Source organism: Sphingomonas kaistensis (assembly GCF_036884275.1).
Taxonomy (GTDB): domain Bacteria; phylum Pseudomonadota; class Alphaproteobacteria; order Sphingomonadales; family Sphingomonadaceae; genus Sphingomicrobium; species Sphingomicrobium kaistense_A.
In genome coordinates this window covers 57,672-113,899 of record NZ_CP145607.1, presented here as the reverse complement: position 1 = coordinate 113,899, position 56,228 = coordinate 57,672, and the positions used below count along the sequence as shown (strand labels likewise).

The window sequence follows — 56,228 nt, the reverse complement described above, 5'->3', positions numbered from 1 at the left end:
GGCGTTGGTCGGGAGTGGCGGTCATCTCGGCGGTGTAACAGCTTTACGGCAGGGGCGGGAGGGCTGTCGCCATCCGCGTCCGCGTCCGCGTCCGCGTCCCGGTGTCGTTGTCGCCAAGCTCGTACAATCGGAAAAAGCTGTCAGTCCGGCGAGAATGATTTGTTTGGGTGCTTCATCGCCCACAGCTAGGAGAGGATCACGAATCTCAAACACTACTCGCGAGGAGCCAACACCCATGGACGCAAAGACCGGCGAACTTTCCGGCGGCTGCCCTTATCAGGCAAGCAAGGCGCGCTCGCTGCTCGGGCGGCAGAACAAGGATTGGTGGCCTGAAGCGCTACCGGTCGACATGCTGCATCAGAACGGCGCCTCGCCCGACCCGCTCGGCTCCGACTTCGATTATGCCGAGGCGTTCAACGCCCTCGACTATACCGCGCTCAAGAATGATCTCACCGCGCTGATGACCGACAGCAAGCCGTGGTGGCCGGCCGATTATGGCCACTACGGTCCGTTCATGATCCGCATGGCCTGGCATGCCGCCGGCACCTATCGCGTCACCGACGGCCGTGGCGGCGCCAACAGCGGTCAGCAGCGCTTCGAACCGCTCAACAGCTGGCCCGACAACGGCAATCTCGACAAGGCCCGCCGCCTGCTGTGGCCGATCAAGCAGAAGTACGGCAAGAACATCAGCTGGGCCGACCTGTTCATCCTCGCCGGCAACGTGGCGATCGAAAGCATGGGCGGGCCGGTGTTCGGCTTCGCCGGCGGCCGCCGCGACGTCTTCCAGAGTGAGGGCGACACCTTCTGGGGTACCGAGGAGCTGTGGGTCGACCAGGGCGCCGAAACCCGCATCACCGACGAAGCGACCGACCTCGAAGGGCCGCTGGCGGCGATCCAGATGGGCCTCATCTACGTCAATCCGGAAGGCCCGGGCGGCAACCCCGACCCGCTGCAGTCGGCGCGCGACATGCGGGCGACCTTCAGCCGCATGGCGATGAACAGCGAGGAAACCGTTGCGCTGACCGCCGGCGGCCACGCTTTCGGCAAGGCGCATGGCGCCAAGCCTTCGGAGCGGTTCGGCAAGAACCCGGCGTCGGAAAGCGTTCACCTGCAGGGGCTCGGCTGGCTGACCGATGAGGGAGACATCGGCAAGGGCCACATCACCACCAGCGGCATCGAGGGCAGCTGGTCGAACAACCCGACCAAGTGGACCGGCGACTATTTCCGCCTGCTGTTCAAGTACGACTACGAACTGGTCGAAAGCCCGGCCGGTGCCAAGCAGTGGCAGCCGGTCAATCCCGATCCCGAAGACATGGCCCCCGACGCGCGTGATCCCAGCAAGCGCGTTCCGACCATGATGACGACCGCCGACATGGCGCTGAAGATGGACCCGGAATTCCGTGCCATCTCCGAGCGTTTCCGCGACGATCAGGCGGCGCTCGACGATGCCTTCGCCCGCGCCTGGTTCAAGCTGACCCATCGCGACATGGGTCCGAAGGTTCGCTACATCGGCCCGGAAGTACCGGAAGAGACTCTGATCTGGCAGGATCCGGTGCCCGAAGGCCGCGAACCTGCCAAGGCGGAGACCGAGCGCTTCGGCAAGGCAATCCTCGAATCGGGCCTTACCATCGGGCAGCTGGTCAAGACCGCCTGGGCGTCGGCCTCGACCTATCGCCGGTCGGATCATCGCGGCGGCGCCAATGGCGCGCGCATCCGTCTCGACCCGCAGGTCAATTGGGAGGTCAATGAGCCCGAAGAGCTCAAGACCATCCTCGCCAAGATCGACGAATTGCGCGGTGAGCTCAGCATGGCCGATGCCATCGTGCTCGCCGGCTCGGTCGCGGTTGAAAAGGCGGCGCGCGATGCCGGCTTCAATGTTACCGTGCCCTTCTCCGGCGGCCGCGGCGATGCGACGCAGGAGTGGACCGATGTCGACAGCTTCAAGTGGATGGAGCCGCAGTCCGACGGCTTCCGCAACTATCTGAAGACCCGCCAGCCGGTCCGCACGGAAGAGCTGCTGCTCGACCGCGCTGCCTTGCTGGGCCTGTCGGCGCCCGAAATGACCGCGCTGGTCGGCGGCCTGCGCGTGCTCGGCGCCAATCACGGCGACCGGCCGGAAGGCGTGTTCACCGACCGCAAGGGTCAGCTGACCAACGACTTCTTCGTCAACCTGCTCGACAACGACACCTTCTGGGAACTGGTCGATTCGTCGAGCGACGAGGAATTCATCGGCTTCACCCGCGCCGGCAAGACGCCGAAGTGGAAGGCCACCCGGACCGACCTCATCTTCGGCTCCAACTCGCAGCTTCGCGCCACCGCCGAAGTCTATGCCGAGACGGGCAATGAAGAGCTGTTCGTGCAGCACTTCATCAAGGCCTGGAACAAGGTCATGAACGCCGACCGCTTCGACCTGCTGCCGGCCCGTCAGGTGTCCGCCGATCAAGCGGGCGACGCGTCCTACGTAGGCGTGTAATTAAAACGTCGTCCCGGCGTAGGCCGGGACCTCAGGCGAGCATTAGCGCTCCATTTCCTGAGGTCCCGGCCTGCGCCGGGACGACGCTTGCTAGCGCAGCCTTCTGAGCTCCGCCGCCAGCAGCCGGAACTCCGGCTCGCGCGCGCTTCCCTTGCGCCAGATCAGCGCAATCTCGCGCCGCGCGTCGTCCGACTTGAGCGGCCGCGCCTCGACGCTGGTGCCGTCCAATAGCCCGGCATCGACCGCCATCTGCGGCACCAACGTGATTCCGAGCTTGTTGTCGACCATCTGCACGAGGGTGTGGAGGCTCGTCCCCAGCATCATCGCCGAGACGCGCAGGTCGGGCCGATTGCACGCCGCCAGCGCATGATCCTTGAGGCAATGGCCGTCCTCCAGCAGCAGCATCCGGCTGGCGGTGATCTCGTCGGGCCTGACGTCGTCGCCAGTGACTTCGCCTTCGGCCGACGCGACCAGCAGGCGATCTTCGAACAGCACCTCGTGATCGATCTCGCCGCAGTCGAACGGCAGCGCCAGCAGCGCGCAATCGACCGCGCCCCGCGCCAGGCCGTCGCAGGCTGCGCCGCTCGGTTCCTCGCGCAGGAACAGCTTGAGGCTGGGATGCTCGGCGCGGAGGCGGGGGAGGAGGGGCGGCAAGAGAAACGGCGCGATGGTCGGGATCACCGCCATGCGAAGCTCGCCGGTAAGCGGCTCGCGTTCGGCCTCGGCCATCTCGGCCAATTCCTCCGCTGCACGAAGCACCAGCCGCGCCTTGGTCACGATCCGCTCGCCCAGCGGCGTGAACCGCATCACCCGGCGCGAACGCTCCACCAGAGTCGACCCGAGCAGAGTCTCCAACTCGCGCAGCGAAGCCGATAGTGTCGACTGGGTGATGAAGCAGCTTTCGGCGGCGCGCCCGAAATGCTCATGGTCGTGGAGCGCGACCAGATATTGCAACTGCCGAAGGGTGGGAAGAAATGTGCTCATTGGCCCAATCGATCAATGACACCGCCTTAAGTCATTTGATTGTTGAAAGCCAAGCACCCATATCCAAGGCAACGGAGCGGTGCGGTTCCCCCCTCGGACCGCTTCGGGCCGCCGCTGCTTGAGATTGTTTCGGTCTCCCCCTTGGACCAACGTTTCGCGGCGGCGGCCAGCCTTTTCCCTTATCAGTCGCGTAGAGGACTACCGGCCAGCGCTTCGATGGTCGTCGCCGCCACCTCGCGAATCGCCCCGCGATCGAGACCGCAGGCGCGCGCCACCTCTTCGCCCGCCAGGCTGTCGCCGATCGCCAGCAGAGTCAGCGCGAGCGTCATGCGGTCGACCGGGCGTGGATCGCCAAGCGCGCGCATGGTGCGGATGATCCGCTCGATCACCGCTACCACCGGCTCCAGCGCCTCGCGCTGGCGGGTCAGCGCGACCCAGCCGATCAGTTCCCCCGCGCCCTCGCGGCGGAAGGCTTCGAACATGGCATCGACCACATCGCGCTCGGTCGCCTGACCGGCGCGGCGTTGCTGGATCACGCCTTCAATTGAGGCCGCGACGGTTTGCGCGATATCCTCGGCCAGCGCGCGTTGCAGGCCGGCGGCAGTGCCGAAGTGATGCAGGAGGTTGGCATGGGTCCGACCGACCTTTTTCGCCACCGCCTGCAATGTCACCGCGGCCGCGCCTTCCGTCTGCAGCAAGGCGCGCGCGGCGGCCATGGCCGCGCTTCGGCTTTCGGAAGGCGACACCCGTTTGCGGATCAGGGGACTTATTGACATTCTTGTAAGCAGATACCAGTTGTGACGCCGCAAAGGAGTGGAGATTGTTGATGGGCGTGGCAAGTCTCGAGCGTGTTTCGGTGACCCCGACCGACCTCACCATCACCCCGCGCGACCGCCGTTTCGGCCGTGCGGACAAGACCCCGCGCTGGTGGCTCAACAATTCGCCCTACGAAACCGCGCTCTACAACGCGCTGTCCGCGACCTTTCCCAAGGGCGAAACCTATTTCATCGAAAGCATCCGCGCCTTCCTGCACGCCGCCGATGACAAGCTGGCGGGCGAAATCCGCGCCTTCACCACGCAGGAAGTGATCCACAGCCGCGAGCATGTCGCCTTCAACCGCCGCGCGGTCGACGCGGGCTACGATCTCGCCCCGCTCGAACAGACGGTGCAGGAGAGCCTCGACCTGCTGAAGGGGCGCCCGCCGATCCTCGACCTCGCCGCGACCATGGCGCTGGAGCATTTCACCGCCATCATCGCGCACGAACTGCTCGCCAACCCGCGCCATCTCGCGAACGCCGATCAGGCCACCGCGGACCTCTGGCGCTGGCATGCGGTGGAAGAGATCGAGCACAAGGGCGTCGCCTACGACACCTGGCTTGCCGCGACCAAGGACTGGACGCGGTTCAAGCGCTGGAAGGTGAAAAGCATCCTGATGCTGCTCGTCACCCGCAACTTCGTCCAGCACCGCACGCAAGGGGTGCTCGAACTGCTGCGGCAGGATGGCATTACCGGCCTTCGCGCCTTGGCCGGCGCGCTGTGGGTGATGTGGGGCAAGCCCGGTATCTTCCGCAAGGTCGGCGCGGCGTGGCTGAGCTATTTCCTGCCCCGCTTCCACCCGTGGAACAAGGACGATCGCAAGCTGATCGCCGGCTGGGACGCGACCTACGATTACCGGCAGGAGCCGCCCGCCCGGAAGGTGCGGCGGGCGGCCTGACGGTTCAGGCGGCCAGCACCTCGTCGGTCTCGGCGAGGTCGAGCGCGAACAAACGGCACGGCACCTCGCCGCCCCGCGCGCAGCTGTGCCGCGGCACGGTGCGTCCGGTCGGATGGAAACCGAGCTTCTCGAGCACCCGGCCACTCGCCGGATTGTCGACGAAGTGCCCGGCTTCGAGCCGCGGCAGGCCCATCGTCCGGGCGATCTCGATCAGCTGCCGGCCGGCCTCCAGCGCATAGCCATTGCCCCAATGCGCCCGCGCGATCCAATAGCCGATCTCGACCCCGCCGCCGGGCGTCCGGCCGAAGCCCGCGCCGCCGACCAGTTCGGGCGCACCCGCGGTGCGGCGAAGCAGCAGAAAGCTCGGCAGGACCGGATCGGCAGTCTTGTCGAGAAACGCCCGGGCTTCGTCGAGGCCATAAGGCCACGGAGCGAGCGCCAGGTTGCGGACGATCGCCTCGTCGGCGATCGCCTTGGCGAGGGCGGGCGCATCTTCGGCCCAGCCGGGTCTCAGCAGCAGTCTTTCGGTCCGCGCGAACATAGGTTTGATCCTTCCCCTGTGCGGCCCCTTGGCAGGGCCTCGTGACAGTTTCGGGAGAAGAAAAAGAAAGGGAGAAGAGGGGGCTTCCCTCTTCTCCCTTTCAAAAACCTATCGCGTGGATGGTCCTGATCCGGGCTGCCCCCTCCTGGGGCGGCCCGTCATCGACCAACCCCTATTCGGCTGCGTCCGCCATCGCCGGCATAATCGCTTGTACGTGGACGTACTTGCGGCCTTGGCGGCCGTCGCTAAACGCGACTTTGCCGTCTGTAAGGGCGAACAGGGTGTGATCCTTGCCGAGACCGACGTTGGTGCCCGGGTACACGCGGGTGCCGCGCTGGCGCACGATGATGTTGCCGGCGACGACAGCTTCGCCACCGAACTTCTTCACGCCGAGCCGCCGGCCCTCTGAATCGCGGCCGTTACGCGACGAGCCGCCTGCTTTCTTATGTGCCATGGTGTGTTACGCCTTCGGAGTCTTCTTGGCCTTGCCCTTAGCAGGCGCAGCATCCTGAGTCGAGTTGGTCACGTCCTGGGTGGCCTCGGTGCCGGCATCGGCCGGAACCACGCCCTCGCTCGAAGCGACCTGGCTTTCGTCGATCTCGGCCGGAGCCGGAGCGGCCTTGGCCTTCTTCGGAGCCTTCTTGGTGTCGCTGTCGGTCGCTTCCGCCGACTTTTGCTCGCTCTGGCCGCCGACCGACACGATCTTCAGGATCGTGTGCTGCTGGCGATGGCCATTCTTGCGGCGATAGTTGTGGCGGCGACGCTTCTTGAAGACGACGACCTTTTCGCCCTTCGCCTGAGCGATGATCTCGGCGGCGACGGTCAGGCCGTCGGTCCCCTTGAGGTCCGAGCCTTCGCCCGCGAGCAGCACGTCGCCCAGGGTGACGCTGTCACCGGCTTCACCGGCCAGCTTCTCGACGACGATCTTGTCTCCCGGTGACACGCGATACTGCTTGCCGCCGGTGCGCACGATAGCGAACATGGGCCTCTTCTCTTTTCTAGGTGTTCGAACACATTGATTTCTTGACCCATGCGGCAGCGTGGCGCCGGCCCGCGCGGGAAAGCGTGCCCCCTAAGAGAGGATGGCCGAAAGGTCAACCAGCAGGGTCGGCGAGGACCGGATACGCGGTCGAGCTCTTGCAGCGCTCCATCGCAAACTTGGACGTCACGTTCTTGAGCGGCCCCGCGGCGATCAGCTTGCCATAAAAATCGTCGAAATGCGCCATGTCGCGAACGGCCACCCGCAACCAGTAATCGGTTTCGCCCGCCATTCGAACCACTTCCAGCACTTCGGGCAGCACCGAAACGCCGGCCAGGAACCGTTGCTGCCATTCAGGGCTGTGGTCGCGCGCTTCGACCTCGATGAAGACGGTGAGCCCAAGCCCCAGCGCGCGCGGATCGACCAGCGCCACCGTCCGCTCGATCACCCCGCCGGCACGCAGCTTCTGGATTCGCCGCCAGCACGGAGTCGGGGACAGCCCGACCTGCGCGCCGATGTCGGCGACGGGCAGAGTCGCGTCCTCCTGGAGAATCGCGAGAATCCGGCGATCGGTGTGATCCATTTTCATATTGATGGCTTTTTGAGCATGAACTTGCAGCTTTGCAAGATTGCTTGCAGCGCGCTTGTTATTTGCCGGGCCCCCTTGCTGCATCTCTGTAGAAGGGACAAATTCCACTCGTTCCGAACGGAAGACGTCTTGATCAGAGCACGCAAGATTATTCCAACCTGGGACACCTTGCCGCCGCGGTGACGAGCCGCGGCGGCAAGCCAAGTCATCGTTCCTTGAGAGCACTGGCCCCGGCGGATTCCCTAGGTCCGTCGGGGCTCTTTCATTGCGGCGGGAAGGCCGCTGATTGTTGCTCTTTTGCTACAAGCGCCGGCAAAGCGGGAGCCGGGGCGGTCGGCATATTGGCGCGCCGCCAACTTCGTTCATTCTCCGCCAGGTAAATGCGTGTCGCGGGCATGCGGCAGGCACATTCGGGGGTTTGTCATGACCATTCGCCGTTCCGCCTTGCTCCTCACCATCAGTTCACTCGCTTTGGTCGCCGCCGCGCCGGCAGCCGCGCAGCAGAACCAGCAGGCCATTCAGGAATCCAACGTCGGGGAAGCGGCGGCGCAGGGCGACCTGCCCGATCAGGCGACGATCGTCGTCACCGGCACCCGCCGCAACGACCGCACCGTCGCAGATTCGCCGGTCCCGGTGGACGTCATCTCGGCCGAATCGCTCGGCAATACCGGCTTTACCGAGGTCAACCGCGCGCTGACCCAGGAAGTGCCGAGCTTCAACTTCCCGCAGCCCTCGATCACCGACGGCACCGACGTCATCCGCCCGGCGACCCTGCGCGGCCTCGGTCCCGACCAGACCTTGGTCCTGATCAACGGCAAACGTCGCCACAGCGCCGCCCTCCTCAACATCAACGGATCGGTCGGGCGCGGCACCAGCGCGGTCGATATCAACATGATCCCGACCATTGCGCTGAGCCGGGTCGAAGTGCTGCGCGACGGCGCTGCCGCCCAATATGGCTCGGACGCAATCGCCGGCGTGATCAATTTCCAGCTGCGCAGCGCCAAAACAGGCGGCAAGGCGACGGCGACCTATGGCAAATATTATACCGACGTGCAGGGTGTCGAACCCTACACCGGGGTCCAGACCAACGCGGACGGATCGCCCGTTCTGACCCCGGACGGGGTGCTCACCCTCAACTACACCGGCGACGATCGCCGGCGGCGCGATGGACGCACCGTGACGCTGGCCGGCGTGGTCGCGGTTCCGGTCGGACCCGAAGGACAACTCAACCTCGCCGCGGAATGGCAGGATCGCAATCCGACCAACCGCACCGGTGCCGACCCGCGCCGGCAATATCCATTGGTCGGAACCGCGCTCGACCCGCGCGAACTGACCATCAACCGCTTCAGCCACCGCTACGGCGACGCCGGAACGGTGGATTACAAACTATGGGCCAATGCCGACTATTCGTTCGGCGCGGCCGAGCTGTACCTGTTCGGCAACCTCAATCTTCGCAACGGCCAAAGCGCTGGCTTCTTCCGCCAGCCGCTCAACGGCAACAACATCACTTCGATCTACCCCAACGGCTTCCTGCCGCTGATCAATACCAAGACCGAGGACCAGGCGGGCACCGCCGGGCTTCGCGGCGACGCGTCGGGATGGCGCTGGGACATCTCGCTTCAATACGGTCGCAACATGACCGACTTCTTCATCACCAACACGCTGAACCGCTCGTTCGGCCCCTCCTCGCCGACGCAATTCGACAGCGGCGGCCTGCGCTACAATCAGACGCTCGCCAACCTCGATGTCAGCCGCGATCTCGCGCTCGGCTTCACCGCCAAGACCAGCCTGTCGCTCGGCGCCGAATATCGCCGCGAACGGTTCGACATCCGGCCGGGTGAAATCGGCTCCTATGCCAATGGCTCCTTCGGCGGATCGCCGGGCGCGCAGGTGTTTCCGGGCTTTCAGCCGACCATTGCCGGCCAGCGCGTCGATCAGCCGCACAGCCGCAACAACAAGTCGCTCTATGCCGAAATCGACAGCGACCTGACCGACAAGGTCAATCTTCAGGGCGCGATCCGCTACGAGGATTATTCGGACTTCGGGTCGGACCTCAACTGGAAGATCGCCGGCCGCGTCGAGCCAATCGACGGCATCGCGCTTCGTGCGTCGGCCTCGACCGGCTTCCGCGCGCCGTCCCTGCAACAGCAGTTCTTCGCCGCCGCCTCGACCCAGAACGTCAGCGGCGTGCTGCTCGATACCGTGACGCTGCCGGTCAGCAACCCGGCCGCGCAGGCATTGGGTGCGCGCGAGCTCAAGGCCGAGCAGAGCCAGAGCTATTCAGCCGGTCTCGTGTTCAGCGCCGTCCCGCGGCTCAACGTCACGATCGACGTCTATCAGGTGAAGATCGACGATCGCATCGTGGTGACCGAAAACCTCGGTGCGTTCGGCACGGCGGCGCAGAACGCTGCGGTCCGCGCGATCCTGACTTCGGCGGGCTTCCCGACCGTCACCGCCGCCCGCTTCTTCATCAACGGCATCGACACCCGCACCCGCGGCCTCGACTTCGTCACTACCTACCGGATCGCCGATTTCGTCGGTGGCCGCCTCAATCTCACCGGCGGCTTCAATTACAACAAGACCAAGATCACCCGGAACGCCGCCAACGCGGGGTCGGTCTCGACCATTCCCGGGCTGATCCTGTTCGGTCGTCAGGAATCGCTCCGTCTCGAACAGGGGCAGCCGCGGACCAAGATCAACGCCTCGATCGATTTCGAGCGGCAATGGTTCGGAGCGACTTTGCGTGCCACCCGCTACGGCAAGGTGCTGGCCGCCGGCGCGGATCGGTTCAACGACGTCAATCTCGATGCCAAAACGATCACCGATCTCGAACTGCGCTTCAAACCGCTCGGCGACAATCTGTCGCTGGCGCTTGGCGGCAACAATATCTTCGATGTCTACCCGACCAAGCTCCTGACCGGCCGCGGCATCGATCCCGACACCGGCCTCGCCCGCAACTATTCCGCCAACAACTATTTCCTGCCGTTCAGCAGCTTCTCGCCGTTCGGCTTCAACGGGCGCTACCTCTACGGCCGCGCCACCATCAGCTTCTAAGGATGGAAACGGGCCCCGGCGGCAACGCCGGGGTCACGCCTCAATGGCGATGTTCGGGACGCAGCTTGTAGCGGCCGGGCTCGAACGCTTCGAACAGATTGTCGATCGCGGGATGATCGACCGGCTCGTCCTCCTCGTCGGCGACGAGGTTCTGCTGCGACACATAGGCGACGTAGCTGCCTTCGCCATTTTCGGCGAGCAGGTGGTAGAACGGCTGGTCCTTGGACGGCCGGATCTCGAGCGGGATCGCCTGATACCATTCCTCGCTGTTGGCGAAGACCGGATCGACGTCGAAAATGACGCCGCGAAAGTCGAGCAGCCGGTGGCGGACCACCGCGCCGATGCCGAAGCGGGCGCTGGCGATCGGGGGAGCGGCGGTATCGCTCATCAAGGGGGAACGCATCGAAAGCGGCATGGCTGCAACTTAAGGCATCGGCGCCCGTCCGCAAGAGAGCGCGTCAGAAGGGAATCGCCTCGCCCTGCCAATCGAAGAAGCCCCCGCTGTCGGCCGGCGACAGTTTGCCAAGCACATCGGCAAGGCAGGCCGCACTGTGCGCGGGCGTGAACAGCTTTTGCGCCGGGACATTGGCCTGGAAGGGTCGGCTCATCGCTGTGTCGACCGTTCCGGGGTGAAGCGCCACCAGCACGGCCTCGGGCCGGCTCCGCCCCACCTCGATGGCGGCGGTGCGTACAAGCTGATTGAGCGCCGCCTTGCTCGCCCGGTAGCCATACCAGCCGCCAAGCCGGTTGTCGGCGATGCTGCCCACTCGCGCGGACAGAAACGCCATTTCGACACGGCCGGAACGGGCGAGGAGGGGCACGAAGTGGCGCAGCACCAGCGCCGGGCCGATCGCGTTGACGAGAAACGCGCGTTCGAGCCGTGACCCGTCGAGATCGCGCAAGGAGCGTTCCGGCGCCAGGCCGGCCTCATGCAACAGGCCCGTCGCGACGATCAGCCGCCGCACCGCCGGGAAGGGCAGGGCGCCCGCCGCTGCCGCGATGCTGGCCGCATCGGCAAGGTCGATCGTGCCCTCCGAGCGCGACAGCGTGTGCACCTGGTCACCCTGCGCCGCGAACCGCTCCGCCAGGGCCGCTCCGATCCCGCCCGAGGCGCCGATGATGACCGTATCCATACGATGCTTCCTTGCGTTTCGATCGGGCACCTTGCCAAGCTGGCCCCAAGGCACCTTTTGCCGCTAGGCAAGGGCCAAGAGCGCTGCTAGTGACCCGCCCGCGACCCCCGGCACCCGCCGGGTCCACGTCTTGGAACCTTGCGGAGAGGTGGCTGAGTGGTCGAAAGCACCGCACTCGAAATGCGGCGTGCCTTAACGGGTACCGTGGGTTCGAATCCCACCCTCTCCGCCACTTACCTCGTTCAGACCGTGTCAGATGCAATCAACTGCACCCGAAATCGACGGTTTCAAGCACCTCTACGCTGAGCAGTTGCCATCATTGCGTCTCATTTGAGATCGTCAGGTGGGGGCACGGGTGGGGGGATCGAACAAGCAGATTGGGGGCACTGGCATAGCGATCACTGCAGTTCGGCCGGCTAGCGCATACAGTCTGGAGATCACTCAAGAGATCATCATTTGGCCTCAGCTGATATCAAGGCGATGCAAGTACATCGGCTCCAGTAGATGAATACGAAGTCCTGGGACTAAGTTGTTAGTCACAGGGGAATGAAACGTGTTGAGTGATGCTAAGTGCAAGAGTGCCAAAGCCAGCACAAAGCCGTACAAGCTGTCAGACAGTGCCGGGCTTTTTCTCTTTGTCACACCGACCGGCCACAAGTCGTGGCGCTTAAAATATAGGTTTGGAGGCAAGGAGAAGCAGCGGGTCTACGGAGCATATCCGACTGTCAGCCTTAGAGAGGCCCGGGAGCTCCGGGATGAGGACAAACGTCTTCTAGCTCAAGGGATCGACCCGGCTATCGAAGCCGCTCGGCGTCAGCTCAGCGCTCGTGTGATCGCTGCCGACACCTTCGAGGTTCTGGCTCGGGAATGGTATAGCGACCAGAAGGCGCGCTGGACGGCGGTGCACTCGGCCGATGTCCTGACCAGCCTTGAGCGTGATGTCTTCCCGGACCTTGGGCGGCTGCCGCTCGAGACGATCAATGCACCCATTATCCTCGCCACACTCAAGAAAGTTCAGGAGAGAGGAGCCGTCGAGACCGCTCACCGGCTTCGTCAGCGCATCTCGGCGATATTCGCGTACGGGGCTGCAGGAGGGCGAGTCGCGGCTGATCCAGCGTCCACGCTGGGCAAAGCACTGCAACCGAAACCCACCGGGAAACGGTGGCCAGCCGTCAGGACGATCGAGGACGCCCGCGCGGTATTGAGCTTGAGCGATAATGCCGAGGTCTCGCCAACGCTAAAACTTGCGTCGCGCTTGCAAGCCATCACGGCGCAGAGACCGGGCATGATCCGCTGGCTACGGTGGGATGAGCTTCATCACCTGGATCTCAGCAGTGAGGGCGAGTGCCCCGACGCAATCTGGTGGATTCCAGCGGCAAAGATGAAGCAGGAGCTCTCGCTGCGACACAACGATGAATTCGCTCATCCTGTGCCGCTGGTCGCCGAAGCTGTCGAAGTCCTGCGAGCTTGCCATGCCATCAGTTCGGGCAGCGCCTTCGTCTTCCCTGGTGCGCGATCGGTCAAGAAGCCGATCAGCGAGAATGCGCTCAACTACCTTTACTTGAGAGAGGGACTTCGCGGGCGCCACGTTCCGCATGGATGGCGAAGCACCTTCTCGACCGTCATGAACGAGTGGGCCTTGAGCAATGGACGCAAGCAGGACCGGATGATTATTGACCTGATGCTTGCTCACCTGCCGACGGGCATCTCGGCAACCGAGCTCAAGTACAATCGAGCTGCCTTCATCGACAGGCGCCGCGAGCTATCTGCCCTCTGGGTGAGCATGCTGTTTAGCGACGCTCCTGCAGCGAGTGCGCTGCTCGAAGGCAGAAGGCGGCGACGACCCTGAAGGTTTCCCGCTCGGCCGCCTTGCGCACGCCCATAGGCACGAGTTCGTCGAGCTAGTGCAACGTCGGTCGATGGTGGGAGGCGGAACGGCGGCTTTCGTTTGAGCATTGGCGAATAGCTGACGCTTGTTCATGCCGAGCCAAGTGGCGCAGTGGAACCCTTGCCACATTGCGGACGGTCGCTGGGCGCAGCAGCCTCAGCCGAGCATGCAAGCAGCTATGTTGTGAACACAACCAGCAGGGAAGTTGACCTCTCCTGCAAACCTGCTCATGCAGTGTCCATCGCGGTGGGGGCTTCGATCAGTTGAGTTTGCAATGCGCGCCAGTCTTTCGATCGGCTTCTGTGTTCTTCTTGCGTCCTGTTCCTGCATAGCTTCCGCTTCGTCTCAGCCCGTGGCCGCTGAAGAAGAGGATGCGCTGGCCGGCCTCTCTATCGAGGAACTGGCGCAGATACAGGTTCGCTCGGCCTCCAAACGCGCGGAACCGCTGAGTTCCGCGCCTGCGGCCCTGTTCGTTATTACCGGCGACGAAGCCCTGGACAGCGGCGCCCTTACCTTACCGGAAGCGCTCCGCCTGGCACCCAACCTTCAGGTGCAGCAGGAGAATGCGAGCCAGTATTCCATCGCCGCGCGCGGTTTCAATGGGCAGCAAGCCGGCAACAAGCTGCTTGCGGTAATCGATGGGCGGACGATTTACACGCCGCTCGCGTCCAGTGTTTTCTGGGACCTGCATCTTCCGCTGGTCGAGGACGTGTCGCAGATCGAGGTCATTAGTGGCCCAGGAGGCACGCTGTTCGGTCCCAATGCGGTGAACGGCGTGGTGAATGTCGTCACCCGCGATGCGCAAGAGACCCTCGGAACCTTGGCCCGAGCAACATTCGGAGCGGAGGAACAATCCGTCGCGCTCCGGCATGGCGTCACATTGGGGAGCAGCGGCGCGGTCCGCTTCTTCGCGAATTGGAGTCGCCGCGACGCACTGCCATCCCGGGTGATCGGGCTGACCGACGATTCGTATGACGGAAAGCAGGCTGGTTTCCGTTCTGACTTCGTCAGCGAGAAAGACCATATCACCGTGCAAGGCGACCTGTTCCGGACAGACGTTGATACCGGAGCAGGGGACGGCGCCAAGGGACATAATCTGCTTGCCCGCTGGTCGCGGACCTTGAGCGAGAAAGCGTCCGTGCAAGTGCAGGGATATACCGACTACTTCAGCCGAAACTTCATCCTCGCTCACGACAGCCTGCGCACTTTCGACGTCGAAGCTCAATTCAACCTGTCGGCGGGTTCGCATGAGCTTGTCGCCGGCGGCGGGGTTAGGACGACGAGCGACCGTTTCACCAATCAGCTCAACATCTTCCAGCTTAATCCGATCAGCCGTCGGCTGTGGGTCTATAACGGCTTCCTGCAGGATCATTACCGGCTTACTAACAGGCTGTTCCTGGTGGGCGGCATCAAGCTGGAACAATCGACTTTCTCTGGTCTGCAGGTACTTCCGAACGTCCGCATCGGTTGGCAGCCTACCCCAGATCACCTGCTCTGGGCCGCCGTGTCACGCGCCGTTCGGACCCCGTCACGCATTGATCGCCAGCTTGAAGCGCCCCCGTTCTTGATTGCAGCACCCGTGTTCCAGTCAGAGAAGCTGATCGCGTTTGAAGCGGGGTACCGTGGCCAGCCCGCAAGCGGCACGAGCGTCTCAGTCAACGGCTTCGTCAACCGCTACGACGACCTGCGGACAACGGAATTCAACGGCAGCAGCTTCCAACTCCAGAACGGGAAGCAGGGTACGACCTACGGTCTGGAAGCCTGGGGCAATGTGCGGGTCACGCCATGGTGGCGGGCATCACTTGGTGCCACGACATTGTGGAAGAACCTGCGCGACAAAAGCGATCACCGTGACCTCATCCCCCGCAACTCGATCGGGGCGGACCCCAAGTGGCAGCTTACCGCTCGCTCACAGCTGGCCATCAACAACCGGCTTCAACTTGTCGTCGACGGTCGTGCTGTCGGCGCCCTTCGCGAGGGCCCCGGCAGCGGATCCTACGTCGAAGCGGGAGGGCAGCTGTCGTATCTGCTTCAACCTGAACTCCAGCTGTTCGTCGCTGGCCGTAACCTGCTGCACCGGACACATTCAGAATCGAACGATCCGGCCAGCCAGCTTGCAACTCAGAGCATCTACGGGGGGCTTCGAAGCCGCTTCTGATGCGACCCGCAAAGCATCTTGCCTGTATCGCGTTGCTGCTCGGTCTTGCCGCCTTGCCAACGGGCGCGGTCGCTCAATCCAGCGAGGCTGCCGTCAAGGCAGCCTTCCTTCCGCGCTTTGCCCGCTACGTGGCCTGGCCACCGCAAGCTCGTCCGCGCGGAGGCGAGGCGATCAGCCTTTGCCTGGTAGGTGGCGATCCATTCGGCCGGCTGATCGACAGCGCAGCGCAGGGCCAGTCAGTGGATGGTCGGCGCCTCATTGTCAGGCGAATGACTGATCCATCATCGGCCGGGAGCTGCGACATAGCTTATGTGCAGGGGACAAGGACGATGCCGGTCGGGCAAATGCTGACGGCAATGTCGAACAGGCCGGTGCTCACTGTCACCGATGCGGCGAACAGTGGCCAGCGCGGCATCATTCATTTCGCGATTGTAAGCGGGCGTGTGCGCTTCTTCATCGATCAAGCCTCGGCGCGGCAGAAGGGACTAACGGTCAGCTCGCGGCTTCTCGCCCTAGCCGTAGGAGTGCGGCCATGAGTGGCATCATGGCTTCGGTACGACGCTTCCAGTCCCTCCCGGTGGCTATCTTCGCAACGGCGTTGCTGATCGTCCTCGGCGGGATGATCGTGATCCTGCAAAATGAAGCCACCTATGGCCGAGCGCAAAAGGCGCAGGCCGAAGGACTTACAGAGGTTTTGGCCGCCTCGGTTACCGCAGCGCTCGACTTCGGCGACACGGTCGCGGCACAGGAGGCGGTCGATGCTTTCCAGGTAAACCGGCAGATCGAGTGGATCGTGGTTTACGATCGAACGGGCACGGCAGTCGCGTCATTCGCTCGTGCCGGTGTCACGTCACCGCAGGATCGGGCGTCGGTACGCGAAGCGTCCGCAAATCGTGTCCAGATCATCCGGCCCGTCATCCAGTCCGGTCAGCGCGTGGGCAGCGTGGCGCTGCAGATGGATCGCGAAGCTACCGCACGAAGGGTTACACGCTACCTGCTGCTTGGCGGACTATTGCTGCTTGCCGCCTTGGTCGTCGCCGGGCTTGGCGTGACGCAAGCACAGCTTCGTAGTGCCAACCAAGACCTTTCGGCCCGAGCAGAAGCACTTGCCCAGGCGAATGTGCTGCTGGAGGATCAGATGGCGCAGCGGGCTCATGCCGAAGAGCAGCTTCGGCAAAGCCAGAAAATGCAGGCGCTAGGCCAGCTGACAGGCGGCATTGCGCACGATTTTAACAATCTGCTGACCGTCATCCAGGGCTCAGCAGATATCCTGATGCGCGAAACCGTTGAAGATGCCCGCAGAATTCGCTTCGCCAAGGCCATTGTGCAGGCGGCTACAAGCGCATCGGCGCTGACCTCACAATTGCTCGCCTTTGCGCGGCGTCAGCCGCTCAGGCCGGTACGCATCGACATCAACGATCTGGTGCGCTCGCTGCGCGATCTGCTCGATCGCACGCTGGGTGAACGCATCACGATTAAAACCTTGCTGTGTGCCGAAGGCTGCCCGGTGGAAGCCGACCTCGCGCAGATGCAGTCAGCGATCCTCAATATCGCCAGCAATGCTCGGGATGCGATGCCGGAGGGTGGCATTCTGACGATCGGAACCGAGAATGTCAGCGCGCCCGAAGGACAACAAATTCACCTGACCCTCAAGGACTCCGGTAGCGGGATGGATGAGGAGACACGGGCGCGTGTGTTCGAACCCTTCTTCACCACCAAAGCAGCCGGAAAGGGAACTGGGCTTGGCTTAAGCCAGGTCTACGGCTTCGCTACCCAGTCGGGTGGTGACGTTCGGATCAGCAGCGCAGCCGGCTCGGGCACAAGCATAACGATGATCTTGCCCTGCACCTCGGCTCCGACGACGTCCACGAAAGCTCCGACCCCGACCGCGAGCAAATTGCGACCAGTGCGAATCCTAGTAGTTGAAGACAACGAGCAGGTTGGCGCCTTTGCAGAAGCCTTGCTAGCCGACCAAGGTCATCGCGTTTCGCGGGTGAGTTCCGCGGAAGATGCGCTTGCACTCATTGGCGAGCGCAGTTTCGACCTCGTCTTCAGCGATGTCGTTATGCCCGGCATGGGTGGGCTCCGCCTTGCAGAAATTTTGGCGGTGGAGCGACCGGAACTGCCCCTCATTCTAGCCACCGGCTACAGCGAGGAAATCACTAAGAGGGGCCCCAGCGGACGGCCGTTCATCCTCAAGCCTTACCGATTGACGACGCTACTCGAGGCAATCGCAAGCGCCCTACCGGAATTCGCCGATGCCTGAGGCATGGACCAGCAAGCTCGCCTGGATCGGTGCGCTACTGATCCTGCAGGGTTGCAACGGGCCTAGTGCCGAGCGCCACGATCGCAGCGTCGCCACGGAAAACGCTCCTTCACCGTCGATGTCAGCGCAAGGCGCGGACAGTGCAGCGCCAAGCATTGCTTCTGACCAGAAGCAGCTCATCGCGCTCGAACATGCCTATTCCCAAGCCTTGATCCGACGCGACCGGGCCTTCCTCGAGAGCTATTATGCGGCAGACTGGCGCGGCGGCAACTGGATGGGATTTTGGACCAAGGCGACGATGCTGAAGGCCGTCCTTGGTGATCGTTACCTTACGAAGGAAGTGACCCTGACAAACGTCCGGGCACGCGTCGTTGGCGACATCGGCATCGTTCAAGGTGTCACCCGAGAACTTACTTCAGTAAACGGGCGCGACACGAGCGGGCGCTGGTCATTTACCGACGTTTTCAGGAAAGATGACGGGCAGTGGAAGGCAATCGCGAGCCATACGTCCGAGGTGAAGCCAGAGTAGGCGCCAACGGGCGCTGACCCAGCTTTCGCCACGCGAGAGCAATGTGTGCACCGTGGCGAACTGATCTGTCAGGGCGATGCACCAGGAACATTCGTCCCACGCAGGGGCACGAAGATCCCCTGAAACTTCGTGCATTCCTGGTGGGAAGCGGACCGGCTGCTTTTGGATCGGTAGAGGCACATAGCAGACATTCGCTCGTGCGGAGTCTCTAACGGCTGAGCGTCCGTCCAGGCACGAGACTTTGCAGACTGATGGCCGTTTCTGGAACTCTGCTCTGGGAGGCCACCGCGCAGCCTGCGGGATTGAAACGGGCCGAGCGCTGACTTCCTTGCGGGGTCCGGCAATGCGCCTTGCTCGTGCAGCCAACGAGCCCGTCCAACGTTCAGCTGTGAGCATCCCCTTAAAGGTATGATTTTGCACCTTTCATCCGTCCCAAGGCCGGACCTCAATCCGCGCGCTTTGCTCCAGCAGGTAGCTCCTTATCGGAAGCCCCGCCCGGGGCGCAGTCTGACCGAACTCGCGATCACGGCATTGCCGTTCGTGCTGCTCTGGACCGCGACCTGGGCCATCCTCAGTGCCGGGTACACGGCAGGTTTGCTGCTGACCATACCGGCTGGCGGCTTTCTGCTCAGGCTCTTCCTGATCCAGCATGATTGTGGGCATGGTGCTTTTTTCTCGCGCCAGAAGAGCAATGACTGGCTCGGCCGGGTCTTGGGGGTGCTGACGCTAACGCCCTACGATTATTGGCGGCGTTCGCATGCCTTGCATCACGCAAGTACCGGCAATCTGGACCAGCGCGGCGTTGGTGACATCGATACGCTGACAGTCTCAGAATACAGGGCGCTCGGTAGGATGGGCCGCTGTCATTACCGTCTTTATCGCCACCCGGTCGTTCTTTTCGGCCTCGGCCCGGCCTACCTGTTTTTGCTTCGGCATCGGCTTCCGATTGGGATGATGAAGAATGGCTGGAGGCCGTGGCTGAGCACTCTTGGCACGAACACCAGCATCGCCTTGGTCGGCGGCGTGCTCATTTGGCTTATGGGCCTCAAGTTCTTCCTGCTGGTGCACATCCCGATCACGCTGGTGGCGGCCTCGCTCGGCGTTTGGTTTTTCTACGTGCAGCATCAGTTTGAGCAGACGCACTGGGAGCGCAGTCCCAAGTGGGCATTCCACGAGGCGGCGCTCTACGGCAGTTCGCACTACGCCTTGCCACCGCTACTGCGCTGGTTCAGCGCCAATATCGGCGTTCATCATGTTCACCACCTCGCCAGCCGCATCCCCTACTATCGGCTGCCCGAAGTTCTGCGGGACATTCCGGCGCTTGCTGCGGTCAGCCGGGTCAGTGTTCGGGAGAGCTTTGGCGCCGTACGGCTGGTGCTCTGGGACGAGCAGAAGCGGCGCCTTGTTTCTATCAAAGAGGCGCTAAGGACCTAGAACCTTCCCGACCGTCAAGTGCGCATGCCCGTGTCATCAAGCAAGCTGAGGACGACTGTCGCTGGCTTTCGCGGCGGCGACGAATGTATGTTGTTGGTGGAAAGCGGAACGGCAGCTTCGGGGCGCTGAGATCGTGTCAGCAGCCCTTCGTCAACGCTTAGCTGATCGGCAGCTTCGCGCCTCAAGATCGGTCTCTGGGCGGCCGGAGTGGGTAGCCCGAACGCAGCCGTCGAAGGTCGAGTGTCTCTCGTTCCACTTACTTGAGAAGGTATTGCTCTTGTTCGATTTGCTGGGGGGCGCCTTACTCCTCACTTAGGTATGGAGTGGATGTAGCGGCTTTCCTTGACCCGATGCCGCGCTATGTTGCGGAATGGATTGGGCCTACGACGATTTCGGTTTGCATAATCCGCTCTCTAACCTCCCAAGCGGGCGGTTAGATCGCGCGATGACGCTACGCAACGGGTTGGTTTCGCTCTGCGAAGGTCGCACTAACTTCAACGATGCGGTCTATCGTTTGCTTCGCGCGGAACTCCTGAACGACCAGAGCATAGCCGACCTTGTGCCGCAGTTCGTTCGAACCGCTCAAGACACCGGCGCGATGTGGGCTTTTTTGAAGGATCATAGCCCACAGTGGGCACCCCGCCGCCAGTTCGTGCGGGATCAGTTCAGTGCATTGATCGACAGGCTTGAAGGGGTTGCAACACCTGCCGTTTCGACGGCGGTCCATCCCGTCGAACGGCCTTCGGTCGAGCGACGGGAGAAGCCGATGTACAACCTATTTGTGTCTGGCAACGCCGAAGCGTGGCAGGGGGAGCCTTGGACCATCGAGGCGTCCCGTTGTGTCAACGAGTACACCGATGAAGCAATCATTGGGGAGTTCGGCTCATTGGACGCAGCCGCGATTGAAGCCTTGCAGAAGCTCCCGTGCATTTTCGCCTATGAGGCATCGAGCGAACAAAACCCTAAGTTCGGTGTCATCCGTGATGTTGTGAAGCGGCAGGGGCAAGTTCGGGTCGAATACGACCTTATCGCGGTTGATCCCTTCCTCACCCATGAAAACATAAACGACATGCTCTTTGAACTCGACATCGGAAAATGGGAGATGAACCGAACCCATTGGGCGGTGAAGGATGCTAATCTACCGAAAGAACTACACAAACGCGGTATAACGCTGCCAAATTGGACCCGCAGCGTATCCAAGGCTGTAGACATTTCCACACACAACTTCGACGTTGCATTGTCCTTTCCAGGTGAAGTCCGGCCATTGGTAGAGGAAGTTGCAGGACACCTCGAACGGCTTATCGGCCCCAATGCATACTTCTACGACAACAACTACACGTCTCAATTAGCCCGGCCCTCGCTGGACACGTTCTTGCAGGATATATACCGCAATCGCGCGAAGTTAATCGTCGTGTTTCTAAGCGCCGACTACCAGCGCAAAAACTGGTGCGGTATCGAATTTCGTGCGATCCGCGACATCATCGCGGAGCGTGACAATGCCCGTATCATGTTCGTTCGCACTGACGATAGCGCAGTAGAAGGCGTGTTTGCGACAGACGGATACGTCGACGCGCGGCGTCATGATGCGGCGACACTCGCGAGGTACGTTCAAGAGCGTGTGAACCTGCTGTAGCGTTTAGAACGGCACCTCGTCATCGTCATCGTATATGACGCTCGGCACGTCTGCAGGCGCTTCGGCTTCCCGGCTGATGTTCTCTACGATGCAGCGCGCGCGCTGATAGAGTTCGTCAAATGTGACGATTTCCGGCGATCGCATGTGGCGGCGATAAAGTTCGAAGCACGCCACCTTATCATCGTTGCCTCGAAGTTCCGCCATATCACCTATGACTAAGAAGCTGCGGGGTTCGACAGCATAGGCAGTTGCGCCCGTGTCGTTGCCCTGTGCGTCCTTAAGAGCGTCACGAAAGTGATCGCGAGAAAACTCGAACGTCGTTTTTTGCGCTTGCGTGACAGCAGCCGAGAGTTCGTCCGATAGCGCCCAGCATCCCGAGCGATACGCATCCCTCTTAAGTAGGTCCGTCGAAGCCTTCTTAATCTCGATCAAAACGTATTGGCTTATCGCCGCTCGTGTTCGCATGAGCGCATCGGCCGTCTTGCCTGGCCGATCGAAAGTGCTTCCGGTGGTTCGCACTTCAAGCTTCGGCCCGACTTTGTCGAGGAAGACATAGTTCAGCCCATGCCCGAATATCCACGGGTGTCGCTCGAAGAAGTTTTGCCACGCCCGTTCGCTCGGGCTTTCGGCCAACAAGCGCTTGAACTCGGCAACGGCCTCTCGTTTTGTGGCAACTGCGTAAATGTCGCGGTGCAGATCCGGCGACTCGGCCAGTTCCTTGATGATTGCCGATCCCTTTGTGCTGCCTAGCAACGCCCGGATCACGTCGAAGTTGATGTTGTCGAGGGATAGCTTAGTCTTCTTCGCATCACTCAGATCAAGGTGCGATAAGACGGACAAGAACTCGATCATGTGCGCCGTCTGGAAGCTGTTCACCTGAATATGGCCGTCTTCTTGCCAACCGAACCGCTTGTGGAATTTGAGCTTTGTGATTTTCAGCGAATTGAAGTCAGACTTGTCGCGAACGTAGAATGCTCGAACCGCCAGCTTGCACCGGGATGTTACGTCAACCTCGCCTAGCAGTGCCTCACTTTCCCCAACGATGGTCGCATATGCCCCCTGCGAAGCCGGACGCGTGTAGAGTTGGTTCGGCTTATAATTCGCAAGGTTATCAGCGTCATCGGACATTCGCTTCGCTCCCGAACGCCTATTAACAGACTTAGCGGTCGATGTCCGAGCGTATGCGTCCGGCCGATCGTTCGTCTGCCTCATCTGTCACCGGTTTAGCGGCCGCTGCGCCGACTGTCGAAGCATGGCCGACCGCCTGCGGCCGACCCATTTGTGGTCGCAGCATTGCGCTTCAACAGACGTCCGCTTTCGGGTGACTGCAAGGTCTGCGTGGACGTCCGGATGTGGGTCTTTGCTGACGCAAGTGCTCGCTGGACAGCCGTTCAATGCGACTGCGGTCAACTTCCGATCTGCCGTTCTGGCTGCAGACACGTCACCGACACGCCGCAAGCGTCGGCGCTGATTGTCGTGCCAGCTTGGGCGTCGCCAATGCTAAGCAAGGCGACGCCCATCCGGACTAGGCCACCCGCGTCTGCGGACGGCTCATGTACCACCCAAGCACTTCATCCTCGATCCAGACCGGATATTTGGGGCTGAAGTAGCGCGGCTTGGGGAAGTCCGGCCGTCGGGAGTAACGCCACGCGGTAGCCACGCTAACGCGTCCGATGGCTGCGACGCCTTTCGTGGTGATAAACTTCGGCAACTTGTTCATCCGACACTCCATCGTTTCAGATGAACTCAGTTTCCTGTCTTCCGCGTTTGTCAGAAACAGGGGAGAATGATTTTCACTTGCGAGGATGCTCAGACAACAGCGGCGGAGCGTTCCACGACTGCCCTGATCACGTGTGACGAAGGCGTTTCCAGATACTCACAGGCGCCGATCTGGGAGCAGATATTCTTCAGTTCAGAGAACACATAGCGGACGAACCTGACGAAGGGTGCTGGGGCATGCCCAGTCGTTCCTGACCCTTCTCTAGCCTTCGCGTCCTTGCCAATCGCCTGTTTATAGATTGCCGCAAGATCTTCGATGAAGGCGTCCCGGTCTGCATCCGTCCGATTGCCGGTCTGCATTTCTAGCGCCTTCTTGCCTTCGGCCCGCATTATCTCGGCATATGTTCTATATCGGTCGAGGAAGTCATCGGCATGGTCGGCCAATCGTCGGCAATTCCGCAAGCCGTGCCTCAGGGTGACGCCGTGGAGGAACCCGCCTTCGGGCGATGGCAGAAGATCTTCCGCACTGAGAACCTCTGCGTTCAGGCTGGCAGCAAGCTCGATGAGAGCCCGGTTTCGCACGGGATCTATCGCCCCGGTTTCCCGGTGATGGCGTTGCAGCTGATCAGCCAGGGTATCGGCAGCGACGGCTATCTGCTTGGCGCCGTCCCGTACCTGCCTGATCAGCCCCACGAACGACCGGTCTTCGGACACATCCGTCTTCATCTCGAAGGCGAAGAGGTATGCAAGGCAAGCGTACGCAAGTGTCTGCCGGCCTTCTACGGCGATCCAACTTACGACATCGGCAGGCAAGCGCGGGCGATTGGCCTTGGCCTCAGATGGTCTCCTCGAATTATGTAACCCTTCCTCAAAAGCCTTCGTGGCGAAGTCCTGTGAAAAGATGATTGCGGCAGCCTCTGGATCAACACTGCGCTTCCGCAGCTCATAGTTGCTTGTCACGTTCTTCCTGTATCGGTGTTTTGCCCACCGATGCTCATGCCGGAGAACCGTTAACCATCTACTTCGGTGCGGCCCGCGTGAGTTCGATGTAGCGGTCATGCTGCAGCCTGTAGTTCTTTGCAGCTGCGAGGATATCATCGTCGATCAAGCCCCGGCGACGGAGAGCAATCTCTGCTACGGCGAGGATAGCATTCTGTCCGATGATCTCGTCAGTCGCGTGCGAGCGCCGATTAATCGCGTAGTGAAACTGCTTCGGTGCCTCCTGCGCTAAGCGCTTCAGTTCCTCGAGACCCTGGGTGATCGGCAGGCTCTTGAAGAAGGCTTGGTTCGCGACCTCCAGGATGCGCTTAGCCATCAGGGCGCAAGCCATAAAGTGACCGGTATCCGGAGTGCGGATAACCGAGCTCAACCGCTCGCGCCGGCTCAGCCGGACCGCCTGAATTCCGCTCTGCAAACGTGCCAAGTGGATCTTCTGCTGCGTCAATGCGGCGATTTCAGCCGGGTAAGCTTCAGAGCCGTCCTGATTATTGCAGACGACGACGACCTCGCCCAGTGCTCCGAACCGACGTTCAAGGCGCTCAACGAAGTTGGAGGTCGGTGCGTTGGTGGAAACGACCGCGCAGATGATGATGCGGGCGCCGCGGTCGGCAAGCATCCGCCAAGCAGTCTCGAGGAATGCCATGACCGGCAGATCCGAGCTGTCGATGCCAGCACCGAGATCGAAGATCATCGCGTCAGTGTCGGCGGAGTGCCGGGCCACCCAGTGCGGTGCCGCCAGCACCGACGTGCTCCACTCCACCTTCAAGACGTTCGCCGTGCCTACCCGGCGAACGAGGCCCCGGTTGCCATCATCCACGTCGATGAGCGTGGTGCGATGACCACTGAGGGTGTGAGTGGCTTCGAGGCATTCCGCAAATTCGGTCTTGCCCGCTCCACCCTTGACCGTCGTGATCGCGTAAACGGTCAGGGGCAGCTTCGAGCTGGTTTCCTTTGCGCAAATAGTGCTTGCCGGAGCCTGAGGATCATTCACCATCGTCGACCCACCGAGCGTTTCCCTTGAACAGGTTGGACTGAGCGGTCTCGGGCTTGTCGACCTCGCCGCCGCGATCCGCCACGTTCACTTCGGCTTTCGAAGACGTGTCGTCGTCCTGGGGCGGATCTTCCTGCTGCGTTTCCGCGCCCTTGGCACTGGATCGATCGGGACTGTCGATCTCATCCGCCTTGCGCTGACGGGAGCCCGCCTTCACCGGCGGGGCAACCCCCCGCTCGTTGCAGATGCGGGTAAACGCGCTCTCGACAGCATCGACCTTGATCGGCGCGCCATCCTCAAGGGCGAGCGCGATAGGCTTCCAAGCCATGCCGCGCTGTCTGGCAGCATAGATGGCCTCGAAGCGATCATCGACCTTACCTGCGACGGATGTAAGATCGCGCTTCTTGTGGACAGGCGCAGCCAACAACTCGTCAGCCTTCTTACGCCACTTACAGCTAATCGTCATCGTCACCTCCAGGTGTCCGAAGTAACGCCTGGCACGCACTACATGAAGTGGTCGGAGGCAAATGACGATATCTGCAATCATCTGATATCCAATGATTGCATCTGCAATACTTTTGTATTGACCTGGTGCTCTCTGGATGTTCCGGGCACTACATGCATAACGCCAGTGGTATCTCCGACATGAAGCCGGCAAAGCGCTGGGTCGCACCGGTTTTTTGGCTGAGTGGCGCTGAGGTGTCTCCGCGACGAGCCGCACGTTGGAGATGATGACGTCGGACTTCGGTTGGAATGTCGAAGGCCCAGGAGGCCCGTGCGGGCTACCGCCGGCGCAGCTTCTAGAGACGCGGGAATGTTGGCTTCTCGAAGCCTCAGTTGATCCACATGGATCGGTCAAGGTCTCGGTCGCTGGGGACCCCGATTGGTGTGCAGCTGCTGGCTACCGGCCATCTGCGTGTCGGCACAATCAGTGGATGGCGGGCCGGACATCGTCCGGGAGCCTGACCCGAACTTGTCGCCAATGCATCTGCGCCCAAAGCGCCAGGTTTGCTTCGCTTGCTGTTGCCCATCGGTGGGTGGTTTCGAAGCCTCTTGGGCTCCCTCTCGATTGCTCCCCAAGCCCGACGAACGCAGGTATTCCTGCCCGTGAGCTGTCGTTCTTGATGTCGCCACCTTCGCGGGCTTCGCAGCACGCGGGTGGCACGTCGGAAGAGGGTGAATGCGGGCATCGGTGCCGGATTGCCGGTCGGCTTGCTGCCGCCGCCGGACGCGGAACAACGATCGTCAAGCCTGACCCCTCAAAGAGGCCCAATCGTCATCACAGCTGCGGGCCGAGCGACAGGCTTGAACTCACTTTGAGTGTCGCTACCGCGCCGGTTTTCTGCAGGCCGGCTGCCGCTCCGCTCGCCGGAAAAAGCACGAGGAAAAAGCGAGCAGGATGGGCCGCGTATACGGCCGTGATGCTCGGCGGAGAACCTTCTCGCATTGGAGAGAGTAGTTGAATAAGAATTCTGAGGACGACAGCGCCGGCATGGTGGAGGTTACCTTCCGCCTGCCGCGGGATGAAGCAGGCGAACTGGATCGGGCTGCGGAGGCCAGTCTGATGAACAGGTCCGAGTACATTCGCTTCCTCCTGCGGGGCAGGCCAGTCGTTTCCGACGTCGGGCTCGCGGCGCTCCGCCGCTTGATCCAGATTCATGGTCTTGTTCAGGCAAGAGAGGAATGCGGCGAGCTCAACGCGACGCTCCGCGAGTTGATCCCGGTCCTCGCCAAAGCCGTTCGGCACAGGCTTGTCTGATGATTGGCAAGATCATCAAGATGAACCGGCATCGGCGCCCCTCGACCGAGCAGCGGGTCGCAAGGTTGCAGAGTTCGGTCCTAGCGTTGACCCGCTACGTCGTCGATGCCGATCCGCACGCCCTCGCCGCATGGGCAGCTGAGGAGGTCTTGTCGATAACCGACTACGCGCTCGCGGTCCGGCATGCTGGCATCGAGCCGGGTGAGAAAGTCGAGGCGTCTGGCACTCGCAACTTGCTTGGTCGCGGCCTTGCCGAGTGGCAGGCCGAAATGCTGTCGACAGCGGCCGGCGCAACGACCGTCAAGAACCACGTCGTTCATATCATCCTGAGCCTTCACGAAGGCGAAACGTGGTCGCCGCAGCAGCGCGAAGAAGCGATCACGATCATGTTGGGCATTCTCCGTCTCGAACGATGCCAGACAATCTGGGCCGAGCACTCCAACACCAGGAACCCGCATCTTCACCTGGCGGTCCTGCGTGTCGATCCTACGACAGGTTCAGCCGCAGGAACCGACTGGCTGATCGACGATCTGCATCAGGGACTTGCTCTCATCGAGGAGAGGCAGGATCGGATCCGCGAACCTAACGCCCTTTACCGCGCTGAAGAGGGTGCCATCTTAGACGTAGAGACTGGCGCCCTCGTCCGCGACGCTGATGGGACGTTTGTTTCCAAGTGGTGGGAGGCCACCGGCAAGAAGCGGACGCGTTTGCCTTCCCTTATTCGGGACGCGCGCGGAGCCCTCGTCCAGGCGGCAGCAGAGGCGTCCAGCTGGGCGGACTTGCACGAGCGCTTAAAGGCCCTTGACGCAACGTATGACAAGGCCGGAAGCGGTGCTCGGATCGCCGTCGAGACGCAATCAGCCAAGGCTTCCGAAGTCCACTCCAGCCTTTCGCGTCCGGAGCTGGAGAAGCGGCTCGGACTCTTCGAACGCGACCTGACCCGGCTGAATACAGGCTTTGAAGCCTACAGGGTCAGCGTGCAGGACCAGCTCGATCACCTTCGCCAGAAGCGCGATGAGGAAGTCGATGCCGTTGATGCATGGGTAAAGGCGCGTGTCGCCGAGATGCCTGGCGACAAGCGGAAGATGCTGGCGCCGCTGGTGCAGCAGGAAGGGGCCGCCGCGACCAAGGCCATTCAGAAGGCATTCGCCGAGGCCATCAGCCGGTGCACGCGTCAGCGCATGAACGAGGATCAGTGGGGGCAGTCCGGTAAGGCTACCGTGCTAACGCCAGTCAGCTCCCCATCCTTGATCCTTTCGCCACTAGGAAGTGAAGAGTTCAGCACGGAGCGGGTGAATCGAGCCGGACAAGAAGCTCACCGTTACCACACCGATTATCTCGATCGCGATGGTCGCACGCTCTTCAGCGACCACCGTGCCTTCATCATCGTCCATGCAGCCGAAGAGGTTGCTGCGATCGATGAGGCCCTTGCGCTTGCGGCGGAACGGTGGGGAACGTTGCGGCTGACCGGGCCAGCTGCCTTCATCACCTTGGCGGCACAGCGCGCCGAAGCTCTCGGCATCGCGGTCATCTTTGATGCTGAGGCTCCTGCGCCCCAGTCTCCGACAACGCAGGTCGACGCCAGGTCGAAGTCCACCGGCGAAGTAGAGGTCGTGGCCATGCCCGCACCGCGCCAAAGATCGCCCGAAGAGATAAAGGCGCTGCGGGTCCGACGTGCTCTTCGGACGTTGGATGACCTACCCAATCTGAGCGTGTGCCGACGGGCAGAGGCAAGTGATACTCATCTGACCGGAAGGACGGGGCCCTTCCAGATTGTAGCCAATCGCCACGATCCTCGGCTGGAGGAGGTCACCATCCTCGACCTCGAACCACTCGTGCAGGAGTATCTGCAGCACCGCCACCATAAGAGGATCGAGGACTGGGCCTTGCAGCTTGAACGTCGTTGTGACGGGCCGCTGCCATATAGCGAAGCTGAGATCCTGGCCATCTTGTCGCCGGTCGGCAACGATCGAGCGCTAGCCGAAGTCGCCTTCCGGGATGCCGAGTTTCTGGAGATGACTAGGCGGGTCCGAGAGAAGCTGAAGGACCGACCTTTGAAGAAGAAGCTGGAGGCTCCTTCCCTGGCGAACTCACGCGAAGACGATCTCTCCTACGAGGAGGTCAGAAGATTGCAGGAGCAGCTGAAGGAGTTTGCTGCTCGAGGGCGGTAGCGGGCTTCAAGGCCGCTTCATTGCCGTCAGGCGGCGTAGCGGCCGTTGCCGAGGCGGCGGGCCATGCCGACGCTGGCGAGGGCGTCGAGAACCGGTCGGACGGTTGCGGCCCGCTTACCTCGGAAGGCTCGGGCGACGTCCTGCGGCGCGAGGGGTGCCGGCGAGGAGGCGAGGATCGACTGGACCGCGCGAACCTGCTCAGGAAGGGTGCCGGGCCACCGGATGACATTGTCGGGCAGCGCCAATGCGACCTCACCAAGGTCGAGGGTGCCGGCGACCGGGGCCTGGTAGTCGGGCGCCTGATACTCAGGGCGAAGCCAGCGGATCAGCCCGCGCGCTTCCTCAGCCGCCCGTTCCTTGTTGAGAGCGACGAGGCGGGTGAGGATCTCCTCGTCCGGCAGGTCGGCCGGCCAGCCGTAGGCCTCGGCGACCAGCGCATCGATGGCATCGTGGTCCTGGCGGATGAGCGTGACTAGCCCCCGATCGTGGATGTCCCGCTCCTTGACGTCAAGCGCCCGCCCGTCCCGCAGCGCCTCTAGCACGTTGTACAGCTTGGTAAGGGTGAGCAGGTTGCCGAGTGCGTGGCCGTTCTGCGGGCTCGGCCGGATGCTATAAACGACGACATACAGAAGATCATTGCGCTAGCGCCGCCGCCTTCGGACGGCATGAAGGTGGACGGGAGCCGCGCGGAGGGCGGCTCCAATGAGTCCGGAGGAGAGGGTGATTGAACCGGAAGAGATGAAAATCTGAAGGTTCGATCGACGTCACCAACGCCTCTCAAGTGAGACTGAATACATGAAGACTTCACCCGTCGCGTCCCTCGGCTTCGAGCTGGACCCCATTCCCGAGCCACCAGTGCAGATTCGCCGCCTGATGCTGGCGCTCGGGACCATCCTTGACGGTTATATCGAGCAAGATCCCCAGTACTGGCATCCTGCTTTGCTACACTCGATGGTGGTGCCCGGAGCCGATATCGTTCTTGCCGGAACCCGCTGCCGTCGTCCGCTCGTCTGCCGCGAGGTCGGGCAAATCGCTCGCGCGGTGGATCGCAACGCCATCATCGTCCGCTCCGCCGACGAGCCCAAGCATGCGACCTTCGACGTCCTGCTTCGTCATTTGGAGCGGCCGTTCCTCGGCTATCGCCTGTGGATGCGGCAGCCGCTCGGCAGCGCCTGGCTGGTGCCAACGGGAGCTGAGCGCACCTTCATCCGTCTCGACGGCCTCGGCCTCGAGCTTTCGCTCCAAGCCCCCTTCGACGATGAGATCGATGCCTATCGCGGTCTGAAGGCCGGCGCCGAGTATCTCTCGATCGCCGTCAAGGGATGGTTCTGATGTCCGGCAAAAAGAAGTCGTCGGCGCTGGAGAGCGCCTCGGTCGCGGCTTTGATCACGCGGCCGCTCAAGGCCTTCTACCACAACCAGCCGGATGATCCGGTCTCCACGACCAGGTTCTACTGGTCGAAGGGTGAAGGCCTCCGCGAGAGCATCGTTCCCCACTTCCAGGCCAAGTGTCAGCCGGGGAGCAAGGGGGCCGACGGGGACAAAGCTGCAGCGGTGGAGGTGCTGCTGCGCGGCGACGTCCCGCAGGACTATGCCGATCCGCTGTTCCTGGCTGAAAGCTACATGTCGAAGCTCCCGGCGGACGAGACTGCGGCCTTCGCACAGGTAACCCTGCAATTCCCGAATGCTACGAACCTGCACAGTCCTTGGCAGCAGGCCCGCGCCTGGCTGTGGGAGCACTATGTGGAGCGGGTTGGCGTCCCGGTGCTGGCCGTCTTACATGCGCCTTTCCTTAACGGCAGCGACAACTCGGTGCACGTCCATGGGCTGGTACTGATGAAGCGGGCGACGTGCTTCGGCTGGCTCGGCATTCACCGCGACCTCGCCGGCGACGCTGGGCTCGCCGCGGCCGAAACTAGCTGGCGCGACTGGATGAGTCGGTAAGCTCTGTTGGGGTCGGCATCTTGATGTCGGCCCCCCCCCGTACTTGCGTCCGCTAAGCGCCCTTCCCAGACGCTCGGAACCGGCTGATAGCATCCGATAATCAGACCCTCATTCAGCCGGGGACAGGCCGCCGTCGGGCTCTGCGGCTGGACCTCTGTGCGGACTTAAGGTCAGGGGGCGAAAGGACTAACGGGATGAAAGACATTCTGAACCGGAGTGACCGGCTGGTTGCCGTGCTCGACATTGAGGCTTCGGCATTGGGAACGGGAAGCTATCCCCTCGAAGTCGGGGTGGCGCTGATTCGCGGCCCCACCAAAATTATCGGAGTCGGTGCCTCGCTGATCCGACCCACGGAGGCATGGCTTCGAGACGGATTGTGGTCGAACGGATCCGCAGCGGTCCACGGTATCCCTCTAAAGCTTGCCGCAAGGGAAGGTCGCGAGGTGGAGCAGGTTTGCGACTGGCTCAATGCCCTGCTGGGGTCGAGAGCAATCGTCGCGAGTGACGCCCCACGCTATGATCAGGATTGGCTGGACACCTTATTTAGGGCAGCAGGCCGTGAACAACAATTCACCCTCTACAACTTCGAAATCCTCACCGCCAATTTCGATTCAGACCAGCATCGGCAGCTCGCCCACCTCCTCAGTCGCGTCCCTGTCCCTCATCGAGCGGGCCCCGATGCCTTGAGGCTCGCATCGAGTCTGATGGAAGCGCACTTGGGCTATCCGCCGAGATCCGAGCCTCTCGAGCCCATGGCTGATTTCCAGAGCAGCGACGGCAGCTCTTAAGACTGATATATCGATGCCCCGCTTATGTCTGCTTTCGACCCACTTCGGACATCTAGGGGGGCGCTCTGCCTTCAAGCCATGGCGGATATTCAGGCCACCATCATGTAGCTTTCTTCATCGTGGATCCAACCGTGAAGAAGGGTGCGCAGATATTGAGACTCCAAGCCGCTATTCTATGCGCGGGCGCGCTGGTGACCTCCTGCGGTCGCGCTCAGGGCGGACCTTCCACGGAGACCATCTTCTCTGGCCGCAACATTTACTCCCCGTCGATCGTCTTCGATGCGCCAGCGGGCAAATACAAGATGTGGTATGGAGGATGGCAGACGCAGTCGGACTATCCTCACGATAAGATCTATTATCGCGAGTCAAAGGACGCGAGCATTTGGAGCGCTCCGACGACGGTGCTCGCGCCGGACCAGCTCCCGATTGCCAATTCACACGTGAACGATCCCACGGTCGTCATGCAGACAAACGCAAAAACCAAGACCGTGCAGTACACCATGTTCTACACGGTGTGCGTCAACCCCTGCACCAAAAACGCGAATAATCAGATCTGGTCATCGGTCTCGAGCGACGGCTTGACGTGGAAATTCAACAAACCTCTCATCCTTCATAGTGGAGCCGCAGTTCCGTCCGTTGTCCTTTTAAAGGGTAGCGACCCGGCAATCTGGCGCGTCTACTTCTCGAGGACGAGCGAAGCCAACGATGCACCTAAACGCATTTATGCTGTTGATGTAAACGGAGATCGCGACCCTGTCGGAGCGGAGCAAGCCGTCTTCACGCATAAGGGGGCGGGAGTGATCGCCAATCCAGAGGTACGGCAGGTCGGGTGGTCCTGGCACCTCTTGTTCAATGTCTATCACAAGCAAGCGGGTGCGAAGCGAGACACGGGCGACATATATCTGGTCTCATCCGACAGCCCGATCCGCTTCTCCTCGGCATCGGCACGGCCGTTGGTCGAAAATGATCCCGGGCACGCCTTGTGTGCGAGCGTCGCCCCAGCGCTCCTCACCATCGGCAACAAGCTCCTTCTGCAATTCGGGCAGGCGAATTATCAGCGAAACGGCGTGTGTGACTTCTCGGTGTTTCACTCGCTTAGGCAGGTCCGCGCCGATACTGCCTGGCTCGAGAAGGGTTATCTCAGAACTTCAGAACCATGATCTGATTAGCGAAGAGGCTCGCTTCATTGCTTCAATTCAGCTTGCCAGTCAGCGAGCAATATACACAATCATAAAGCAAGCCTGATAATTGAGACCCTGCTGCGAGGAAGCAGGCACGTTGGACTAGAAGCGTCGGTAATGCCCAAACGTAGGAGAGTGAAGATGTTAGGGCGGCAAGCGGGTGATCGGCATCTCGGGCTCGAGCAGTCCTCGTCGAGCGCTTCCCCTAGGTCTGCCGCGTTCGATACCACGGCGGGTGTGTTGGCAGGATTGAATGCGAGTACGCATTATCTTGCCTGCTGAAGCATTGAGACTCAGAACGGAAATCCGTCCTTCATAGCCGCAAAATCCGCTTTCCACCCTTACCGGATTATCGGCTTCCAACCCATCGCGGACGTTAGGATTAGGCTTGGTGTTCGCCTTCGCGGAGCCATTCGTTTGCTGCCTCTAAAGCTCGGTCGAGGGTCGAAGAGAGTTCAGCGATAGTCGTTGGGAAGTCTTTCCTCCTGCTAAGCCGCGATAGTCCCCGTTGTAGCTGCCCGACCCGAACCACTGTCCGCTCATTCTCGGGGGCATCAACGGAAACCTGTATCCGGTCTTTCCGCTCCGGGTTGAGGTAGAAGGTCCTAACGTCAGTATCTTGATACTCGGAATACCAACGGATGCTGCGCTTCACCGCCCAGTCTGAAAGGGTCGGGTCAATGGCTTCATACTGGCCCACGGCAGGGCTGTATCTCGAGCGATCCGCAGTCGTAAATCGGCTTTCTCGATGTCTGCTTTCGACCCTAATCAGACATTGCTTGAACAATCCAAACTAGCGCGAGGCAGACGCCAACGGCGCTGCGAGGAGTGGGCCAAGGTATCGGCCGGTGTTGCCGCTGATGTGATGGCTGTCGAAATAGAGCGGACGACCATTGATCGTGGTCGGGCAAAGATCCTCTGGGCAGATGATCTCACCGATATCGACCACCTTAGCTCCACTCGTGCTGATCAAATCTAAAAATGTGGCAGGGGGCACTTTGCGGGCAAAGTGTTTGTCGAAACCACCGGTCCACCGCAGCTGCTGCGTCAAGTTCGAGGGTAGATCCCGGTCTGCGCTGCCTGGACCGACGATTACTACTACCTTTTTCCCCGAGCGAACCAACATTTGGACTGTCGTCTTAAACTTCTCCGAAAAGCCAGGCTGTTCGAGATATGATGGCCAATATGCAGCCAGAATAATTACTGGTGCGCGCTCGGTAGCTAAGCCGGCGTTCCGTTCCATGCACTCGTTCAGATCGCGCCCCTTGAGATTAGTGGGCGAGAACGCGAACACAGGAGGGCAAGCGTTGAACGCGATAATGCGCCCTGAACCACCTGCTCCAAGGCTCACAGCTTCCCCTAGTGCGCCGGCATGGCTGTCTCCCCACAGCGCGTAGCGAGGCGCACCATGCCCCACTACGCACGGTGTTTGCTCGCAGCGGATCGAGCTCCAAGGCTTATCAGTAGAGCCTTCTGCAAACTGTAGAGCCTCCGAGGAGTAACGGGACGGGAGGCCACTTAGGCTCACCGCCCCCAAAAGGCTGACTGCCATCAGCCCAGCCGCTGTAAGCTTGACCAGTCTTTCTGTCGGCATTGCGCGGCGCTCGCGGAAGGGACCTTCGATGAAACGCCAAGAGAGCACCGCAAGCACGAGTGATGCCAACAGCGCCACCATGCCCCAGGCTGGACCATCCAAGCCAGCCTGTCTGCTGAATAGCAATGCAGGCCAATGCCATAGGTAGAGAGAGTATGAGACGGGCCCGAGGCCGACGACCGGGCGGAGTGACAAAAGCCTGGCTGCCGATGAGTTACGTGCCGCTATGAAACTTGCCGCACCGAGAGTCGGAAGCAACGCGGCCCATCCCGGAAAACGCGTTGAGGCATCAAACAGGCTCGTTGCAGCCAGGATCGCGCCCAAGCCTGCCCATCCTATCCAAGGCGGCGCGGTGAGCCGTCCGCGAGCCAACATTGCGCCAATCAACAGCTCCCAACCACGCGTTGGCAGCAAGTAGAATGAAGCGGCGGGCATTCTGGGCGTGAGAACAACTGAGAGCGCGAGCGAAGCACAGAAAAGCGCAGCAAGGCCGACCGCGACACGGTTGGCCCGAGCAAAAAAGGCGAGAGCGAGTGGGAAGAAGATGTAAAACTGCTCTTCCACGCCAAGGGACCAAGTATGGAGTAGGAAGTGTTGGTCACCTGAGAAGTAATCGATGGTTCGCCAGAACCAGATATTCGACGCGAAGCTGAGAGTGGCGAAAGTGGACTGAGCCAGAGCGGTCAGTTCGTGCGGTACGAGCACCACGGCGCCGACGGCAAGGGTGGCCGTAAGTACGGTGAAAAGCGCTGGTATGATCCGGCGAGCTCGCCTTTCGTAGAACGCGAGGATCGAAAAGGAACCCTCCGAGATCTCTCGGGATATGATGCCGGTGATTAGATAGCCCGAGATTACGAAAAATACATCGACGCCAACAAAACCGCCCGCGAAGCCAGGAACTCTAGCATGGAAGAGGAGAACTGCACCAACTGCAACAGCGCGGAGGCCGTCGATGTGCGGCTCGTAGGCTTTGGTTTGCACGCTTCTCGCTACTTTTAGCGCAGATACATTTCAAGTTGCCAATGAAGCATCTGCGATGGTCAGCTGCTACACGTGCGAAGTAGATGTTCGCTTTCCACCCATTGCGGACATTCGTGGAAAATCCGCTCAGCTCCTGTTGTGGAAGACTAGCGAAGGATCGCGCGTACCTTAGCGCACCGATTGGTAGGTGCGGTCCGGCCTGGGTGACGGGAATCCGAGTATGGCGCGCTGCTGATGCCAATCAGCCGGCAATGGTGAATAGAGCAGCTTACGCTCGGTAAGGTCTGGAGGCTGCCGGCCATCGAGAATCGCGGATTTGATGTCAGGCGCCAAATAATTAAGACGTAGCAACCTGGAAAATTTGCTCGGCGTCAGTTTGTAGTTTGCGGCGTGTCTGTCGAGATCACGTGCTGGATCGGCCAAGAAATCGACATCTGCGTTGGCGGCTTTCCTCAACAAGTCGACAAGCCGTATATTAAGGTGCTCTCCGGGCTGGTGCTCGAAAGGAAGCTTTAGCTTGACTCGATGCGGTCCCAAGTTAGCGTCAGCGCGAAGTAGGTAGAGGTCTTCTTCGGAGCGAGAAATCTCAGGCATCGAATGAAACACGCCAATACCGTTCCAGCGAAGATAGGCGTCAAGCACGCGCAGGCTGATCCAGATCCGCACCTCGGACTTCGCCACTTCCACGCGGCTGACGAGACCTTCAAATTTCTTGCGGAGTTCGATGCCTTTGGCTGCGAGAATCCTTTCAGCAGCAAGTGGGCCGTTGCGTTGCATGTCGTAGGCCAATTGCGGATCAGCGTAGGCGCGGCAAACTGCCGTGCGTAGCTTTTCGCAATCCCGCAGAAAAGCAACCAGAGCTGCGGTCACAACCCGCTCGATTTCCTCCCCACGAATCCGCACACGGTCGACTCGCTGCCCCTTTCGCAACTGCCTGCTGACGCTTTCGTAATAGCGTTGAGGCCATCGCTTCGTCCCGCGCATTCGAGGGGCGAGAATGCGGTCAGTCTCATCAAAGATGAGGCCCGCTAGCAGATGTATGCTGGGATCGACCTTCCCGCTTTTCTTCGTGCGCATGGCGAGCACGGTCTGGAAGTGCTGCCATCGTTCAAGCGAGATGTACGCTTCGTGATCCGCTTTTACCAACTCGCCTTCAACATATTGATAGCCAGCGTAGATTGGGTTGCGAAACATTTTCTGCGCCGAGCCACCATACCAGAGGCCATTCCGCCGTCTTGTCTTAAAGCGAAAGCTCGAAACGAGCCTTCCTTTGCCTTCGTCATCGAGGGCCCTCAGTAAGCTACTGACGCTCGGGTAGTCGTCAAACCGGTCGAAGGCGGCGCGGACTAATTCTGCTTCCTTCGGGATGATCTCAAGCCGACCTTTCTTCGAAAGATACCCGAGCGGTGCCATGCCACCGATATAGAGCCCGCTTCTCCGCATCGTGTTCTTCTTGTCGCGGATGCGATCCCCCATCATTTCGCGCTCAAACTGTGCGAAAGTTAGGAGGATGTTGAGGACCATGCGGCCCATGCTGTCTGAGGTATCGAAGGACTGCGTAACGCTAACGAATGAGATTTCGAAGTGCTGAAAGGCGTCCATAAGACGAACGAAATCGGCCAAGGAACGGGTAAGACGGTCAATCTTATAAAAGACTATTGCGTCAATGCGCCCCTCCCGGGCGTCGGTAAGTAGCCTGTGAAGTGCAGGCCGCTCCAGATTGCCCCCGGAGAAGCCTTCATCATCGTAATTTTGCGAAAGTTCTACCCATCCTTTGTGCGCCTGACACTTGATATAGGCGGCGCAGACTGCTCGCTGCCCTGCTAGTGAGGTCATCTCCTGCCCGGTCGGGCTCTCGGTGCTCTTGCGAGTGTAAATCGCGCAGCGGACCGCCTTCATCGTCTCGGTATGACTGGGCATTGAGGCCTCCCTCGATTGCCGCTCCTTTTAACCTAGTTCGACGAAGAGCGATAAGGGTGGCTTCCGGTCCAGACCTTCTCGCTGATGGACAGTTGAGACTGCGATCTGTCAAAAATGGATCGGTATCCGACATCGAGAACATTGCAGACAACGTCGCCCTGCCGTAAATCGGCGCCGCTCCCGCTCGGTAAGCCGCAGGGCAGTTGGGAGTGAGCCGGGTTGAGCGCTTGCCAAGCGTTCCCCGGCTCCTGACCCGCTGAAAAGCTACTAGCTTCTTCGCCACCATGAAGGGATGGCGACCCGGTTCTCATCGGCACGCCGGGCCGCCAGCTGCATTGGTTGCACGGCTCGCTGGCGGGGGCAAGCGCTGACGATCTGACCTCAATGGCACCGGATATCAGCGTTCTGGCCTGCGGCGCGTTGTGTCCGTTTTCCACCCATTGCGGACATCAAGCCCGAATGTCTAAGTCCGACCCATTGCGGACAGTGAGATTGCGAGCGTACCCTTGTCCGATATGATCATCGAAGTGGTAGCTGCTGCGCTATGTGTTGGGTTCGGAGCCTTCATTATTGGCTACTTGCCGGCGCGCCGCTGGCGACGATTCGCAATTACGTTATGGGGCGTGTTACCAGTCATTTCATACACGATTGCTTGGGCTGACTGGGTAAGCCCCACATCAATCGTAATTGCGATTGTATTTGCGTTACCCTTTGCGCTGCCGTGGGCGCTGATGGCGCTTATTGGCTATAGCTTGAGCCGCGAAAGAATGGAGAGTCGCACTGCGACTTGATGCGCGCTCTACTTCATGCAGACCTTACGGGAATGTCCGCTTTCCACCCAAAGCGGACGTTCCGAGCGAATGTCCGCGTTCGACCCATTGCGGACGTTCAGCAGATGGTCGAGAAGAGAGCTATGCGCCCGCTGCATCTCCTGGTCTTCGTGTTGATGTCTGCCCACTGCACTGAGGGCAATGCGCAGCGCACGCCCGTAATTGCTCCTCCGGCCACTCGCCAGCTAAGTGGCTTAGGGACGCCCGAGGCGGATTCACTACTCGCCAGAGTAAAGGACGCGCAGAGGCGATTAGCGGCAGGCGAAGTCCTAACCTTTGAACTCTTGGCTGGCTCGGTTGCCTCGTCTGAAGCTGCAAGGATCTCACCGCGCGAAGCTTTCTTAGCGGTGCCCTTCGACAAAGTTTGGAAGATAGAAAGAGTCCGCACCGACAATCGTCTTTGGCAGCCTTTTAAACTTGCCTACGCACCAAAGGGACTGGGTCAGCTATACTGGGACATAGAGGTGGTTCTGGGCTTCAACGGCGACATCGAACAAGTGTCCATGACATACAAAGTGCCCGCACCCTTCTGAGGCTAATGTCCGCTTTCCACCCATTGCGGACATCTCGCGTTTGGCCGATACCTTCTCCTATGTCGCTCGCACCAACGAGAGTCGCTTCCAATCTTTTGATTGCGCTTGCGCTTCCAGCGTTCTGTTTCTCTGCTCTTGCTGTCTTTGGAAGCGCGACAGGCTTGTTGTTGTTGGGCTTTGGGGGTCTCGGCGCTCTCGTCGTCTTGCTGGCAGCAGTAGCACTTCCGCCTCTCTGCTTGTTCGGAGCAGCGCGGGGCCGCAATCCTGAGCTAACCCCAGCGCGGCGGTGGTTCTGGCTTTTCTCCCCTGTTCTGCCGTTGGCTCTTCTGATTGCCGCATTGCCGCGCTGAGCGCCTGACGTAGGGTCTGCTTCCGACCCATAGCGGACGTTCGAGCCCTCTCCCGCCTGCGGGAGAGGGAGGGCCCCGCCGCACAGCGGTGGGAGGGTGAGGGTGCGACCGCAACGCGGTCGCACGGCGCCCTGTGCCGCACCCCTCATCCGGCCCTTCGGGCCACCTTCTCCCGCAGGCGGGAGAAGGGCAGATCTAGCGTCCGCTATCCACCCATGGCGGACATTCGCACGGCGGGCCCTCTACAACATGCTGAAGAGTGTCCGCGAAAGCGGAAGTGCAGGTCAGCCGACGAAGAAAGGCAGAGCCAGGAACACTAGACTGGTCAGGGCCAGGGCGACGGCGAAAAGCTTGAGAACTGGGGCGGCACCCTTCCTCTTTGCCTCCTGCTGACGAGCCAACATGAGGAGCAGCGACGCGACGACCAGCAGCAGGCCCGAGATGGGGCTGATCTGAACGCCGTCGCGGCCAGCGATATCGCCGAAGGCTCGGCTTCCGGCAACGCCGAGCCAAAGGGTCAGCGCAGCTCCGCCAAAGGCCAAGGCGAGCGCCAGGACCGTGGCGAGGGCGCGGTGGCGGCGCGAGGGCTGCCAGGAGGTCACGAGACGCCGCCGATAAGGACGATCACGGCAACGATGAGCCCGCCGACGAACAAGCTGCCGAATAGCCACCATAGACCCTGCCGTTGCTCGGCGCTCGTCATCACGCGGCCGGGTCCGCGGCGCGAGTGGACGAGGATCGCGCCCGCACCAAGCAGCAGGAAACCGGCGGCCGGGCTGCCAAGCACGGGCTCGATCCAGCCAAGCCGTCCGGCCCAGTAAAGACCGATGACGACGGTGCCCACGATGTCGAGGAAAACGCCGAACCATTGCGTCCGATTATAGGGGCGCGCTGGCGGGCCCAGCGTCGACGCCTGCGGATCGTAGGTGGAGGTGCGGTAACTCATCGCGCGATCTCCAGCAGCAGGTCGCTGACAAGTGGGAGAGGAGTAATGACAAAGCCGAGGATGGTATACCCGATCGCCCAGCGACGGGCTGCGCGGGGCCTAAGGCGATCGTCGGGCTGCGGCTGCCCGGCCCGCAGCCACATGATTCCGGCGAAGATCCACAGGAGGGGTCCGACAGTGGTGAACTTGTCTTGCCAGGCGCTCAGCGAAGGAAAGACGCCCGCGTCGAGAAGAGCCAGGAACGCCGTCAGCAGCGCGATAGCGACGGCCGCGAAGGCGAAGCGCCGCTCCGCCGGAGTCGCAAACGCGCCAGGATCCGAGCGATAGCCGGCCATCATCGTGCCGCTCCAAACAGGCCGTCGCAATCGCTACGGCCCGTCTCCGAGTTCTCAGCGTCGAGAAAGCCACCACGAACCATGCCCTGCTCCTTCGGCGAGTAAGCGGATGTGTAGCGGGAGCAACATTGCCGACCAGTGGCGGCTGACAGATGAGCCGACTGTTTCGACCAACGGCACATTGCGGTCGGGGGCCGTAACAATGCCGGTTGATGATGCTCGCTACCCATTGCGTACCTTCGGACGTTTCCCAATCCTCGGTGAATTGGCTCGACAATTGGAGGGTAGAATGGCGGTTCTGCTTGAGGCTCTCGTGCAGGCGATTGCCGGGCGAAAGACTGCGGCTCGCAGCGGTCGCGTGACCAGAGCCGCTGCCACCTTGGCGCCATTCGTAATCTTGGGCGTCGTTTATCTCATGATCCGCTGAGCAGCGCCTGCAAGCCGAAGTTGGTCGTCGTGGCCCATGTCGGCTTTCCACCCATTGCGGACACTGAGGTCGTCTAGACCGTAGCTCTTCAGCAATCGCTGGAGGCTTAAATGCTCGACATTCACTCACAAGTGCCGTGGCGGCCCCGCGCCGGCGCAAGGACGACTGGCGCGAAGCTGGCGCTCAAGCCGGTATATGTCTGGGGCATTCGCATCCGACTTCAGGTTGCTCTTAGGGCAAGAGACCTCGCGCTGTTTGACCTTGCGCTCGACAGCAAGCTGCGAGGCTGTGATCTGGTGGCATTGAAGGTCTCGGACCTTGTCTCCGCCTCCGGGGTCCGATCGCGCGTCATGATCCTGCAGCGCAAGACCGGGCGGCCCGTGCAGTTCGAAGTTACCGAACAGACCCGTAGGTCGGTCGCCGGCTGGATAGAGCGGAAGGGCCTCGGACCTGGCGACTGGCTGTTCCCAAGCAGGAAGAAGCAAGGAGCTCACCTGAGCACTCGGCAGTATGCTCGGCTTGTTGACCGCTGGATTACGCTTATCGATCTGGATCCGAGTGCCTATGGCACCCACAGCATGAGGCGAACCAAGGTGTCCTTGCTCTACAAGAAGACCGGCAATCTCCGTGCCTGCCAGCTGCTGCTAGGCCACACGAAGCTGGAAAGCACGGTCAGATACCTCGGGGTTGAGGTCGATGATGCGCTGGAGTTGTCAGAGGCTCTAGAGCTGTAGCCAGGCGATGGCTGGCTTTGAGGACGATGTCAGGCTTGCTTGATCGTTCCCTATACGTTCTTCAGATCTCATGCAGCGAATCGATGAGGACCACCTACGCAAACTAGCCTTGGAAGCTATCGAGGAGGCAGCTGCTGCCTCCCACCTTGGTCCTGTCCGCCGCACTCGAGGGCTGGCCCTTGCTCTCGCATGGCTGAGACACCGAGGCGCCGACAGTGTCCTGCCTCTGTGGCCATTCAAGAGCTTCTGGGAAGGCTTGGGCTGCGAGCGCCTCCATGATCGCTGGTCGGCGGTTAACGCTGCTGCGAACGCCATCTACCTGGCTCTAGGCACCCGACGAGATCCAGCGATCGTATCTTTGTTCGAAGGTGAGCAGCGGCAACCATGATGTCCGCAATGGGTGGAAAGGGGACATTCGGTCTGCGTAGGCTCTGGGCTGGAGGGCACATGCCGGGAACACACGACAGGATAATCGCTGATGCTGCCAAAGCAGCGCTTGAGCCGCTCGGTTTTAAGCGAAAGGGTCGATCTCGCACATGGATTGCCGATCACGGCTGGTGGCTGACCATCGTTGAGTTTCAACCAAGCGCGTGGAGCAAGGGCAGCTATCTCAATGTCGCCGCTCACTGGCTTTGGTCGAAGATTGGCTCGCTGAGCCTCGACTTCGGCGGGCGGATCATGGAGCATGTCGAATACGCGACGGATGACCAGTTCACACGCGCTGCCGCCCAGCTCGTTAAAAGCGCAGCGGTTGAAGCTCAGCGGCTGGCCGAGTTGTTCGCTACCTTGAGCAAAGCTGCCGACGTTTTGCTGGAGACGGCGCAAGCAGATGGCGGGCAGCAGCACATGCACCCCGGCTGGAGCGACTACAACGCGGGTGTGGCGGCGGCGCTCACCGGTAGAACCGAGGAAGCAAGGAGATCGTTCACCGCCATCCTCGACAGTCGAGCGCCCACCGGTTCCTTACTCCACTCAGCAGCCGAGCGGATGATGCAGCTTCTGAGCGGCCCAACCTGCTTGCGAGGAGAAGTCATGTCATCAATCGAGCGCCAGCGTGAAGCACTGCGTCTACCGCCGTTGACGAGGCACCTCTTCTAATGTCCGCAATGGGTGGGAAGCGGACATCGCCAAGTTGCCCATGTCGGCAGCTCCAGCCCACTTCTGAGTGCCTCATACTGCTCGATCGAGGTGTCACTTAGAGCTTCATCGCGCGATCCGGGGAGATCGTCATAGACGATCGCCTCTTTGAATTGGCTCGCCGTCAGGTCAAGGCGCCTACCGCCGACCGAATTGTAAAAGTGCCATTGCAGACCAACCCTAGTCTTAAGAATACTGCCTCCGAGCAGATCTTGAACAACAAGTGAGGTGACGCTGCATTGCCCACGTGCCGGATTCTTCTCTGTCCAAGTTGAGGCTGTCCTACTCGACCAGGCGGTTCTCAATCGCTTTTCAAGGGCAATAACACTCTCCATGTTGCCGAACATCTCACGGACACTGAACGTCAGCAATGGGTGGAAAGCGGAAACACCCTAGAATAAGCTATGATCTATGACCGACGGGACCGCCTTGGAGCAAATCGGCATTCCTCGCGTGCGTCGAGCACTTGTGACCGATGCTCCTATCTTGGCTCGCTTAAACGCAGCAGTTCAGACACTGCACGTGACGCTATACCCCGATCGCTTCCAAGCTTCGCCAGAGGTGGAGAAGGTAGAGGCCTATCTTTCCAGGATTTTGCAGCTTACGGAAAATGTCTTCGGGATTTGCGAGACTGCTCAAGGCGCGACTGGCTATATCTGGGTGGAAGAACAGGTGCGACCTGCGTCACCTTTCACCAATGCGTTCGCTCGCCTCTACGTCCACCATTTAGTGGTAGAGCACCAGGCTCGAGAACAAGGAGTGGCTACGGCGCTTCTTAACTGGGCCTATCAGCACGCCCGAGAACGCGGCATCACCGAAATTGGATTAGATCATTGGGAAGCAAACTCGGGCGCTCACCGTTTTTTTGAGAGACGCGGCTTCGAGGTCGAAAGAGTCATCATGATGAGGCGCGTGCCACGGAAGACCTGAGCCCAATACAGCCGTGACGCTTCGTGTCCGCAGTGGGTGGAAAGCGGACGTTCCTTGACGCGTGGCTTGCTCCTCATTTCGGAGTTATGTCGAACCCGAGGAGAACTATGTGGCTTCGGATGAATCGGTGAAAGCTAAGCGGCCCGCACGAGTGCGGGCTGACGAGATCAAGGCTTTCCGCTGCAAGAACTTGATTGTCGTGATCGAGGAGCCGGAGAACCCGCGCAATATCGGCACTATCATCCGAAACGTGAATGCGTTGGGTGCGGAGAAGGTCTACGTGGTGGACCCGCGCAAGGTTCTCTCTGACGATTGGCAGAACCTACGCAGCGAGCCGAAGCTGTCCAAGTTATCAGTCTCCGCCGTCAAGTGGACGTTCGTGAAGAGGTTTGACAGCACTGAGGAATGTCTCGCGCATCTCGCCAAAAACAAGTTCGTCTCCGTCGCCACCTCGCCACACGTGAAGGGCAGGACCAACAAGTTCCTTCACGAAGCCGACTTCGCCGAACACGCGAAGCTGGCAGTGTGGTTCGGCAATGAGTCGAGAGGACTGAGCGACTTGGCCATCGAACATAGCGAGACGTGCATCAGCATTCCGATGTTCGGGATGATCGAGAGCCTCAATCTCGCGACCAGTTCGGGCATCGTCTTGTATGAGGTGACCAAGCAGAGGCGTGACTACGCCAGCCGATACCGTTTGCGGGATCGTCGAGGCGAGCGGACCGAACCCTTGCCAACACTGATGACCTCGGAGCGATAGCTTCAGCGAATGTCCGCAATGGGTCGAAAGCAGACATTCGTCGGGATGTCCGGAACGGGTGGAAAGCGGACAACGCCGGAACTAGGGTCATTTGGACCTTCATCCTGTACCGGAGCAGCAAGAAATGAGGCGCAATAGGGGTTGGAAGCGCGCTGCCGCTCTGTCTCTCACCTTGCTCGCAATGAATACTTCGGCAATCGCCATCCCGCCGCCACCACCTGCTCAGAAAGGGTCCAAGACAAGTTCCTACACGTGCAGCTCAGACGTGATGACTTTTAAGCAAAGGTGGGACTATTCCGTTTCGAAAGAGCGAAAATTTGAGATCCTTATCAACGACAGGGATCTCGCCGATGCTGATGCCGAGAAGATTTCTGAAGAGATCGCCTTTTACGGACCTTTCCAAGGTGACTACGCGGTGTGCACTAATCGCGGCTTCGAGCTGGTCCTGATGCGATACACACCATCAGCTGCCAAATTGCACCTTGGCTTCACTGGACGCGCGCTCAGGCGGATTGAGGTTTCCAACGCGTCAACGGACTTCAAGCTATTGAGAAGATACTCGACTGAATGAGCAAGGCGAATGTCCGCAGTGGGTCGATTGCGGACATAGCCACTTTAGGGCACTTCACCGCTCAACTACATCGCGGCGCATCGGAGCGACCTTAGCGAGTAAGCGATTCTGGGCCCAGAAAGGCACGCCTTCCCCGCCCATCGCAATCTGCAAGTTTTCGACAAGAGCGTTCATGTCGGCATTCTCAATACCGAGATTTTTATGCGAGCTGCGCATGTCTCGGCCGGTGTAGTTGCAACCGCCGCCGAGCAGGAAGCAGAACTGCTCCTTGAGCGTGCGCCGCAGCCGAACTTGGTCGTGGTTCTTGAAGATGTCGCTAATCCGCGGATCAGCAAAGTTGCGGTCGACGAAACGATCTACCACCCGGTCTATCCCGGCCTTGCCGTTCCAGGCGGCAAGCAGGCGCGGATCGTTGGCCGCCCCAGCCCCTGCGTTGACGTTGCTGACTGCATAGGGATCGACGGGCTCTTCGCCGGCCTGCGTGGCCATCGGCTGGAGGGCAAGCGACACTGCGGCAAGAATCATCAAAAGGCTCCTTGTAGCGACAGGTAGAGCCCGCGCTGCTTGGCGAAAGTGGCTATGCTGCCAAGGTCGGCATAACCGGCCGTGAGACCGACGTTGCGGTGGATCGCGTAAGCCGCGAAGACGTCAAAGGCGTCCTCCTCCTCCGCGAAGCCGAGGTTGTCGGGCTTGGTGCGAAGTTCGGCGCCGACCAGCAACTTGCGGGTGACGAGCTTGCCGACCGAGCCTTCGAACTGGATGGAGTGGTCGCCGTTGCGATCGCCGCCGAACCCAAGCAGGCCGAACTGATTGGCCCTGGTCACTCGCGCGGTGCCGCCGATCAGGATGCCGGTGTCGAGCTGAAGCTTGGTCGCCGATATGTAGAGGTCGGTTCCAGCGGTCTTGCGAGCGCCGAGCGCGCGCAGCAGCTCATCCTTGTTGGCGCGCTTGTGCTGCACGCCGACCGCGATCTGCGGCAGCCACGGTTGATCGTAGATTGCATCGCCGATCAGCTTCACCTTGGCCCCGAACACGTGCTGGCCAAGCTTGAAGCCGCGACCGAGGCCCAGGGCAGCGCCGGCCGAGCGAGTGTCGAAGATCTGGCGCGTGTAGGACAGCTCGATCCGGTCGAGCAGGCCGATCTTGGCGCCGGCGCCTGCTAGGGTAAAGCGGCCGGTGCGGACGAGGGTCGAGTGCGCGCCGCCGCCAATACCGGCATCGGTGGCACGGCCGCCAATCAGCGCCCAGGTGGCAAGCCCGCCGCCGGACGAGCCTTCGACCGAGGTCATCCCGTCGGTCAGCAGCAACTTCCCGCCGTGGCGAAGGTCACTGGCCAGGGCGGGCGGCGCGAACATCAAAGTCGCAAAAGCGAAAAGCCACTTTGTCATATCGGGACAAAATAGCCGTGACCCAGTTAGGAATCGGTAAACGATACTGGCCTTAATACCCGTCGCTCAAGGCTATACCGCCTGTCGAAAGCGTTCGATGAGATTGCCTGTAATTGCTGGTTTCGCCCTCCTGAACCTGCCGGGGAACGTAGCGGCCGCAACCTTGAACGTGGTGGTGGTCGATGCCGCCGGGCGACCGGTCCAGAATGCCGTCGTCTCCGCCCGTCCGCTCGGCGTGCCCGCGAGCGGCCCGCGCTTTGCGTCGACCAAGGTCATGGGGCAGCGCAATATCCAGTTCACTCCGGGTACCCTGGTGGTGCCGCTCGGAAGCACCGTCAGCTTCCCCAACTACGACAAGGTCCGCCACCACGTCTTTTCCTTCAGCAAGGCCAAGCGCTTCGAGCTGAAGCTGTTCGGCCGCGATGAAAGCCGCTCGGTGTTGCTTGACAAGCCGGGCACGGTGGCGGTCGGCTGCAATATCCACGACGCGATGCGGGGCTTCATCCGGGTGGTCGATGCGCCGTTCGCGGGCACCAGCGACGCGGCGGGCCGCCTGAGCCTCGCGGGCACGCCGGCCGGTCGCTTCCAGCTGACAGTGTGGCATCCGCAGGTCCGCGCCCGTGACCAGGAAGTCACCGTGATCGGCAGCGCCTCGGCGCCGGTCGTCATCCGCCTCCCGCTGAGTCGCTGATGAGCCTGCCCCGCTTCCGCACGCTGCAAGGCAAGCTCGCCTTTCTCTATGCCGGCCTGTTCGTCGCCGCGATGGTCTTGCTCGGCTTTGCCGCGCAGGCGATGATCGATCGCCATGCTAGCGAGACTGTGAAAAAGGAACTCGCCGCCAGCGAGCTGATCTACGACCGCCTGTGGTCGGCACGGATCCAGACCCTTGGGGACCAGGCAGACGTGCTGGCGCGCGATTTCGGCTTTCGCGACGCGCTTGCCACCGGCGACGCACCGACCATCGCCTCGGCCGCCGCCAACCTCAACCGGCGGGCCGGAGCGACCTTCACCTTGGTCGTGACCCAGGACGGCCAGGTCGTCGGCGACATCCCACCGTCGTTGCGCGCCCAGGCCGCCGACCTGCCGTTCGCCTTCCCCGAAGGGCACGGCACCGCCGTAATTGCCTCGGGCAACGCACCATTCCAGATCGTTGTCCGCCCGGTGCTCGCTCCGACCGAGATCGGCTGGATTATCTTCGCCGTGCGCCTCGACCAAGGCGAGATGCGCGCGCTCGAGAAACTGTCCGCCATCCCGCTCAAGGCCAACGTGCTGTGGCGCAGTCCTCAGGGTGGGTGGCAGCTGCAATCAGCCCGCAGCGACGAGCAGCGCACGCTGACGGCCTTGACGTCGAAGGCCGGCGCCGCGCCGCAGTTGATGCGTCTTGGCGGGGAAGAAGTGTTCGCAGTGGTCAAACCGCTTGGGGCGGCCGAAGGCCAAGGCGCGGCGATGCTGCTTATCCGCTACCCTCTGGCGTCGGCCATGGCCGGCTTCCGCCCGCTACAGATCAGCTTCCTGGTCGCGGCGCTGGTCGGCCTGCTGCTGGTCATTATCGCAAGCACACGTCTGGCCCGCAGTATCGCCCAGCCGATCACCGAGCTGGAGGATGCCGCGCGTTCGCTGGCGCAAGGCGATCGAATCGACGTGCCCGTGCGCGGCGACGACGAGATCGCCCGCCTGGCCCAGCGGTTCAACTCCATGGCCAGCGAGATCGTCGAACGCGAGCATCGCATCAGTCACATGGCTCTGAACGACGCGCTGACTGATCTACCCAATCGCGTCTTCTTCCGCGAGCAGCTGGATACGCGGCTGCGCCGGCTGCGCGAGCTGGGTTCGCACCTGTCGATCCTCAGCCTCGATCTCGACGGCTTCAAGCATGTCAACGATACGCTCGGGCACCCGTTTGGCGACAAGCTGCTGATCGAGGTCAGCCGCCGGCTCAGCAAGATCCTCCCCGATGCTTTCATCGCGCGGTTGGGCGGCGACGAGTTCGCCATCATCCTCGACGAAAACCGCGACAGCGAGCAAAGCATGCGCAATTCTCGCAAGGTGATCGAAGCCATCCAGCGGCCGTTCGTGATCGAGGGGCAGCAGGCCCTGATCGGAACCAGCATCGGAATCGCCATCGCGCCGGGCGATGGAACGAGCGCTGATGCCCTGCTAAAGAATGCCGACCTTGCGCTATACCGGGCCAAGCAGGACGGCCGCGGCGTGTTCCGCTTTTTCGAGCCGGCGCTGAACGACGAAGCGCAATATCGCCGCCAGCTCGAGATCGATCTTCGCGAGGCGCTTCTGCTCGGCCAGTTCGAGCTCCATTTCCAGCCGATCTTCGCGGCCGAAGAGCGGCAGGTGGTCTGCTTCGAGGCGCTGCTGCGCTGGAATCATCCCAAGCGCGGGGTTATCGGGCCCGATCAGTTCGTGCGGGTCGCCGAGGAAAGCGGACTGATGCTGCGGATCGGTGAGTGGGTGCTGCAGGAAGCCTGCCGCCGGGCCCACGACTGGCCGAGCCATGTCCGGGTGGCGGTCAACGTGTCACCGATCCAGTTCCGCAATCCGGCGCTGAACCGAGTCATTCTCCAGGCGCTCGCGAATGGCGGGTTGGCCGCGGAGCGGCTGGAACTGGAAATTACAGAATCCATCTTTCTCGACAACAGCTGCGATACCGTCCGCATGCTGCACCGCCTGCGCAGGTTGGGCGTACGCATCTCGCTTGATGATTTCGGGACCGGCTATTCGTCGCTCAGCTATCTGCGGACCTTTCCGTTCGACAAGATCAAGATCGACAAAAGCTTCGTCGACGACATCGAAACAGAGAGTAGCGCCGCCGCAATCGTTCAAGCGATCGTCGACCTCGCCAACGCACTCGGTATGGAAACAACGGCCGAGGGTGTCGAACACATAGAGCAGTATGAGCGCCTTCGGGCGCAGGGCTGCAGCAGCATTCAAGGCTTTCTGCTGGGCCGACCTGTGTGCGCTGTTGAAGCGGCCTCGATCGCCCTCGCAGACACTGAACAGCGCGCCGTCGCCTGAGCCGCTCGCGGCTTTCTCCAAGGTGCCTGCTAAAAGGCGAGGATACACTGAAGGTCAAGTAGCTGGACTAAGTAGATGTTCGACAATTCCAACTCTGCTTACCTCGCGCATGAAGCCGTGCCTGTGGACAAGGGCGTCAAGTTCTTCGCCATTAGTTCTACAGAATGGATTGTCTGCGTCTCTCATCCGACCAAGCAATCGTTGGCACGTCCAATGTCTGCGTTTGGGTGGAAGGCGGACGTATGGAGTGACCTCCCATCACCTACTTAATACTGGAACTGCATTCCACGACATGAGGCGGAGCGCTGCAGATGATAATCTGCAAATACTGAATCGGGCTTGCCCTTCGCCTGCACGGTGATCGTCCAGCGCCAGCCAGTATCGGTGCGTCTGAAGCGATTGAGGTAGTCCGCGCTTGAAAAGCGGTAGCGTTGCACGAAACCGTGATCTGCAAGCTCGCCGAGACCGAGCGACGGTTCGTATAAGCCGCCCGTCGTATCAAGATAGATCGATCCGATAGCGCGGGGCTGCTCACCAGCGCCATAGGTTATCGACGCCTCGTAGGGGTCTGACCCGATCGTCCGAAATTGCAGGTTAAAATAGCGGCTGCCGAGATGCCACTGACCGCGCGCAACCCCGACCGTGTCGTCGCCTAGCGTTTTCCCGGTCACTTGCCAGCAACCTTGCAGGCCGGCCACCCCCGCCAAGCCGGGCGGCACAGTGTAAGCGGGCGTAGCTAGCAATATAAGCACCGTGAACAAGTCACCCTCCTGCCTGCTGCCGGAGCAAGCTGACAGGAGGATCCTATGTCCGCAATGGGTCGTAAGCAGACATCCACGCCAGCCTCTTGGCACAGCTTTCAGAGGCTGAGGCGGGCTCGGGATTGCTGCCCTCACCAAATCGCAAGTAGATGCGTTCATAGCAGCGATCACGCCCGACCAGCGATCATGCAATCGCCGCTCGCCTCCGAAGTGGAATTGCATCCGCTTCTCGCTCTTTCCCGTAACTTCACTGGCAAGGCTCGACGCGAGGGCCGGAGACAAGGGAGACAGGAATGAGGTCGCAGAAGTTACCATTGATCTTTTGTGTGGCTGTTCTTGCCAGCCCACTTGGCGCCTGCATGACAACGACCGAAGATGGGATGAGCAGCGCTCAAGGCGAGCAGACGGTGATGGTTGGCGGTGCTGCGATGTACCCCTCTCGCACCATCGTTGAGAATGCGGTCAACTCTAGCGACCACACGACGCTGGTCGCGGCCGTAAAGGCAGCAGGGCTCGTTGAAACATTGTCCGGCGCAGGGCCATTTACAGTCTTCGCCCCAACGAACGCGGCCTTTGCAGCGCTTCCGGCCGGTACGGTGGAAACACTGTTGAAGCCCGAGAACAAGGCGACGCTGCAAAGTGTCCTTACCTACCATGTCGTTGCCGGCCGGCTTACCGCCAGTGACCTGATGTCCCAGATACGCGCTGGCGGCGGAACCGCTCAGCTTCGCACCGTGCAGGGTGGCACTCTGACTGCGCGCATGCAGGGTAGCTCCATCGTTCTGGTCGATGCCAAGGGTGGCACGGCCACCGTCACCCAGGCAGACGTCCTGCAATCCAATGGCGTCATTCACGTCACCAATGCAGTCTCTCTCCCGAGCTGACTTGGTGTAAGCCGGCGACCCGTCGTTCAACCCCTCGCGGCGGGTTGCCGCACCTCCTTGTGCCCTCTTGAGCGGAACGCTCGAAAGTGTCGCAGTCGATGTCTCACCGGCGCCCGTGATGTCTTCAGTCGGTAGGAAGCAGACGTAAGCGCCGCCGGCTAAATCCCTCCGCCGGACATCATGCAAAAACCAAGCAGACCACAGATCGAGTAAAGCCCGATTCCCGTGCAAAGCCATGTCACCCAGAGGCGGTTGGCATGGCGAGCGCTGAGGGATGCAAGAGCGACATTAATGCCGGCGACAGTAAGCGGCAGACCAACGGCGTAGAGCAATCTATGCGGTTCCACGAAGCCGACCCGGTCCACCACTGACCAGTATAGTGAGCCGAAGAACGCGGCGGTCACAAGCCATAGTACCGAAGCCAAATACGCGAGACCTCTCGCGCCTTTCAGTCGTGAGTTCTGCGCCACCCACCCACCGTGAGCCAAGTTAGTAATGTCCGTAATGGGTCGAACTCAGACTTTCGGTCGTTTCGTTCAGTAGGGGTGTGACCCTGTTTCCGTTCGAGATGCTGCTTACCGCACGAGGACTCAGATGAGTGGCCCGGCAATTAGATCTGCGAGCACCTGAAATGCAGCCGTGTCAAAGGCGAAGACCTCGACGAGGTGCACGAGAAACATACCGCCACCGACAAAGATGTAGATGGGATGGACCCGCTTCTCGCGAAGGTAGTCGGCAATAGCGCCCACAGCAATGAGGGAGTCAGCGATCAGTACAGAATAGAAGAACAGCGGATTACTCACTTCGGGAAAATAGTGGCGGAAGCGGAACCAGGCCGGACCTAGCGAAGCGATGAGGGCCAGCAGCATCAATCTCTTATGGGCTTCCGGTTTTCTGCGAAGCTGTATCGCTGCGGTGATCAGCGCACCAAAAACCAGCATCTCAATCATGATGACGAGAAGCTCACCGTTTGCTGCGGGGCTACCGCCGGCGGCGCTTCTGCGGCTCGCGAGAACCGCAACATAGAGTGTGGTAAGCACCACTCCTGCCGCGATGAACGCACCAGCCCAACCAATTTGCTTGTGCAGGCGAAGGCGTTTCTTGTGGATCAGCACCGACTGCGACAGGAAAAAGCCCACCCAGCCGAACAGGAAGATGCCGTGGACGTAGACCATCGGGTCAGCACGAAAGGTGCCGGTCACCAGCGGATAGAAAAAGGTCTTCCCGAAGCCGATTGCCGCAACTGCTACTCCGAGGGCGGCCAGCCTAAGGAATAAGATCGAACGCCTTCTTGCCCCATCTCGCATCAGCGACGCCCCCGACCCGCTCCCTTAGCGTTCTTTCATGGGCGGTGAATGTCCGCAATGGGTCGAAAGCGGACATTGGCATATCTTGGTTTCGTGATAGTCTCGGCCTCATGCTCAGCCTCCTGGCCCTAGCCGCCTTGCAAGCTACCGACTTCGGTGTTCGCCAGGTTGGCAAGTCCACTGCCGTCACCAGACAGAAAACTCATGTCCAACGATCGAGCTCGACCAATTCATTTACTTGCGATGTTGCGAAGATCACTGACGGGGACACGTTGCGTTGCGCCAGTGGGGTGCGAGTCCGCCTTGCTGGCATTGATGCGCCTGAGATTAGCCCGTGCGCGCCTGGGAGAAAATGCGTGGCTGGTGATGGGGCAGCCTCTAGGCTCTCACTTGCCGGCTTGGCTTCGGCGCGCACGCTACGCTGCGAGGCTCTTGGCACCAGCTACAAGCGGATAGTTGCGTTCTGCTCGGCGAGTGGGGTCGATCTATCTTGCGCGCAGGTGAGGGCGGGACGGGCTGTCACCCGATATTCGGAAAAAGCACGGGTCTGTCGCTAGCGACGCAAGAGTAAGCAGCGACCATGTCCGCTTTCCACCCAAAGCAGACATAAGTGCAGGCGAAGCGCTCTCGGCCTCCCGAACGTCTGCAATGGGTGGAAAGCGGAGACTAGCCGCCTACCCGCCGAATCGAGAGGAAAGGCTCCTTTGGTGCCGGCGTGATCTTGAAACGATAGGTGCCAGCGTTCGTGATCGAGAGGCGAATATTGCCGCCGCGCAGGATGAGCGGCAATCCTTCGACTGGCTCCTTGACGATCGTCGAGCCGACGAGACCGTAGTCGGCCACCGACCAGTCCGCTGCTCCGATCTTCAGCTGGTGCTCGCCGGCGCCCAGAAGTAGGTCTGCCGAGAGGCTGCCGTCGGACAATTTGCGGAGCGGTGCCTCAACGCTCCAGCCGTTCATCGAGCCGCGGACGAACAGAGGCACAGACAGCGGGTCGACAGCCTTGGCGGTCACTCTCGCAAGCGTGATGGACGGTCCGCCTTCGACGATCCGGAAACCGGTTGCCTTACCCTCTGCTTCACGGTCGAACTCGACCACGATCCCGCTTGCGGAGGTCTTGAACCGTTCGGAAGAGATGGCGACCAGGCGCTCCGGCTCCGGTCCACCGGTCTGTGCGAACAAGTGGCCTTCACGAAGATCGAGGAACACGGAGAGTCCGCCACCCTCGTAAGGGCCGGCCAGAGCGGCAAGTGCGGCGATGGGCAGGGCGGCTTCGATGACCGGCTTGCTGGCCAGTTCGGTCCAGCCATAGTCGGTTGCCACCGCCCGTACGATCTCGTCGGCGAGGCGCTTGCCCGCGCCGTTGGTAAGCACAACGATGCCCTCCCCCTTGTCGACGTAGGCAGCCATAGTGGACTGGAAACCCTCGTTGACGCCGTCATGACCGAAGCGGCGGCTTGTCCCGGCTCCGGATAGTGCCGGACCCAGGCCCCATTCGCCCTTTACCGGCGACAGCATGGCCTTGACCAGCGATGGCGAGAGCAGCGTTCCGCGTTTGCCGCTTGCAGACTTCTGGATGTCGAGCAGGAACAGGGCGAGGTCGCCTGCCGAGGTCCAGAGCCCCGCCGGTGCGAGTTCCGGATAGACGTGATGCGCGCCGGGGATCACCTTGCCTTCATGGTGACCGCTCGCCGCGTTGCGGCCGATGGGGCCCGACAGGGGCTGAGCGTAAGCGCTGTGCCGCATGCCGAGTGGTCGGAAGATTTCCCGTTCGGCAAGGTCCGCAAACGACCTGCCGGTGACATCCTCGAGGGCGACCTGTGCGACGACATAACCGCCGCCCGAGTAACGCCATTCGGCACCGACAGGGAGGATCGAGCGTACCGCTTCGGTGTTGGCGGGGGGCCGGCCGTCGAGGATCTGAACGGGTGTGGGGAGAGCCGAGCCCGCGCGGTAGCCGGGGAAGCCGTGCAGGTTGAGCCCGGCGGTGTGGCTGAGGAGGTGGCGGAGCGTGACCGGTTGTTGATTCGAGGCCGCGCTCGTCGGCAACTTCCAGGAGCGGAGTGCGAGATTGATGTCCTTGTCCAGGGTCAGCCTGCCCTGCTCCACCAGTCGGAGCGCCAAGGCGGCCGTGACAGCCTTGCTGATGGAGGCGGCCTGGAAAACCGTCTCCGTCGTCACCGGCTTGCAATCTTCGCTGTGGCGAACGCCCCAACCGCGCGCCCAGTCGAGTTTACCGTTGTGGATGACCGCCACGCTGATCCCGGGCACGCCATAGGCCTTCATGCGGTCAGCGAGGGTGAGCGGCCTCGCGCCAGCTTCCATCACGGCGGGGAGGAGATTGGTTTCGACGTACCTTGTGTGATCATTGACCACGCCGCCGGCCTTGGCATCCGGCATCCGGCATGCCGGGACCTCGGCAGCATTGGAGACTTGAGACGAACCACTCGTCAGCATGAAGAACAGGAGGGCACGCCAACCTGGAAGAAGTCGCATTCCATTCTTCATCACGCCTCACAGACATCATGTTGTATCGTAGCCTATACTTGCGAGGCGACCCGACTGGGTCAAGGCGAGCTCCGACTGCCTTTCAGCTGCAGGTCGCTGATGTCCGCAATGGGTCGAAAACAGACATTCGCCCGCCGATGAACCAGCGGCCGCTTTCATGGCCTTGCCGCCAAGACCGGTCATTCTCCTGACGGCCATCGGTTGCCGCTCGGTCCGTAACGGCGCAAGCGGCCCGCCGGGAGGAACGGCGGGCCGCGCGTGCCGGCCCATGCGAGGGCTGCAAGTCGGTGCAGATCAGTCGTCGCTGGACTTGCGGACGCTGCCCTGGGCGGAGCCGCTGGCCTGCCCGGATGCGGTCAGCGAGCCGCTCGTCCGGCGAGCCGACGAAATGGCGCCTTCGGCCCGGCCCTGAAGCTCGCCGCGCACGGCACCCGCGTGCTCCTGCGCCGCCGCCAGCTGACCACTTGCTATGCCAGTCGCGCTTCCGGCGACGGAGCCGACGTGGTCGGTGCCGACACCCTGGACGCCCAAGCTTGCGTTCTTTTCGCCCGACGCATTGCCACTGAGCGATCCCGCAAGGCCGCCGGACTGGCCCATTCCGGTCGCCGCAAGTGCGCCCTCGGCAGTGCCGGCCAGCGATCCGGCCAGTCCGAGGTTGCCGCCGGCCGAGCCGCTGCGGGTGTCGACCGAGCGACTCGAGCGGACCTCGCCGGTGCCCGCGACGCTGCTGGTCACGCTCTTGGTCACGCTGCCCGAGACATTGTTGAGCGTGCCGCCGAGCGCGCCGCCGCCGCCGAGCGCACCGCCGATGGTGCCGCCGACCGAGTTGCTGCCGTTGAGCGTGCCGTTGACCATCCCGCCGATTGAACCACCGGAATTGCCGAGAAGCTGCGCGGAGGCCGGGGTTGCAATGCCGGCGGCGAGGGCCAGCGCGATGGTGAAACGGATCATATCTTTGACCTTTCCTGTCGTTCTACGTCGTGCAGCCACGGGGTGCTTGCCTGTCGAGAACGACGGCTACTTCGAGCTTCATCCCCGCTCGCGGATTTTTATTTCGCTCCGACAACTTTCGGGTCGGTGCGGCAGGTTCCGCAGAGAATGCCGCGGCCGATCCGGCCTTTGCCCCTGAGCACCTCCCGTTCCAGCGCCTGCACCGAAGGGGTGGCAGCGAGCCGGGCGGCCACGAGCGGGGTCGCGAAGCTGGTGCCGCGAACCTTCGCATAGCCACGGCCAGGCAGGGCCGCGGCCATGTCCGACCCCGGCGCGGCATAGTCCAGACGGGCGGCGCGGCCGGCTTCGGGCAGTGCCCGGTCGCGCGCATCGACGGCAGTGACTGCCGTGACGCCCGGATAGGCGGCCGGATATTGGATCGGCGCTGC

At 61.4% G+C, this 56,228-nt stretch carries 54 protein-coding genes and 1 tRNA gene (2 of these 55 cut by a window edge); 27 read left to right on the top strand and 28 right to left on the bottom strand.

From position 1 onward, the window contains the following. Positions 1-25, bottom strand: the 5' portion of a protein-coding gene (locus V6R86_RS00485; RefSeq protein ID WP_338501127.1) for a hypothetical protein. Its footprint begins 542 nt before the window's first position; the window shows 25 of its 567 coding nt (coding positions 1-25); its start codon is at positions 23-25; the stop codon falls past the left edge of the window. A gap of 210 nt (positions 26-235) precedes the next feature. Here V6R86_RS00485 and katG point away from each other — a divergent pair, with 210 nt between their 5' ends. Beyond that, a complete protein-coding gene (gene katG / locus V6R86_RS00480; RefSeq protein ID WP_338501126.1) occupies positions 236-2,473 on the top strand; it encodes a catalase/peroxidase HPI in 2,238 nt (745 codons plus the stop codon). Positions 2,474-2,563: 90 nt separating this feature from the next. On the opposite strand, the gene V6R86_RS00475 is transcribed toward katG, so the two are convergent. Together V6R86_RS00475 and V6R86_RS00470 are read right to left on the bottom strand one after the other, a co-directional pair. Further along, positions 2,564-3,457 carry a hydrogen peroxide-inducible genes activator gene (locus V6R86_RS00475; protein ID WP_338501124.1) on the bottom strand — a complete coding sequence of 298 codons (894 nt, stop codon included), beginning with the start codon at positions 3,455-3,457 and terminating at the stop codon, positions 2,564-2,566. Positions 3,458-3,639: 182 nt separating this feature from the next. Continuing rightward, complete coding sequence (locus V6R86_RS00470; RefSeq protein ID WP_338501123.1) at positions 3,640-4,173, bottom strand: TetR/AcrR family transcriptional regulator; 534 nt, start codon at positions 4,171-4,173, stop codon at positions 3,640-3,642. Between the two features lie 110 nt (positions 4,174-4,283). Between V6R86_RS00470 and V6R86_RS00465 the strand changes: the two genes are divergently transcribed. Next, a complete protein-coding gene (locus V6R86_RS00465) occupies positions 4,284-5,171 on the top strand; it encodes a metal-dependent hydrolase (protein ID WP_338505346.1) in 888 nt (295 codons plus the stop codon). Positions 5,172-5,175: 4 nt separating this feature from the next. On the opposite strand, the gene V6R86_RS00460 is transcribed toward V6R86_RS00465, so the two are convergent. The 4 genes from V6R86_RS00460 to V6R86_RS00445 all read right to left on the bottom strand — a co-directional run bounded on the left by V6R86_RS00460 (position 5,176) and on the right by V6R86_RS00445 (position 7,388). Beyond that, complete coding sequence (locus tag V6R86_RS00460; RefSeq protein WP_338501122.1) at positions 5,176-5,712, bottom strand: GNAT family N-acetyltransferase; 537 nt, start codon at positions 5,710-5,712, stop codon at positions 5,176-5,178. A gap of 172 nt (positions 5,713-5,884) precedes the next feature. Then, positions 5,885-6,166, bottom strand: a complete 282-nt coding sequence (rpmA, locus tag V6R86_RS00455) for a 50S ribosomal protein L27 (protein WP_338501121.1) — start codon at positions 6,164-6,166, stop codon at positions 5,885-5,887. 6 nt (positions 6,167-6,172) lie between these two features. Beyond that, positions 6,173-6,694 carry a 50S ribosomal protein L21 gene (gene rplU, locus V6R86_RS00450; protein ID WP_425335929.1) on the bottom strand — a complete coding sequence of 174 codons (522 nt, stop codon included), beginning with the start codon at positions 6,692-6,694 and terminating at the stop codon, positions 6,173-6,175. A 112-nt stretch (positions 6,695-6,806) separates the two neighbouring features. Next, the gene (locus tag V6R86_RS00445; RefSeq protein ID WP_338501120.1) at positions 6,807-7,388 is read right to left on the bottom strand and encodes an Lrp/AsnC family transcriptional regulator; all 582 of its coding nucleotides are present in this window, start codon (positions 7,386-7,388) and stop codon (positions 6,807-6,809) included. 315 nt (positions 7,389-7,703) lie between these two features. Here V6R86_RS00445 and V6R86_RS00440 point away from each other — a divergent pair, with 315 nt between their 5' ends. Then, positions 7,704-10,334, top strand: a complete 2,631-nt coding sequence (locus V6R86_RS00440; RefSeq protein WP_338501119.1) for a TonB-dependent receptor — start codon at positions 7,704-7,706, stop codon at positions 10,332-10,334. A 40-nt stretch (positions 10,335-10,374) separates the two neighbouring features. Here the strand turns inward: V6R86_RS00440 and hspQ are convergent, their stop codons facing one another. Beyond that, positions 10,375-10,722, bottom strand: coding sequence for a heat shock protein HspQ (hspQ, locus tag V6R86_RS00435; RefSeq protein WP_338501118.1), 348 nt, complete (start codon positions 10,720-10,722; stop codon positions 10,375-10,377). A gap of 70 nt (positions 10,723-10,792) precedes the next feature. Next, positions 10,793-11,467 carry an SDR family NAD(P)-dependent oxidoreductase gene (locus V6R86_RS00430; protein ID WP_338501117.1) on the bottom strand — a complete coding sequence of 225 codons (675 nt, stop codon included), beginning with the start codon at positions 11,465-11,467 and terminating at the stop codon, positions 10,793-10,795. A gap of 142 nt (positions 11,468-11,609) precedes the next feature. On the opposite strand from V6R86_RS00430, the gene V6R86_RS00425 reads away from it, so the two are divergent. From V6R86_RS00425 to V6R86_RS00390, 8 genes are all read left to right on the top strand, one after another. Further along, a tRNA-Ser gene (locus V6R86_RS00425) sits at positions 11,610-11,699 on the top strand. 321 nt (positions 11,700-12,020) lie between these two features. Then, the gene (locus tag V6R86_RS00420; protein WP_338501116.1) at positions 12,021-13,316 is read left to right on the top strand and encodes a tyrosine-type recombinase/integrase; all 1,296 of its coding nucleotides are present in this window, start codon (positions 12,021-12,023) and stop codon (positions 13,314-13,316) included. 313 nt (positions 13,317-13,629) lie between these two features. After that, positions 13,630-15,513 carry a TonB-dependent receptor plug domain-containing protein gene (locus V6R86_RS00415; protein ID WP_338501115.1) on the top strand — a complete coding sequence of 628 codons (1,884 nt, stop codon included), beginning with the start codon at positions 13,630-13,632 and terminating at the stop codon, positions 15,511-15,513. Positions 15,514-15,545: 32 nt separating this feature from the next. Continuing rightward, positions 15,546-16,049: a YfiR family protein gene (locus V6R86_RS00410; RefSeq protein ID WP_338501113.1), complete on the top strand. Its 504-nt coding sequence runs from the start codon at positions 15,546-15,548 to the stop codon at positions 16,047-16,049. Continuing rightward, entirely contained in the window at positions 16,046-17,779 is a 1,734-nt protein-coding gene (locus V6R86_RS00405; protein WP_338501112.1) for an ATP-binding protein, read from the top strand. The genes V6R86_RS00410 and V6R86_RS00405 overlap by 4 nt, the downstream gene beginning before the upstream one ends. Beyond that, entirely contained in the window at positions 17,772-18,308 is a 537-nt protein-coding gene (locus V6R86_RS00400; protein WP_338501111.1) for a nuclear transport factor 2 family protein, read from the top strand. Before V6R86_RS00405 ends, V6R86_RS00400 begins: the two co-directional genes overlap by 8 nt. Before the next feature lie 408 nt (positions 18,309-18,716). Beyond that, a complete protein-coding gene (locus V6R86_RS00395) occupies positions 18,717-19,742 on the top strand; it encodes a fatty acid desaturase (RefSeq protein ID WP_338501110.1) in 1,026 nt (341 codons plus the stop codon). 370 nt (positions 19,743-20,112) lie between these two features. Continuing rightward, positions 20,113-21,375, top strand: coding sequence for a TIR domain-containing protein (locus V6R86_RS00390; RefSeq protein ID WP_338501109.1), 1,263 nt, complete (start codon positions 20,113-20,115; stop codon positions 21,373-21,375). A 3-nt stretch (positions 21,376-21,378) separates the two neighbouring features. On the opposite strand, the gene V6R86_RS00385 is transcribed toward V6R86_RS00390, so the two are convergent. The 5 genes from V6R86_RS00385 to V6R86_RS00365 form a co-directional block, all read right to left on the bottom strand. Beyond that, positions 21,379-22,503 (bottom strand): Shedu immune nuclease family protein, encoded by a 1,125-nt coding sequence (locus V6R86_RS00385; protein WP_338501108.1) that lies wholly within the window; start codon positions 22,501-22,503, stop codon positions 21,379-21,381. Positions 22,504-22,900: 397 nt separating this feature from the next. Beyond that, positions 22,901-23,095 carry a hypothetical protein gene (locus tag V6R86_RS00380; protein ID WP_338501107.1) on the bottom strand — a complete coding sequence of 65 codons (195 nt, stop codon included), beginning with the start codon at positions 23,093-23,095 and terminating at the stop codon, positions 22,901-22,903. Positions 23,096-23,184: 89 nt separating this feature from the next. Beyond that, entirely contained in the window at positions 23,185-24,054 is an 870-nt protein-coding gene (locus V6R86_RS00375; protein WP_338501105.1) for a hypothetical protein, read from the bottom strand. Positions 24,055-24,112: 58 nt separating this feature from the next. Further along, positions 24,113-25,087: a hypothetical protein gene (locus tag V6R86_RS00370; RefSeq protein ID WP_338501104.1), complete on the bottom strand. Its 975-nt coding sequence runs from the start codon at positions 25,085-25,087 to the stop codon at positions 24,113-24,115. Next, the gene (locus V6R86_RS00365) at positions 25,077-25,631 is read right to left on the bottom strand and encodes a hypothetical protein (protein WP_338501103.1); all 555 of its coding nucleotides are present in this window, start codon (positions 25,629-25,631) and stop codon (positions 25,077-25,079) included. Before V6R86_RS00365 ends, V6R86_RS00370 begins: the two co-directional genes overlap by 11 nt. Positions 25,632-26,576: 945 nt before the next feature. On the opposite strand from V6R86_RS00365, the gene V6R86_RS13830 reads away from it, so the two are divergent. Both V6R86_RS13830 and V6R86_RS00355 read left to right on the top strand, forming a co-directional pair. Continuing rightward, complete coding sequence (locus V6R86_RS13830; protein WP_425335969.1) at positions 26,577-26,843, top strand: plasmid mobilization protein; 267 nt, start codon at positions 26,577-26,579, stop codon at positions 26,841-26,843. Next, positions 26,843-29,014, top strand: a complete 2,172-nt coding sequence (locus V6R86_RS00355; RefSeq protein WP_338501100.1) for a relaxase/mobilization nuclease domain-containing protein — start codon at positions 26,843-26,845, stop codon at positions 29,012-29,014. Before V6R86_RS13830 ends, V6R86_RS00355 begins: the two co-directional genes overlap by 1 nt. Positions 29,015-29,040: 26 nt before the next feature. On the opposite strand, the gene V6R86_RS00350 is transcribed toward V6R86_RS00355, so the two are convergent. Beyond that, positions 29,041-29,556, bottom strand: coding sequence for a hypothetical protein (locus V6R86_RS00350; RefSeq protein WP_338501099.1), 516 nt, complete (start codon positions 29,554-29,556; stop codon positions 29,041-29,043). 253 nt (positions 29,557-29,809) lie between these two features. On the opposite strand from V6R86_RS00350, the gene V6R86_RS00345 reads away from it, so the two are divergent. The 4 genes from V6R86_RS00345 to V6R86_RS00330 all read left to right on the top strand — a co-directional run bounded on the left by V6R86_RS00345 (position 29,810) and on the right by V6R86_RS00330 (position 32,905). Then, positions 29,810-30,346 carry a hypothetical protein gene (locus V6R86_RS00345; protein WP_338501098.1) on the top strand — a complete coding sequence of 179 codons (537 nt, stop codon included), beginning with the start codon at positions 29,810-29,812 and terminating at the stop codon, positions 30,344-30,346. Continuing rightward, entirely contained in the window at positions 30,346-30,957 is a 612-nt protein-coding gene (locus V6R86_RS00340; protein ID WP_338501097.1) for a hypothetical protein, read from the top strand. Before V6R86_RS00345 ends, V6R86_RS00340 begins: the two co-directional genes overlap by 1 nt. 194 nt (positions 30,958-31,151) lie before the next feature. Next, positions 31,152-31,745, top strand: a complete 594-nt coding sequence (locus tag V6R86_RS00335) for a hypothetical protein (RefSeq protein ID WP_338501096.1) — start codon at positions 31,152-31,154, stop codon at positions 31,743-31,745. A 131-nt stretch (positions 31,746-31,876) separates the two neighbouring features. Beyond that, positions 31,877-32,905 carry a hypothetical protein gene (locus V6R86_RS00330; RefSeq protein WP_338501095.1) on the top strand — a complete coding sequence of 343 codons (1,029 nt, stop codon included), beginning with the start codon at positions 31,877-31,879 and terminating at the stop codon, positions 32,903-32,905. An 814-nt stretch (positions 32,906-33,719) separates the two neighbouring features. Here the strand turns inward: V6R86_RS00330 and V6R86_RS00325 are convergent. Both V6R86_RS00325 and V6R86_RS00320 read right to left on the bottom strand, forming a co-directional pair. Continuing rightward, the gene (locus tag V6R86_RS00325) at positions 33,720-35,501 is read right to left on the bottom strand and encodes an acyltransferase family protein (protein WP_338501094.1); all 1,782 of its coding nucleotides are present in this window, start codon (positions 35,499-35,501) and stop codon (positions 33,720-33,722) included. A gap of 168 nt (positions 35,502-35,669) precedes the next feature. After that, positions 35,670-37,421, bottom strand: a complete 1,752-nt coding sequence (locus V6R86_RS00320) for a recombinase family protein (protein WP_338501092.1) — start codon at positions 37,419-37,421, stop codon at positions 35,670-35,672. Between the two features lie 506 nt (positions 37,422-37,927). On the opposite strand from V6R86_RS00320, the gene V6R86_RS00315 reads away from it, so the two are divergent. Both V6R86_RS00315 and V6R86_RS00310 read left to right on the top strand, forming a co-directional pair. Then, a complete protein-coding gene (locus V6R86_RS00315) occupies positions 37,928-38,212 on the top strand; it encodes a hypothetical protein (RefSeq protein ID WP_338501091.1) in 285 nt (94 codons plus the stop codon). Positions 38,213-38,334: 122 nt separating this feature from the next. Continuing rightward, on the top strand, positions 38,335-38,784 hold the full coding sequence (locus V6R86_RS00310; protein ID WP_338501090.1) for a hypothetical protein: 450 nt from the start codon (positions 38,335-38,337) through the stop codon (positions 38,782-38,784). 634 nt (positions 38,785-39,418) lie between these two features. Here the strand turns inward: V6R86_RS00310 and V6R86_RS00305 are convergent. Genes V6R86_RS00305 through V6R86_RS00295 form a run of 3 tightly spaced genes read right to left on the bottom strand, consistent with a single transcriptional unit; the run spans position 39,419 to position 40,418 of the window. Further along, complete coding sequence (locus tag V6R86_RS00305; RefSeq protein WP_338501089.1) at positions 39,419-39,736, bottom strand: hypothetical protein; 318 nt, start codon at positions 39,734-39,736, stop codon at positions 39,419-39,421. Continuing rightward, positions 39,733-40,080, bottom strand: coding sequence for a hypothetical protein (locus tag V6R86_RS00300; RefSeq protein ID WP_338501088.1), 348 nt, complete (start codon positions 40,078-40,080; stop codon positions 39,733-39,735). Before V6R86_RS00300 ends, V6R86_RS00305 begins: the two co-directional genes overlap by 4 nt. Continuing rightward, the gene (locus tag V6R86_RS00295) at positions 40,077-40,418 is read right to left on the bottom strand and encodes a hypothetical protein (RefSeq protein ID WP_338501087.1); all 342 of its coding nucleotides are present in this window, start codon (positions 40,416-40,418) and stop codon (positions 40,077-40,079) included. Before V6R86_RS00295 ends, V6R86_RS00300 begins: the two co-directional genes overlap by 4 nt. Before the next feature lie 534 nt (positions 40,419-40,952). On the opposite strand from V6R86_RS00295, the gene V6R86_RS00290 reads away from it, so the two are divergent. After that, positions 40,953-41,576: a tyrosine-type recombinase/integrase gene (locus V6R86_RS00290; protein ID WP_338501086.1), complete on the top strand. Its 624-nt coding sequence runs from the start codon at positions 40,953-40,955 to the stop codon at positions 41,574-41,576. 447 nt (positions 41,577-42,023) lie between these two features. After that, positions 42,024-42,674 carry a DUF4304 domain-containing protein gene (locus V6R86_RS00285; protein ID WP_338501085.1) on the top strand — a complete coding sequence of 217 codons (651 nt, stop codon included), beginning with the start codon at positions 42,024-42,026 and terminating at the stop codon, positions 42,672-42,674. Here the strand turns inward: V6R86_RS00285 and V6R86_RS13825 are convergent. Next, positions 42,671-43,048, bottom strand: a complete 378-nt coding sequence (locus V6R86_RS13825; RefSeq protein WP_425335968.1) for a YunG family protein — start codon at positions 43,046-43,048, stop codon at positions 42,671-42,673. The genes V6R86_RS00285 and V6R86_RS13825 overlap by 4 nt on opposite strands. A 76-nt stretch (positions 43,049-43,124) precedes the next feature. Between V6R86_RS13825 and V6R86_RS00280 the strand changes: the two genes are divergently transcribed. From V6R86_RS00280 to V6R86_RS00270, 3 genes are all read left to right on the top strand, one after another. Beyond that, positions 43,125-43,643, top strand: a complete 519-nt coding sequence (locus V6R86_RS00280; RefSeq protein WP_338501084.1) for a GNAT family N-acetyltransferase — start codon at positions 43,125-43,127, stop codon at positions 43,641-43,643. A 109-nt stretch (positions 43,644-43,752) separates the two neighbouring features. Further along, a complete protein-coding gene (locus V6R86_RS00275; protein WP_338501083.1) occupies positions 43,753-44,403 on the top strand; it encodes an RNA methyltransferase in 651 nt (216 codons plus the stop codon). Between the two features lie 265 nt (positions 44,404-44,668). Then, positions 44,669-44,974, top strand: coding sequence for a hypothetical protein (locus tag V6R86_RS00270; RefSeq protein ID WP_338501082.1), 306 nt, complete (start codon positions 44,669-44,671; stop codon positions 44,972-44,974). Between the two features lie 54 nt (positions 44,975-45,028). Here the strand turns inward: V6R86_RS00270 and V6R86_RS00265 are convergent, their stop codons facing one another. Both V6R86_RS00265 and V6R86_RS00260 read right to left on the bottom strand, forming a co-directional pair. Further along, complete coding sequence (locus V6R86_RS00265) at positions 45,029-45,499, bottom strand: group 1 truncated hemoglobin (RefSeq protein WP_338501080.1); 471 nt, start codon at positions 45,497-45,499, stop codon at positions 45,029-45,031. After that, positions 45,499-46,329 carry a DUF3034 family protein gene (locus tag V6R86_RS00260; protein ID WP_338501079.1) on the bottom strand — a complete coding sequence of 277 codons (831 nt, stop codon included), beginning with the start codon at positions 46,327-46,329 and terminating at the stop codon, positions 45,499-45,501. The genes V6R86_RS00265 and V6R86_RS00260 overlap by 1 nt, the downstream gene beginning before the upstream one ends. A gap of 130 nt (positions 46,330-46,459) precedes the next feature. On the opposite strand from V6R86_RS00260, the gene V6R86_RS00255 reads away from it, so the two are divergent. Further along, positions 46,460-47,053 (top strand): methylamine utilization protein, encoded by a 594-nt coding sequence (locus V6R86_RS00255; protein ID WP_338501078.1) that lies wholly within the window; start codon positions 46,460-46,462, stop codon positions 47,051-47,053. Further along, positions 47,053-49,389: a putative bifunctional diguanylate cyclase/phosphodiesterase gene (locus V6R86_RS00250; protein ID WP_338501077.1), complete on the top strand. Its 2,337-nt coding sequence runs from the start codon at positions 47,053-47,055 to the stop codon at positions 49,387-49,389. Before V6R86_RS00255 ends, V6R86_RS00250 begins: the two co-directional genes overlap by 1 nt. 266 nt (positions 49,390-49,655) lie before the next feature. On the opposite strand, the gene V6R86_RS00245 is transcribed toward V6R86_RS00250, so the two are convergent. Then, positions 49,656-50,150 carry a hypothetical protein gene (locus V6R86_RS00245; RefSeq protein ID WP_338501076.1) on the bottom strand — a complete coding sequence of 165 codons (495 nt, stop codon included), beginning with the start codon at positions 50,148-50,150 and terminating at the stop codon, positions 49,656-49,658. A 359-nt stretch (positions 50,151-50,509) separates the two neighbouring features. Between V6R86_RS00245 and V6R86_RS00240 the strand changes: the two genes are divergently transcribed. After that, complete coding sequence (locus tag V6R86_RS00240) at positions 50,510-51,034, top strand: fasciclin domain-containing protein (RefSeq protein WP_338501075.1); 525 nt, start codon at positions 50,510-50,512, stop codon at positions 51,032-51,034. A gap of 590 nt (positions 51,035-51,624) precedes the next feature. Here the strand turns inward: V6R86_RS00240 and V6R86_RS00235 are convergent. The 4 genes from V6R86_RS00235 to V6R86_RS00220 form a co-directional block, all read right to left on the bottom strand. Beyond that, positions 51,625-52,341 (bottom strand): hypothetical protein, encoded by a 717-nt coding sequence (locus V6R86_RS00235; protein ID WP_338501074.1) that lies wholly within the window; start codon positions 52,339-52,341, stop codon positions 51,625-51,627. 666 nt (positions 52,342-53,007) lie between these two features. Then, positions 53,008-54,849 (bottom strand): serine hydrolase, encoded by a 1,842-nt coding sequence (locus V6R86_RS00230; protein ID WP_338505344.1) that lies wholly within the window; start codon positions 54,847-54,849, stop codon positions 53,008-53,010. Positions 54,850-55,143: 294 nt separating this feature from the next. Further along, positions 55,144-55,800: a hypothetical protein gene (locus V6R86_RS00225; RefSeq protein ID WP_338501072.1), complete on the bottom strand. Its 657-nt coding sequence runs from the start codon at positions 55,798-55,800 to the stop codon at positions 55,144-55,146. 98 nt (positions 55,801-55,898) lie between these two features. Beyond that, positions 55,899-56,228: the end of a S8 family serine peptidase gene (locus V6R86_RS00220; RefSeq protein WP_338501071.1), read on the bottom strand. The gene runs 1,014 nt beyond the window's last position; the window shows 330 of its 1,344 coding nt (coding positions 1,015-1,344); its start codon lies beyond the right edge, outside the window — the gene reads right to left on this strand; its stop codon occupies positions 55,899-55,901.

What these genes read in the sequence shown, in the direction of transcription:
- katG (WP_338501126.1), top strand. Translation starts at nt 236, where the DNA reads ATGGACGCAAAGACCGGCGAACTTTCCGGCGGCTGCCCTTATCAGGCA.
- V6R86_RS00475 (WP_338501124.1), bottom strand. Translation starts at nt 3,457, where the DNA reads ATGAGCACATTTCTTCCCACCCTTCGGCAGTTGCAATATCTGGTCGCG.
- V6R86_RS00470 (WP_338501123.1), bottom strand. Translation starts at nt 4,173, where the DNA reads ATGGCCGCCGCGCGCGCCTTGCTGCAGACGGAAGGCGCGGCCGCGGTG.
- V6R86_RS00465 (WP_338505346.1), top strand. Translation starts at nt 4,284, where the DNA reads ATGGGCGTGGCAAGTCTCGAGCGTGTTTCGGTGACCCCGACCGACCTC.
- V6R86_RS00460 (WP_338501122.1), bottom strand. Translation starts at nt 5,712, where the DNA reads ATGTTCGCGCGGACCGAAAGACTGCTGCTGAGACCCGGCTGGGCCGAA.
- rpmA (WP_338501121.1), bottom strand. Translation starts at nt 6,166, where the DNA reads ATGGCACATAAGAAAGCAGGCGGCTCGTCGCGTAACGGCCGCGATTCA.
- rplU (WP_425335929.1), bottom strand. Translation starts at nt 6,694, where the DNA reads ATGTTCGCTATCGTGCGCACCGGCGGCAAGCAGTATCGCGTGTCACCG.
- V6R86_RS00440 (WP_338501119.1), top strand. Translation starts at nt 7,704, where the DNA reads ATGACCATTCGCCGTTCCGCCTTGCTCCTCACCATCAGTTCACTCGCT.
- hspQ (WP_338501118.1), bottom strand. Translation starts at nt 10,722, where the DNA reads ATGAGCGATACCGCCGCTCCCCCGATCGCCAGCGCCCGCTTCGGCATC.
- V6R86_RS00430 (WP_338501117.1), bottom strand. Translation starts at nt 11,467, where the DNA reads ATGGATACGGTCATCATCGGCGCCTCGGGCGGGATCGGAGCGGCCCTG.
- V6R86_RS00415 (WP_338501115.1), top strand. Translation starts at nt 13,630, where the DNA reads ATGCGCGCCAGTCTTTCGATCGGCTTCTGTGTTCTTCTTGCGTCCTGT.
- V6R86_RS00405 (WP_338501112.1), top strand. Translation starts at nt 16,046, where the DNA reads ATGAGTGGCATCATGGCTTCGGTACGACGCTTCCAGTCCCTCCCGGTG.
- V6R86_RS00400 (WP_338501111.1), top strand. Translation starts at nt 17,772, where the DNA reads ATGCCTGAGGCATGGACCAGCAAGCTCGCCTGGATCGGTGCGCTACTG.
- V6R86_RS00395 (WP_338501110.1), top strand. Translation starts at nt 18,717, where the DNA reads ATGATTTTGCACCTTTCATCCGTCCCAAGGCCGGACCTCAATCCGCGC.
- V6R86_RS00390 (WP_338501109.1), top strand. Translation starts at nt 20,113, where the DNA reads ATGGATTGGGCCTACGACGATTTCGGTTTGCATAATCCGCTCTCTAAC.
- V6R86_RS00385 (WP_338501108.1), bottom strand. Translation starts at nt 22,503, where the DNA reads ATGTCCGATGACGCTGATAACCTTGCGAATTATAAGCCGAACCAACTC.
- V6R86_RS00380 (WP_338501107.1), bottom strand. Translation starts at nt 23,095, where the DNA reads ATGAACAAGTTGCCGAAGTTTATCACCACGAAAGGCGTCGCAGCCATC.
- V6R86_RS00370 (WP_338501104.1), bottom strand. Translation starts at nt 25,087, where the DNA reads ATGGTGAATGATCCTCAGGCTCCGGCAAGCACTATTTGCGCAAAGGAA.
- V6R86_RS00365 (WP_338501103.1), bottom strand. Translation starts at nt 25,631, where the DNA reads ATGATTGCAGATATCGTCATTTGCCTCCGACCACTTCATGTAGTGCGT.
- V6R86_RS13830 (WP_425335969.1), top strand. Translation starts at nt 26,577, where the DNA reads ATGGTGGAGGTTACCTTCCGCCTGCCGCGGGATGAAGCAGGCGAACTG.
- V6R86_RS00355 (WP_338501100.1), top strand. Translation starts at nt 26,843, where the DNA reads ATGATTGGCAAGATCATCAAGATGAACCGGCATCGGCGCCCCTCGACC.
- V6R86_RS00345 (WP_338501098.1), top strand. Translation starts at nt 29,810, where the DNA reads ATGAAGACTTCACCCGTCGCGTCCCTCGGCTTCGAGCTGGACCCCATT.
- V6R86_RS00340 (WP_338501097.1), top strand. Translation starts at nt 30,346, where the DNA reads ATGTCCGGCAAAAAGAAGTCGTCGGCGCTGGAGAGCGCCTCGGTCGCG.
- V6R86_RS00335 (WP_338501096.1), top strand. Translation starts at nt 31,152, where the DNA reads ATGAAAGACATTCTGAACCGGAGTGACCGGCTGGTTGCCGTGCTCGAC.
- V6R86_RS00320 (WP_338501092.1), bottom strand. Translation starts at nt 37,421, where the DNA reads ATGCCCAGTCATACCGAGACGATGAAGGCGGTCCGCTGCGCGATTTAC.
- V6R86_RS00310 (WP_338501090.1), top strand. Translation starts at nt 38,335, where the DNA reads ATGCGCCCGCTGCATCTCCTGGTCTTCGTGTTGATGTCTGCCCACTGC.
- V6R86_RS00300 (WP_338501088.1), bottom strand. Translation starts at nt 40,080, where the DNA reads ATGAGTTACCGCACCTCCACCTACGATCCGCAGGCGTCGACGCTGGGC.
- V6R86_RS00295 (WP_338501087.1), bottom strand. Translation starts at nt 40,418, where the DNA reads ATGATGGCCGGCTATCGCTCGGATCCTGGCGCGTTTGCGACTCCGGCG.
- V6R86_RS00290 (WP_338501086.1), top strand. Translation starts at nt 40,953, where the DNA reads ATGCTCGACATTCACTCACAAGTGCCGTGGCGGCCCCGCGCCGGCGCA.
- V6R86_RS00285 (WP_338501085.1), top strand. Translation starts at nt 42,024, where the DNA reads ATGCCGGGAACACACGACAGGATAATCGCTGATGCTGCCAAAGCAGCG.
- V6R86_RS13825 (WP_425335968.1), bottom strand. Translation starts at nt 43,048, where the DNA reads ATGGAGAGTGTTATTGCCCTTGAAAAGCGATTGAGAACCGCCTGGTCG.
- V6R86_RS00280 (WP_338501084.1), top strand. Translation starts at nt 43,125, where the DNA reads ATGACCGACGGGACCGCCTTGGAGCAAATCGGCATTCCTCGCGTGCGT.
- V6R86_RS00265 (WP_338501080.1), bottom strand. Translation starts at nt 45,499, where the DNA reads ATGATTCTTGCCGCAGTGTCGCTTGCCCTCCAGCCGATGGCCACGCAG.
- V6R86_RS00260 (WP_338501079.1), bottom strand. Translation starts at nt 46,329, where the DNA reads ATGTTCGCGCCGCCCGCCCTGGCCAGTGACCTTCGCCACGGCGGGAAG.
- V6R86_RS00255 (WP_338501078.1), top strand. Translation starts at nt 46,460, where the DNA reads ATGAGATTGCCTGTAATTGCTGGTTTCGCCCTCCTGAACCTGCCGGGG.
- V6R86_RS00250 (WP_338501077.1), top strand. Translation starts at nt 47,053, where the DNA reads ATGAGCCTGCCCCGCTTCCGCACGCTGCAAGGCAAGCTCGCCTTTCTC.
- V6R86_RS00240 (WP_338501075.1), top strand. Translation starts at nt 50,510, where the DNA reads ATGACAACGACCGAAGATGGGATGAGCAGCGCTCAAGGCGAGCAGACG.
- V6R86_RS00235 (WP_338501074.1), bottom strand. Translation starts at nt 52,341, where the DNA reads ATGCGAGATGGGGCAAGAAGGCGTTCGATCTTATTCCTTAGGCTGGCC.
- V6R86_RS00230 (WP_338505344.1), bottom strand. Translation starts at nt 54,849, where the DNA reads ATGAAGAATGGAATGCGACTTCTTCCAGGTTGGCGTGCCCTCCTGTTC.
- V6R86_RS00225 (WP_338501072.1), bottom strand. Translation starts at nt 55,800, where the DNA reads ATGATCCGTTTCACCATCGCGCTGGCCCTCGCCGCCGGCATTGCAACC.